Source organism: Streptomyces sp. NPDC101181 (assembly GCF_044767975.1).
Classification (GTDB): domain Bacteria; phylum Actinomycetota; class Actinomycetes; order Streptomycetales; family Streptomycetaceae; genus Streptomyces.
This window is the reverse complement of the sequence record NZ_JBIWOX010000007.1, coordinates 55942-112830: the sequence shown is the minus strand read 5'-3', so window position 1 is coordinate 112830 and position 56889 is coordinate 55942. Positions and strand designations below refer to the sequence as shown.

Annotated in this window: 48 protein-coding genes and 4 tRNA genes (1 of these 52 only partly in view); 26 read left to right on the top strand and 26 right to left on the bottom strand. The window is 73.3% G+C overall.

Features of this window, described 5'->3' with window-relative positions:
* The 5 genes from ACIRRU_RS13090 to ACIRRU_RS13070 all read left to right on the top strand — a co-directional run.
* A protein-coding gene (locus ACIRRU_RS13090) for a DNA polymerase III subunit gamma and tau (RefSeq protein WP_403679311.1) crosses the window boundary here: on the top strand, nucleotides 1-1087 show its 3' end. It extends 1151 nt beyond the left edge of the window; 1087 of the gene's 2238 nt are visible here — the last part of the coding sequence; its start codon lies off the left edge, out of view; it ends in the stop codon at nucleotides 1085-1087.
* A 352-nt stretch (nucleotides 1088-1439) separates the two neighbouring features.
* Entirely contained in the window at nucleotides 1440-2690 is a 1251-nt protein-coding gene (purD, locus tag ACIRRU_RS13085) for a phosphoribosylamine--glycine ligase (RefSeq protein WP_403679309.1), read from the top strand.
* A 436-nt stretch (nucleotides 2691-3126) separates the two neighbouring features.
* Nucleotides 3127-4803, top strand: coding sequence for a hypothetical protein (locus ACIRRU_RS13080; RefSeq protein ID WP_403679307.1), 1677 nt, complete (start codon nucleotides 3127-3129; stop codon nucleotides 4801-4803).
* A 343-nt stretch (nucleotides 4804-5146) separates the two neighbouring features.
* Nucleotides 5147-6607 carry a N,N-dimethylformamidase beta subunit family domain-containing protein gene (locus ACIRRU_RS13075; protein WP_403679304.1) on the top strand — a complete coding sequence of 487 codons (1461 nt, stop codon included), beginning with the start codon at nucleotides 5147-5149 and terminating at the stop codon, nucleotides 6605-6607.
* A 240-nt stretch (nucleotides 6608-6847) separates the two neighbouring features.
* Entirely contained in the window at nucleotides 6848-7759 is a 912-nt protein-coding gene (locus ACIRRU_RS13070) for a phosphoribosylaminoimidazolesuccinocarboxamide synthase (RefSeq protein WP_403679301.1), read from the top strand.
* A 69-nt stretch (nucleotides 7760-7828) separates the two neighbouring features.
* Here the strand turns inward: ACIRRU_RS13070 and ACIRRU_RS13065 are convergent.
* From ACIRRU_RS13065 to ACIRRU_RS13030, 8 genes are all read right to left on the bottom strand, one after another.
* Nucleotides 7829-7901 (bottom strand) — tRNA-Gly (locus ACIRRU_RS13065).
* Nucleotides 7902-7924: 23 nt separating this feature from the next.
* A complete protein-coding gene (locus tag ACIRRU_RS13060) occupies nucleotides 7925-8554 on the bottom strand; it encodes a response regulator (RefSeq protein ID WP_403679298.1) in 630 nt (209 codons plus the stop codon).
* A gap of 298 nt (nucleotides 8555-8852) precedes the next feature.
* A complete protein-coding gene (locus ACIRRU_RS13055; protein WP_403679296.1) occupies nucleotides 8853-10154 on the bottom strand; it encodes a sensor histidine kinase in 1302 nt (433 codons plus the stop codon).
* A 25-nt stretch (nucleotides 10155-10179) separates the two neighbouring features.
* Entirely contained in the window at nucleotides 10180-11010 is an 831-nt protein-coding gene (locus ACIRRU_RS13050; RefSeq protein ID WP_403679293.1) for an ABC transporter permease, read from the bottom strand.
* Complete coding sequence (locus tag ACIRRU_RS13045) at nucleotides 11007-12095, bottom strand: ABC transporter ATP-binding protein (RefSeq protein ID WP_403679290.1); 1089 nt, start codon at nucleotides 12093-12095, stop codon at nucleotides 11007-11009. Before ACIRRU_RS13045 ends, ACIRRU_RS13050 begins: the two co-directional genes overlap by 4 nt.
* Before the next feature lie 129 nt (nucleotides 12096-12224).
* A tRNA-Gly gene (locus tag ACIRRU_RS13040) sits at nucleotides 12225-12297 on the bottom strand.
* An 80-nt stretch (nucleotides 12298-12377) separates the two neighbouring features.
* Nucleotides 12378-12449: transfer RNA gene (locus ACIRRU_RS13035), tRNA-Gly, on the bottom strand.
* Nucleotides 12450-12826: 377 nt separating this feature from the next.
* A complete protein-coding gene (locus tag ACIRRU_RS13030; protein WP_403679288.1) occupies nucleotides 12827-13162 on the bottom strand; it encodes an Lsr2 family protein in 336 nt (111 codons plus the stop codon).
* A gap of 421 nt (nucleotides 13163-13583) precedes the next feature.
* Between ACIRRU_RS13030 and purS the strand changes: the two genes are divergently transcribed.
* From purS to purM, 9 genes are all read left to right on the top strand, one after another.
* On the top strand, nucleotides 13584-13832 hold the full coding sequence (gene purS, locus ACIRRU_RS13025; protein WP_363203033.1) for a phosphoribosylformylglycinamidine synthase subunit PurS: 249 nt from the start codon (nucleotides 13584-13586) through the stop codon (nucleotides 13830-13832).
* Complete coding sequence (purQ, locus tag ACIRRU_RS13020) at nucleotides 13829-14509, top strand: phosphoribosylformylglycinamidine synthase subunit PurQ (protein WP_363203034.1); 681 nt, start codon at nucleotides 13829-13831, stop codon at nucleotides 14507-14509. The genes purS and purQ overlap by 4 nt, the downstream gene beginning before the upstream one ends.
* On the top strand, nucleotides 14506-16767 hold the full coding sequence (gene purL / locus ACIRRU_RS13015; protein ID WP_403679286.1) for a phosphoribosylformylglycinamidine synthase subunit PurL: 2262 nt from the start codon (nucleotides 14506-14508) through the stop codon (nucleotides 16765-16767). The genes purQ and purL overlap by 4 nt, the downstream gene beginning before the upstream one ends.
* 117 nt (nucleotides 16768-16884) lie before the next feature.
* Nucleotides 16885-17460 (top strand): ArsR/SmtB family transcription factor, encoded by a 576-nt coding sequence (locus tag ACIRRU_RS13010; protein ID WP_403679284.1) that lies wholly within the window; start codon nucleotides 16885-16887, stop codon nucleotides 17458-17460.
* A gap of 139 nt (nucleotides 17461-17599) precedes the next feature.
* Nucleotides 17600-18454 (top strand): M23 family metallopeptidase, encoded by an 855-nt coding sequence (locus ACIRRU_RS13005; protein ID WP_403679282.1) that lies wholly within the window; start codon nucleotides 17600-17602, stop codon nucleotides 18452-18454.
* 9 nt (nucleotides 18455-18463) lie between these two features.
* Nucleotides 18464-19267 carry a sterol carrier family protein gene (locus tag ACIRRU_RS13000; protein WP_403679280.1) on the top strand — a complete coding sequence of 268 codons (804 nt, stop codon included), beginning with the start codon at nucleotides 18464-18466 and terminating at the stop codon, nucleotides 19265-19267.
* A 61-nt stretch (nucleotides 19268-19328) separates the two neighbouring features.
* Nucleotides 19329-20177, top strand: coding sequence for an META domain-containing protein (locus ACIRRU_RS12995; RefSeq protein WP_403679278.1), 849 nt, complete (start codon nucleotides 19329-19331; stop codon nucleotides 20175-20177).
* 444 nt (nucleotides 20178-20621) lie between these two features.
* Nucleotides 20622-22148, top strand: a complete 1527-nt coding sequence (gene purF, locus ACIRRU_RS12990; protein WP_363203040.1) for an amidophosphoribosyltransferase — start codon at nucleotides 20622-20624, stop codon at nucleotides 22146-22148.
* Nucleotides 22149-22208: 60 nt separating this feature from the next.
* Nucleotides 22209-23282 (top strand): phosphoribosylformylglycinamidine cyclo-ligase, encoded by a 1074-nt coding sequence (purM, locus tag ACIRRU_RS12985; RefSeq protein ID WP_363203041.1) that lies wholly within the window; start codon nucleotides 22209-22211, stop codon nucleotides 23280-23282.
* 173 nt (nucleotides 23283-23455) lie between these two features.
* Here the strand turns inward: purM and ACIRRU_RS12980 are convergent, their stop codons facing one another.
* Nucleotides 23456-23713: a DUF3073 domain-containing protein gene (locus ACIRRU_RS12980; RefSeq protein ID WP_363203042.1), complete on the bottom strand. Its 258-nt coding sequence runs from the start codon at nucleotides 23711-23713 to the stop codon at nucleotides 23456-23458.
* Between the two features lie 280 nt (nucleotides 23714-23993).
* Entirely contained in the window at nucleotides 23994-25085 is a 1092-nt protein-coding gene (locus tag ACIRRU_RS12975) for a Leu/Phe/Val dehydrogenase (protein ID WP_403679276.1), read from the bottom strand.
* Nucleotides 25086-25263: 178 nt separating this feature from the next.
* Here ACIRRU_RS12975 and ACIRRU_RS12970 point away from each other — a divergent pair, with 178 nt between their 5' ends.
* Entirely contained in the window at nucleotides 25264-26127 is an 864-nt protein-coding gene (locus tag ACIRRU_RS12970; protein WP_403679274.1) for a hypothetical protein, read from the top strand.
* Between the two features lie 650 nt (nucleotides 26128-26777).
* On the top strand, nucleotides 26778-26984 hold the full coding sequence (bldC, locus tag ACIRRU_RS12965) for a developmental transcriptional regulator BldC (RefSeq protein ID WP_003949541.1): 207 nt from the start codon (nucleotides 26778-26780) through the stop codon (nucleotides 26982-26984).
* Between the two features lie 642 nt (nucleotides 26985-27626).
* Here the strand turns inward: bldC and ACIRRU_RS12960 are convergent.
* The 3 genes from ACIRRU_RS12960 to hrpA all read right to left on the bottom strand — a co-directional run bounded on the left by ACIRRU_RS12960 (nucleotide 27627) and on the right by hrpA (nucleotide 32427).
* Nucleotides 27627-27938, bottom strand: a complete 312-nt coding sequence (locus ACIRRU_RS12960; protein WP_403679272.1) for a DUF6274 family protein — start codon at nucleotides 27936-27938, stop codon at nucleotides 27627-27629.
* 286 nt (nucleotides 27939-28224) lie between these two features.
* Nucleotides 28225-28299 (bottom strand) — tRNA-Asp (locus tag ACIRRU_RS12955).
* Between the two features lie 171 nt (nucleotides 28300-28470).
* The gene (hrpA, locus tag ACIRRU_RS12950) at nucleotides 28471-32427 is read right to left on the bottom strand and encodes an ATP-dependent RNA helicase HrpA (protein WP_403679270.1); all 3957 of its coding nucleotides are present in this window, start codon (nucleotides 32425-32427) and stop codon (nucleotides 28471-28473) included.
* 136 nt (nucleotides 32428-32563) lie between these two features.
* Here hrpA and ACIRRU_RS12945 point away from each other — a divergent pair, with 136 nt between their 5' ends.
* The 5 genes from ACIRRU_RS12945 to cobM all read left to right on the top strand — a co-directional run bounded on the left by ACIRRU_RS12945 (nucleotide 32564) and on the right by cobM (nucleotide 36889).
* Nucleotides 32564-33001 (top strand): hypothetical protein, encoded by a 438-nt coding sequence (locus ACIRRU_RS12945; RefSeq protein WP_403679268.1) that lies wholly within the window; start codon nucleotides 32564-32566, stop codon nucleotides 32999-33001.
* 67 nt (nucleotides 33002-33068) lie between these two features.
* The gene (locus tag ACIRRU_RS12940; protein WP_403679266.1) at nucleotides 33069-33884 is read left to right on the top strand and encodes a DsbA family protein; all 816 of its coding nucleotides are present in this window, start codon (nucleotides 33069-33071) and stop codon (nucleotides 33882-33884) included.
* On the top strand, nucleotides 33881-34735 hold the full coding sequence (locus tag ACIRRU_RS12935; RefSeq protein WP_403679264.1) for a cytochrome c biogenesis CcdA family protein: 855 nt from the start codon (nucleotides 33881-33883) through the stop codon (nucleotides 34733-34735). Before ACIRRU_RS12940 ends, ACIRRU_RS12935 begins: the two co-directional genes overlap by 4 nt.
* Nucleotides 34736-34841: 106 nt before the next feature.
* The gene (cbiE, locus tag ACIRRU_RS12930; RefSeq protein ID WP_403679262.1) at nucleotides 34842-36131 is read left to right on the top strand and encodes a precorrin-6y C5,15-methyltransferase (decarboxylating) subunit CbiE; all 1290 of its coding nucleotides are present in this window, start codon (nucleotides 34842-34844) and stop codon (nucleotides 36129-36131) included.
* On the top strand, nucleotides 36128-36889 hold the full coding sequence (gene cobM / locus ACIRRU_RS12925) for a precorrin-4 C(11)-methyltransferase (RefSeq protein ID WP_403679260.1): 762 nt from the start codon (nucleotides 36128-36130) through the stop codon (nucleotides 36887-36889). The genes cbiE and cobM overlap by 4 nt, the downstream gene beginning before the upstream one ends.
* A 230-nt stretch (nucleotides 36890-37119) precedes the next feature.
* On the opposite strand, the gene ACIRRU_RS12920 is transcribed toward cobM, so the two are convergent.
* From ACIRRU_RS12920 to ACIRRU_RS12910, 3 genes are all read right to left on the bottom strand, one after another.
* Entirely contained in the window at nucleotides 37120-38586 is a 1467-nt protein-coding gene (locus tag ACIRRU_RS12920) for a flotillin family protein (RefSeq protein ID WP_403679258.1), read from the bottom strand.
* A 113-nt stretch (nucleotides 38587-38699) separates the two neighbouring features.
* A complete protein-coding gene (locus tag ACIRRU_RS12915) occupies nucleotides 38700-39209 on the bottom strand; it encodes a hypothetical protein (protein ID WP_403679256.1) in 510 nt (169 codons plus the stop codon).
* Between the two features lie 126 nt (nucleotides 39210-39335).
* On the bottom strand, nucleotides 39336-39821 hold the full coding sequence (locus ACIRRU_RS12910) for a peroxiredoxin (RefSeq protein WP_363203054.1): 486 nt from the start codon (nucleotides 39819-39821) through the stop codon (nucleotides 39336-39338).
* 173 nt (nucleotides 39822-39994) lie between these two features.
* Between ACIRRU_RS12910 and ACIRRU_RS12905 the strand changes: the two genes are divergently transcribed.
* Together ACIRRU_RS12905 and ACIRRU_RS12900 are read left to right on the top strand one after the other, a co-directional pair.
* Nucleotides 39995-40759: an alpha/beta hydrolase gene (locus ACIRRU_RS12905; RefSeq protein ID WP_403679254.1), complete on the top strand. Its 765-nt coding sequence runs from the start codon at nucleotides 39995-39997 to the stop codon at nucleotides 40757-40759.
* 241 nt (nucleotides 40760-41000) lie between these two features.
* Nucleotides 41001-42734, top strand: a complete 1734-nt coding sequence (locus ACIRRU_RS12900; RefSeq protein ID WP_403679252.1) for a SpoIIE family protein phosphatase — start codon at nucleotides 41001-41003, stop codon at nucleotides 42732-42734.
* 120 nt (nucleotides 42735-42854) lie between these two features.
* Here ACIRRU_RS12900 and ACIRRU_RS12895 read toward each other — a convergent pair whose 3' ends face one another.
* Both ACIRRU_RS12895 and ACIRRU_RS12890 read right to left on the bottom strand, forming a co-directional pair.
* Complete coding sequence (locus tag ACIRRU_RS12895; protein ID WP_363203057.1) at nucleotides 42855-43100, bottom strand: hypothetical protein; 246 nt, start codon at nucleotides 43098-43100, stop codon at nucleotides 42855-42857.
* Between the two features lie 122 nt (nucleotides 43101-43222).
* Nucleotides 43223-44737, bottom strand: a complete 1515-nt coding sequence (locus ACIRRU_RS12890) for a hypothetical protein (protein ID WP_403679638.1) — start codon at nucleotides 44735-44737, stop codon at nucleotides 43223-43225.
* A gap of 437 nt (nucleotides 44738-45174) precedes the next feature.
* Between ACIRRU_RS12890 and ACIRRU_RS12885 the strand changes: the two genes are divergently transcribed.
* Entirely contained in the window at nucleotides 45175-46521 is a 1347-nt protein-coding gene (locus tag ACIRRU_RS12885) for a molybdopterin-dependent oxidoreductase (RefSeq protein WP_403679250.1), read from the top strand.
* 439 nt (nucleotides 46522-46960) lie between these two features.
* Here ACIRRU_RS12885 and ACIRRU_RS12880 read toward each other — a convergent pair whose 3' ends face one another.
* From ACIRRU_RS12880 to ACIRRU_RS12870, 3 genes are read right to left on the bottom strand one after another with little or no spacing between them, the layout of a single operon-like run.
* On the bottom strand, nucleotides 46961-47785 hold the full coding sequence (locus ACIRRU_RS12880; protein ID WP_363203059.1) for a methyltransferase domain-containing protein: 825 nt from the start codon (nucleotides 47783-47785) through the stop codon (nucleotides 46961-46963).
* The gene (locus ACIRRU_RS12875) at nucleotides 47782-48438 is read right to left on the bottom strand and encodes a DUF2064 domain-containing protein (RefSeq protein WP_403679248.1); all 657 of its coding nucleotides are present in this window, start codon (nucleotides 48436-48438) and stop codon (nucleotides 47782-47784) included. The genes ACIRRU_RS12880 and ACIRRU_RS12875 overlap by 4 nt, the downstream gene beginning before the upstream one ends.
* Nucleotides 48435-49220, bottom strand: coding sequence for a glycosyltransferase family 2 protein (locus ACIRRU_RS12870; RefSeq protein WP_403679246.1), 786 nt, complete (start codon nucleotides 49218-49220; stop codon nucleotides 48435-48437). Before ACIRRU_RS12870 ends, ACIRRU_RS12875 begins: the two co-directional genes overlap by 4 nt.
* A 276-nt stretch (nucleotides 49221-49496) precedes the next feature.
* Here ACIRRU_RS12870 and ACIRRU_RS12865 point away from each other — a divergent pair, with 276 nt between their 5' ends.
* Nucleotides 49497-51026: a ParB/Srx family N-terminal domain-containing protein gene (locus tag ACIRRU_RS12865; protein ID WP_403679244.1), complete on the top strand. Its 1530-nt coding sequence runs from the start codon at nucleotides 49497-49499 to the stop codon at nucleotides 51024-51026.
* A gap of 142 nt (nucleotides 51027-51168) precedes the next feature.
* Here the strand turns inward: ACIRRU_RS12865 and ACIRRU_RS12860 are convergent, their stop codons facing one another.
* The 5 genes from ACIRRU_RS12860 to ACIRRU_RS12840 all read right to left on the bottom strand — a co-directional run bounded on the left by ACIRRU_RS12860 (nucleotide 51169) and on the right by ACIRRU_RS12840 (nucleotide 55759).
* Nucleotides 51169-52320 (bottom strand): NAD-dependent epimerase/dehydratase family protein, encoded by a 1152-nt coding sequence (locus tag ACIRRU_RS12860; protein ID WP_403679242.1) that lies wholly within the window; start codon nucleotides 52318-52320, stop codon nucleotides 51169-51171.
* A gap of 267 nt (nucleotides 52321-52587) precedes the next feature.
* A complete protein-coding gene (locus ACIRRU_RS12855) occupies nucleotides 52588-53268 on the bottom strand; it encodes a hypothetical protein (RefSeq protein ID WP_403679240.1) in 681 nt (226 codons plus the stop codon).
* Entirely contained in the window at nucleotides 53265-54545 is a 1281-nt protein-coding gene (locus ACIRRU_RS12850) for an MAB_1171c family putative transporter (RefSeq protein WP_403679238.1), read from the bottom strand. The genes ACIRRU_RS12855 and ACIRRU_RS12850 overlap by 4 nt, the downstream gene beginning before the upstream one ends.
* A gap of 67 nt (nucleotides 54546-54612) precedes the next feature.
* Nucleotides 54613-55200, bottom strand: coding sequence for a toxin (locus tag ACIRRU_RS12845; RefSeq protein ID WP_363203065.1), 588 nt, complete (start codon nucleotides 55198-55200; stop codon nucleotides 54613-54615).
* Nucleotides 55201-55210: 10 nt separating this feature from the next.
* Nucleotides 55211-55759 carry a hypothetical protein gene (locus ACIRRU_RS12840; protein WP_403679236.1) on the bottom strand — a complete coding sequence of 183 codons (549 nt, stop codon included), beginning with the start codon at nucleotides 55757-55759 and terminating at the stop codon, nucleotides 55211-55213.
* 483 nt (nucleotides 55760-56242) lie between these two features.
* On the opposite strand from ACIRRU_RS12840, the gene ACIRRU_RS12835 reads away from it, so the two are divergent.
* Nucleotides 56243-56593 carry a MerR family transcriptional regulator gene (locus tag ACIRRU_RS12835; RefSeq protein ID WP_363203067.1) on the top strand — a complete coding sequence of 117 codons (351 nt, stop codon included), beginning with the start codon at nucleotides 56243-56245 and terminating at the stop codon, nucleotides 56591-56593.
* The last annotated feature ends 296 nt before the right edge of the window (nucleotides 56594-56889 follow it).

Genomic DNA, 56889 nt, shown 5'->3' with positions numbered 1-56889 from the left:
CGGGGCGTCCGCGGCTGCCGCCTCCTTCGCCGCTCCGCCCGCCGCCGCGGCGCCCATGGGGTACGTTCCCGGCCCCGAGGCCCAGAGCCACGCCCCGGCCCCGGCCGCCCAAGCCCCTGGCGCCCAAACGCCCGCCGCTCCGGACGCGGCCCGTGCCCCTGTACGGGCCGACGCACCCGCCGCCCCGCCCGCGCCCGACGCCTACGCGCCGCCCGCCCCGCAGCCCCCCGCCGAGGCGCCCGCTCCCGCCCAGCGGCCCGGGTCCTGGCCCAGCGCCGGTGGTGGCGGGGACCAGGCCCGTCGCCCCGGCGGCTGGCCCACCGCCTCCGCCCCCGGCAGCGGACCGGCCCAGGCCGCCGTGCCTGCCGCCGCGTCCGTCGCCCCCACCGCCCCGGTCCCCTCGGCTCCCGCCACTCCGGCCGGGGGCGAGGGCGGCCAGAGCATGGCCCAGGGCGCCGCTCAGGTGCGGAACATGTGGCCCGACATCCTGGAGGCGGTCAAGAACCGCCGCCGCTTCACCTGGATCCTGCTCAGCCAGAACGCCCAGGTGAGCGGATTCGACGGGACCACCCTCCAGATCGGCTTCCTCAACGCGGGCGCCCGCGACAACTTCGCCAGCAGCGGCAGCGAGGAGGTCCTGAAACAGGCCCTCGTCGAGCGGTTCAACGCCCAGTGGCGGGTCGAAGCGGTCGTCGACCCCTCGGGCGGCGGCGGAACGTCCCCGTCCGGCGGTGCACGCCCCGCCCCGCAGTACCAGCCGGCCCCACCGCCCCCCGCCGCCCCGGTCGCGTACGAACCCCGGCCCCAGCACTCCGCTCCGCAGCAGTCCTCCGCCCCGGCCCAGCCGCAGCAGAGCCCGCCGCCCTCGCCGGGCCCCGGGTCCTCCCAGAACCGGGAGGCCGCGCCGCCCGCGCCGGAGGCCGCCCACCGTTCGTACGGGGCGGAGCCGCCGCGCCCCACGTCTCTTGAGGACGACGTTCCGGAGGACGATGATCCGGATCTCGTGGACTCCGCCCTGTCCGGCCATGACCTGATCGTCCGTGAGCTGGGCGCCACGGTGATCGAGGAGTTCACCAACGAGCAGTGAGCCGGAGGTAGGGGCCCGCGCCCCGCCCCCCCGCCTCACGCCCCGCATCTGCTGTTCCCCGCGCCCGCGCCTCACGCCCTGCGTCTGCCGTTCCCCGCGCCCCATGACCGCGTCCGTGCCTCACGCCCTGCGTATGCCATGCTGCGCGCCCCGCCCCATGTCTGCGCCCCGCGCCCCGCCCCATGGCGCCAGGCCTCTCTCGTTCCTCGGTCCTCCCTTCCCGGGGAACGGCCCCCCGGGGAACGGCACCCCCCGGGACCCACCGCCCGTACTCCCGGCCCCGCGGGTCTCCCCGGACTGCGTCCGCCGGTGGCCGTCCGGGGCTCCGCCCCCGGCGGCTAGGCTGCATCCCGTGAAGGTCCTCGTCATCGGCGGCGGCGCCCGCGAACACGCCCTGTGCCGCTCTCTGTCCCTCGACCCCGACGTCACCGCGCTGTACTGCGCCCCCGGCAACGCCGGCATCGCGGAGGTGGCCGAACTGCACCCGGTCGACGCGCTCGACGGTGACGCCGTCGCGCGCCTCGCGGCCCGGCTGGACGCCGGGCTGGTGGTCGTCGGCCCGGAGGCGCCACTCGTCGCCGGCGTCGCCGACGCCGTGCGCGCGGCGGACATCCCCTGCTTCGGCCCCTCCGGCGAAGCCGCGCGGCTGGAGGGTTCCAAGGCGTTCGCCAAGGACGTCATGGCCGTCGCCGGGGTCCCCACGGCCCGCAGCTACGTCTGCACCACCCCCGCCGAGATCGACGAGGCCCTCGACGCCTTCGGCGCCCCGTACGTCGTCAAGGACGACGGCCTCGCGGCGGGCAAGGGCGTCGTCGTCACCGAGGACGTCGACGTGGCCCGCGCCCACGCGCTCTCCTGCGACCGCGTGGTCATCGAGGAGTTCCTCGACGGCCCCGAGGTCAGCCTCTTCGCCATCACCGACGGCACCACCGTGCTGCCGCTCCAGCCCGCCCAGGACTTCAAGCGCGCCCTGGACGGCGACGAGGGCCCGAACACCGGCGGCATGGGTGCCTACTCCCCGCTCCCGTGGGCCGACCCCAAGCTGGTCGACGAGGTCCTGGAGACCGTCCTCGAGCCGACCGTCGACGAGCTGCGCCGCCGGGGCACGCCCTTCTCCGGGCTGCTGTACGCGGGTCTCGCGATCACCTCGCGCGGCGTGCGGGTCATCGAGTTCAACGCCCGCTTCGGCGACCCGGAGACCCAGGTGGTCCTCGCCCGGCTGAAGACCCCGCTGGCCGGTGTCCTGCTCGCCTCCGCCAACGGCACCCTCGACGTCCTCCCGCCGCTGAACTGGCGCGAAGACGCCGCCGTCACCGTGGTCATCGCCTCGCACAACTACCCGGACACCCCGCGCACCGGCGACCCGATCGACGGCCTCGCGGAGGTCGCGGCGCAGGACGCACCCGACGCGTACGTCCTGCACGCCGGGACGCGCGCCGAGGGCGACGCGGTCGTCAGCGCGGGTGGCCGGGTGCTCTCGGTCACCGCGACCGGTAAGGACCTCGCGGCCGCCCGCGAGCGCGCTTACACCGCGCTCGGCCGTATCCGCCTGGACGGGTCCCAGCACCGTACGGACATCGCTCAGCAGGCCGCCCAGGGCTGAGCCCCGCCGCCCGTCCGTCCGCCGTCCCGCCCCCCAGGGCCTGACCGGCTCGCAGCCCCTCCGTCCGCTCTCGTACGCCACCGGCGTGCGCCGTGGACGCGAGGGGCTGCCCGCTGCGTCGGCTCGCCCCGATACTGGCCCTGCGGCCTCCCCTCGGCCCTGCATGGGGCCTGCATGGGGCCTGCATGGGGCCTGCCCCATCGTCGCGAACACGTCAGCAGCTTTACCCAAAGCCATTCCATCGGGTGACGACTGGGCCATCCGGATGACGGCCGCCGAAGCCCCAACTAGGGTGCGGCGCAGGCGTTCCGGCACTTGGCCCACCGGCATTGCGATGTCAGTGGCGGGTGCCACAGTGGGGGAGTGAGCAACACCGCCGCGAAGGCCATGAGGGCCGAGAGGGCCGTGACGAGGGCAGAGGGGGTGACGTCCGGTCGTGTCAGGTATCGATGTGGGTGAGGAGCTGGGCACGCGGGCCGCGCAGGCCCGAGCGCTCGCCCTGCTGCGTATCCGCGGCAGGGCGCTGGCCGTGGCGATCCTGCCCGCGGCCGTGGCCGTCGTGCTGTTCGCCGCGGGCGCGCAGGGGCATCTGAGCGGCCCGGTCTGGGATGTGGTGCGCTGGGCGGTCCTCGGTGTCGCCGTCGTCGTGCTGCTGGTGAGTGTCCTGGTCGCGGTCTCCGTGGCGCGTGCCCGGCCCGCCGTGAGCCCGACCGTCCCCGTGCCGGAAGAAGGGGCCCCCGACCTCTACCGACTGGTCCGGGACCTCGCCGACCGGCTCGACGTCCCCGCCCCCTCCGCCGTGGCGCTCACCCCGGACTGCGACAGCTGGCTGGAGGACCGCACCCACCGCACCCACCGCACCCACCGGGCCCACCGCGCGGCACCCGGTGCGTCCCCGGCGGGGCAGGACTCCGGGCCCGTCCTGGTCATCGGCTCGCCGTTCCTGTGGTGGATGCGGGTCGCCGAGCTCCGGGCCGTGCTCGCCCCCGTCGTGGCGGGCACGGGTGCCTCGGCTCATCCCGACATAGCCGCCGCCCGCCGCTTCGTCCGGGGGCTGGACGCCGCGGTCGCCGACTCCGCGACCCCCGGCCGGGGCGCGGTCCGCCGGGCGCCGGGCGCCTTCGTCGGCTGGGTCGCCAGGCTGCTGCTCCGCGCCTGCCGGGGACATGCCGCCGAGATGGAGCGCTGCGTGGCGACGGCCGCCTCCATGCGCGCCCAGACGGTCGACTACGGGCTGCGCATCGCCGCCCAGGAGCAGGTCGGCCTGGCCTACGCGGGCTGGGACCGGCTGCTGACCCGGGTCGCGCTGCCCGCCTGGCGGATGGGGCGCTGGCCCTCTCGGCTGGACGCCGGGGTCGTCTCCGCGCTCACCGAACTCTCCCGCCGCGACCGGCTGGCCGACGGCTTCGCCTCCCGCCTGGGGGAGCGCCCCGCCTGCGATCTGCTGGAGGAGCCCGGTACGGCCGACGAGGCGGTGTCCCTGCTCGCGGCCCGGCTCTTCCACGGCGGCCCCGCGGAGAGCGGCCCCGACTGGGCGCCGGTGGACTGGCAGCAGTATCCCGACGAGGTCGTCGACCGGAAGTGGCGCGCCGAGGCCGCGCGGCTGCACCGGGTCCTCGACACCCTGGGCGTCCCTCCGGCCTCCGCGACCGACCCGGCCGTTCCCACCCTGGCCCGGGTCATGGAGCACCTGGCAGGTCCCGGTGGTCAGGGCGGCCCCGGTGAGGCGCTCGCCGCGGGCATCGACGCCGCGGTCGCCCGCGAGGAGGTGGAGGCCCCCTCGGCACGGCACCAGCAGCCCGCCGACGACGATCCCCTCGACCTCTGGGGCCCCGGCCCGCTGCCCCTCTTCCCGCTCCAGCCGCCGCGTACGGGCACGGAGCTGCTTGTCGACCACGTCGCGGCGATGGTCTGCTGCGCGGCCGTCGACACGGCGGGCGCCGCCCCCGGCCTGGACTGGCTGGACGGCCCGGCGCTCCTGGTCGACGGGGAACGCCGGTCGGACCTCGCGACGCCCGTCCTCAGCCTCGTGGAGGACGGTGATCCGGACCCCTTGCGCTCCTGGCTCGCCGAGGTCGGCGTCCGTACCGACAAACCGGTCAGGCTGGTGTGAACGGATGCGGGCGGCCGAGCCCCGCGTCCCGCCCGGCGGGCCATCGTCCTGATCGGCGGGCCACGCGCCCGCTGACCGGCCCGCACGCGCTCCGCTGACCCTGCGCCCGCACGCGCTCCGCTGACCCTCCGCCCGCCGCACCACGTCACTCCACACCGCACCCACAGCGGCCCGAAACCAGCCCTCATCCCGCCCTCGGAGCACGGAATCGGAGGCTTGTGTTCCGTTCTCGTCAATTCACGACGAACGGTGACGGGCTGCATGCGTTATGTGATGTGCTGGGGATCGGCGCTGTCATCCGGCGCATCGGAGTTGTCCGGGGGACGCGAGGGAGGGGCGCGGCATGGGGGCGGAGCAGATTCGCCGGTGGGAGTCGGGCGCCCTCGCGCACGCGGTGAGCGACCCTTTCGGACAGGGCCCGCTGCCCTGGCTGCGCGGCAGTGAGAACTACTTCGACGACACCGGTCAGGTCGTCCCCTGGTACGCGGACCCCGCGCTCGGCCGCGGTGCCGGTGGCGGCACCCGTACCGCGGACGACGTACGCAGACAGATCAAGGGTTTCGTCTCGCCCGGCGCGGCCGCTCCGGGCGAAGCCATCGACTTCCACATCACCGTCGACCCGCCCCAGCAGTTCTCCGTCGACGTCTACCGCATCGGTCACTACGGCGGTGACGGCGCGGCCAAGATCACCACGAGCCCGCGGCTCTCCGGCATCGTCCAGCCCCCGCCGTTGGCCGCCGACCGGACCGTCTCCTGCCACCACTGGTGGATGTCGTGGCGGCTCCAGATCCCGAGCTACTGGTCGGTCGGCGCGTATGTGGCCGTCCTGACCACCGCGGACGGCTACCGCTCGCACATCCCCTTCACCGTTCGCCACGACCACCCCGCCGACCTGCTGCTCCTGCTCCCCGACGTCACCTGGCAGGCGTACAACCTGTATCCGGAGGACGGCCGCACCGGCGCCAGCCTCTACCACGCGTGGGACGAACAGGGGCGGCTGCTCGGTGAGGAGGACGCCGCCGTCACCATCTCCTTCGACCGCCCGTACGCCGGGGCCGGCCTGCCGCTGCACGTGGGGCACGCGTACGACTTCATCCGCTGGGCCGAGCGCTACGGCTACGACCTCGCCTACGCCGACGCCCGGGACCTGCACGCCGGACGCGTCGACCCCAGCCGCTACCGGGGCCTCGTCTTCCCCGGACACGACGAGTACTGGTCGCTGCCGATGCGCCGGGCCGCCGAGCGCGCCCGGGACTCCGGCACCTCGCTCGTCTTCCTCTCCGCCAACACCATGTACTGGCAGGTGGGTCTCGCCCCCTCCGCCTCCGGTGAGCCCGACCGCCTGCTGACCTGTCGCAAGCGCCGGGGGCCGGGCAAGTCCGCGCTGTGGCGCGAGGTGGACCGCCCCGAGCAGCAACTGCTGGGCATCCAGTACGCGGGCCGGGTGCCCGAGCCCAGTCCGCTGGTCGTGCGCAACGCCGAGCACTGGCTCTGGGACGCCACCGGCGCGGTCGACGGCGACGAGATCGAGGGTCTGGTGGCCGGTGAGGCCGATCGTTACTTCCCGCGTACCAGCCTGCCCGAGCACGACAACCGCATCCTGCTCGCGCACTCCCCGTACGAGGACTCCGAAGGCGCTCTCCGCCACCAGGAGACCTCGCTGTACCAGGCGCCCTCCGGCGCGCTCGTCTTCGCCTCCGGGACCTTCGCCTGGTCTCCGGCGCTGGACCGCCCCGGCCATGTCGACGCCCGCATCCAGCAGGCGACGGCCAACCTCCTCGACCGCATCTGCAAGCGCGACTGAACCCGCACCCGCGATCAACGGTCACCCCGCACCCGACCCGACGCCCCGCACCCGCACCCGGCCCGCCGCCCCGACGCCCCGGACCTGCCCCGGCGCCCCGCACCCGGCCCGATGTCGACAGACTCCGCCGACCTGACCCCGTACACGCGGCGACAGGCCCCGCCGAGCCCCGTGCGCGTTCCGCCGTCTCCGTGCGCGACAATCGGAAACCGCTCCTGGATCAATCTACGCGGAGGCACCGTGTCCGGTTTTGTAGAAAAGCCCGAGCCCGTATCGGTTCCGGGCCTCACCCACCTGCACACCGGCAAGGTGCGTGACCTGTACCGGAACGAGGCGGGCGACCTGGTCATGGTGGCCAGCGACCGCATCTCCGCGTACGACTGGGTCCTGCCGACCGAGATCCCCGACAAGGGCCGCGTCCTGACCCGGCTCTCGCTCTGGTGGTTCGACCAGCTCGCCGATCTGGTGCCCAACCACGTGATCTCCACCGAACTGCCCCCGGGCGCCCCGGCGGACTGGGCGGGCCGCACCCTCGTCTGCACCAACCTGCGCATGGTTCCGGTCGAGTGCGTGGCCCGCGGCTATCTGACCGGCTCCGGGCTCGTCGAGTACGAGGCCTCCCGCACGGTCTGCGGCATCGGTCTCCCCGAGGGGCTGGTCAACGGCTCCGAGCTGCCCGGCGCGATCTTCACCCCGGCCACCAAGGCGGCCGTCGGTGACCACGACGAGAACGTCAGCTACGAGGAGATCGCCCACGCGATCGGGGTGGAGCAGGCCGCCGAGCTGCGGCAGACGACGCTCGACGTCTACCGCCGGGCCCGGGACACCGCCCACCACCGAGGGATCATCCTGGCCGACACCAAGTTCGAGTTCGGCTACGAGACCACCGAGGACGGCGGCGAGCGTCTGGTCATCGCCGACGAGGTGCTGACCCCGGACTCCTCGCGCTTCTGGCCCACCGCGACCTGGCAGCCGGGCCGCGCCCAGCCCAGTTACGACAAGCAGTTCGTCCGCGACTGGCTCACCTCGTCGGCCTCCGGCTGGGACCGGGCGAGCGAGACGCCGCCCCCGGCGCTGCCGCCGGAGATCGTGGACGCGACCCGCGCCAAGTACATCGAGGCGTACGAGGTGCTGACCGGCGCGAGCTGGTAGCCGGGAAGCCCGCCCCGGGCGCGGGAACGCGGAAGGCCCGGTCCGTGAGGACCGGGCCTTCCGATGCGGAGCGGACGACCAGGTTCGAACTGGCGACCTCAACCTTGGCAAGGTTGCGCTCTACCAACTGAGCTACGTCCGCAGTGCGCCGAAGCGCGCTGCCTACTATACCCATCCTCGCTCGCGGGCGAGACGCACCGCCGTGTGCCGGTTCTCCGCCCCGATCTTGCTGGCGGCCGAGGACAGATAGTTGCGTACGGTCCCCTGGGACAGCGACGCGCGTTCGGCGATCTCCGCGACCGGCGCCCCGTCCGCGGCCAGTTCGAGCACCTCGGCCTCCCGGGCGGTCAGCGGGGAGTCCCCCGCGGAGATGGCGTCGGCGGCCAACTCCGGATCGACGTAACGGTTTCCGGCGTGGACGGTACGGATGATCTCGGCCAGCCGCCGCGCGCTGACGGTCTTCGGCACGAACCCGCGTACGCCGGCCGCCAGCGCCCGCTTGAGGTGGCCGGGGCGGCCGTGGCTGGTCACGATCATGGTGCGGCAGTCGGGGAGTTCCTTCCGCAGGGATGTGGCGACCTTCACACCGTCCGCTCCCGGCATCTGGAGATCGAGGACGGCGACATCGGGCCGGTGGGCGAGGGCCATCGCGAGCGCCTCGGGGCCGCTCGCCGCCTCCGCCACCACGATCAGGTCCTCCTCCAGGGCCAGCAGCGCGGCCAGCGCTCCGCGGATCAGGTGCTCGTCGTCGGCCAGCAGGACCCGCAGGGGCCGGCCGGAGCCTTCGGTGGTCATCGCTCCTCCGTAACCGAGGTAGGGGTGATGGTCATGGCCCCCCATGCGGGGACCGTGCGAACGCCGCCACCGCCGGCGGCGCTCCGGGCAGTGCCTCTACGGACAGTGCCTCTCCGGACAGTGCCTCTACGAACCCCGCCGATGGCGGCGCTCAGGGCAGTACGTCTCCGGGCAGTGGCACGTCCATGGGTCCCGCCACCGATGCTCCGGGCAATGGCACGTCTACGGGTCCCACCGCCGATGCTTCGGGCAGTGGCACCTCCACGCGTCCCGTCGCCGCGCGCGGCGCGGAGTTCGGTCATCGTTCCTCCCCGAAGAGTGAGCGGCGGGGGCGGGGAGCCGTCACCGGGACCGTCGCGGTGACCCGGAACAGGCCGTCGCCGACCGGTCCCGCCTCCAGCGTGCCGCCCAGCGCGGCCAGTCGTTGGCGCAGTCCGGTCAGGCCGGAGCCGCCGGTGTCCGCCGGGCCGAAGGTCTGCGGGGCGTCGGTGACCCCGTCGTTCTCGACCTCCAGCGCGACCGCGTCCCCGGTCGTGGTGAGCCGGATGACGCAGCGCGTGGGGTCGCCGTGCCGCAGGACGTTGGTCGCCGCCTCGCGGACCACCCAGCCGAGGGCCGCCTGGACCGAGGCAGGCGCGCCGACCCCGGCCGGACCGTCGGCGCCCAGCACCGTGCAGGTGATCCCGGCCGCCTCCAACACGCCTTTGGCGCCCAGGAGTTCGGTGGGGAGGTCGGCCTCGCGGTAGCCCCGGACGACATCGCGGACCTCCTGCTGGGAGGCGCGGGCGATCCGCTGTACCTCGACCATCTGGTCCACGGCCGTCGCGTTCCCGCGCTGGGCCAGCTCCACGGCCAGTTCGCTCTTGAGCGCGATCACCGACAGGTTTCGGCCGAGCACGTCGTGCATGTCCCGGCCGAACCGCAGCCGTTCCTCCGCCACCGCCAGCCGGGCCTGCATGTCCCGGGCCTCCTCCGCCTGCCACATCACGCTCATGCTCCAGGCGCTGGGCCGGACCGAGGCGAGCACCAGCAGGACGACGACGGTCATCGACACGGCCGCCCCGACCAGCAGCCCCACGGGTACCCCGAAGGCCACCAGCAGCGCCACCAGCACCACCGTGAACGCCGCGCTGTGCAGCAGGTAGGTGCGGACGGGCACGAGAAGGACGTACGGGATGGCGAACGCCAACGGGACCTCCAGCACCAGCAGGGCCAGCCCCGCCTCCTTGAGGTCGCCCGTCGTCGCGAGCGCCACCAGCAGGCCGGTCAGCGCCCCGAGCAGCACCGTCGGCAGCCGCAGCCGCTGCCTGGGGAAGGGCGCCGTGCCCCGGTGGTGGGCGAAGGCGGCCCCCAGGTTGCGGTTGCTCAGGGCGCACTGGGCGATGTTCACGGCGAAGAACGCCGCCGCGAGGCCCGCCGCCACGGGCCCCTCGTCCAGGACGGGGAGCAGCGGCAGCAGGCCCCAGGAGATGAGGAAGACCCAGGGGAGCCCCCAGAGCGTCGCCTGGGTGTACAGGTCGATGCGCTGGAGCTTGGTGCGCTCCTGCCAGTCGCGCCGCCACTTCCGCGCTCGACCGATCACCTCGTCCAGCTCCCTCATGTCGTCCCCGCGGCCGCTTCGCCGCTCAGCCCCGCGGGTCCCATCGGAACCACCGCTGCACAGCAAACACCGCGAACGCGGTCCAGGCCAGCGCCGCCACGACGGCGGTGATCAGGTCGCCGGTCTCCACCCCGCCGAGCCAGCCGTGCCGTACGAGGGTCATCACGCCGGTCAGCGGCAGCAGCTCGAAGGCGGTGGCCAGCTTGTCGGGGAAGACGTCGAGCGGGACGAAGATCCCGGAGGCGAAGAGCGAGACGAAGAACAGCGGCAGCGTGGTGAGCTGCGAGGTCTGCACCGTACGGGTCACCGCGGAGGTCGCGGCGGCCAGCGCGGACATCATCACGAAGCCCACGAGCAGGCCCAGCAGGAACAGCTCCGGACGCTTCGGCGCACTCAGGTCGAAGGCGATCGCGCCTGCCACGACGAGCAGCACGCTCTGGAGGATCGCCAGGGCGACGGAGGGCAGCGCGGTGGAGATCAGGATCTCCCGGTCGGTGACCTCGCCGGTACGCAGACGCTTGAGGACGAGCTCCTCGCGCCGGGTGACGTAACCGGTGACGAGGTTCATGTAGACGACCTGGACCAGCACGATCCCGATGCCGCCGGTGAGCGCGGCGCCCGCGACGGAGAGCCCGGTGCCGCCCAGGTCGATCTGCCGGAGCGAGGCGCGGATCGAGAAGATCATCACGATCGGCAGCACCAGGGCCAGGAAGATCGCGGACCGGTTGCGGATCAGCAGGATCAGCTCGGCGCGGGCGAGCGCGTTCAGCCGTCGGAAGGAGGCGGACCAGCCGGTGGGGGACGGGGTCCGCCCAGGGGCCGGGCGCCGGTCCGCGAGGGTGGTGGGCGTGGTCATGCCGTCACCTTCTTCGTCTCGTTCGTCGTGCCGTCGGTGGTGCCGTGCGCGGTCCGGCCGGAACCGGCGTGCCGCCCTCCGGCCCGGCGCGGGTCCTCCGCCCGGGAGCGGAGCTGGGTGTTCGCGATCTGGAGGAACGCCTCCTCCAGCGATGCGGAGCGGGCGTCGAGCGCGAGCAGTTCCACGCCCGACTGCTGGGCCCAGCCGAGGAGTTCGTGCAGGGTCTCCTGGAGCGTGGAGGTGCGGATCTCCACCCGCTGACCCTCCGCTCCGGCCCGCAGCGTGAGCGGGAGGTGCCCGGCCGGTACGCCGTCGGGGAGGGTGAAGCGGATGCGGGCCGGGTGCGCCGCGGTGACCTCGGCGGTCGTCCCGGACGTCACGATCTGCCCCTGGTGCATGATCGCCAGCCGGTCCGCGAGCGACTCGGCCTCCTCCAGGTAGTGCGTGGTCAGCAGGACGGTCGTGCCGGACTCCCGCAGGGCCCGGATCAGGTCCCAGGTGTCGCGCCGGCCTTCGGCGTCCAGCCCGGTCGTCGGCTCGTCCAGGAACAGCACCTCGGGCCGGGAGGTGAGGGCCAGCGCCAGGTCCAGGCGCCGCTTCTCGCCGCCGGACAGCTGCTTGACCCGCACCCCGGCGCGGCTGCTGAGCCCGACCATCTCCAGGGCCTCGGCGGCGGGACGGGCGCCGGTGGTGCACGCCGACCACATCTGGGCGGTCTCCAGCACGGTGAGGTCGGAGGGGAAGCCGCCCTCCTGGAGCATCACCCCGGTCCGCGGCCGGACGGCGGAGCGCTCGCGGAACGGGTCGTGGCCGAGGATCCTGATGGTCCCGGAGGTCGGCAGGGCGAGGCCTTCGAGGAGTTCCACGGTGGAGGTCTTGCCCGCACCGTTCGTCCCGAGGAGGGCGAACAGCTCACCGCGGGCCACGGAGAAGGAGACGCCCGAGACGGCCTCGAAGCCGTCCTTGTAGCTGCGGTGAACCCCGTCCACCGCGATCACCGTCTCCGCCGTCGCGGCTCCCGCGGGCGCCGCCGCCGGGAGCGGGCCACCGGCGCTTCGGTCGTTGAGAAAGTCGTCGCTGGTCATGTTCTCAGCGTGTCCCCGGACCGGGTCCGCGGGCAGTGCGCGCTGTCACCGCTGCTCATGACAAACGTCATGGGCTCCAGGAGAACGGCGAAGGCCCCGATCGGCGGGCGATCGGGGCCTTCGACTCTGAGCGGACGACCAGGTTCGAACTGGCGACCTCAACCTTGGCAAGGTTGCGCTCTACCAACTGAGCTACGTCCGCGTGCGACCACTCGGCTTTCACCGGTGGAGCAGGCACTACCCTACCTGATCCAACGGAGTGGGCCCGGAGAGGTCGTGCAGAGCGGGTGACAGGAATTGCACACTGCGCCTTCCCCCTGGAAGGGGGATGTTCTACTACTGAACTACACCCGCACGCTGCTTCGGGATCCGGCTTTGCGGCCTCGCCCCTCGGCGTGCTCCAGACTCTAGCCGACCTGCGGGGGTGTCGCGCAAGTCGGCTCCCGGCGGGTCCCGCGGAACGGACCTCGGGGAGGGTGTGCGCGGCGCGGCGCACGCCGCCGCGCACCGCGTCCCGCCGGGCCGGACGCCCCGTCGCGCGGAGCCCCGCACCCCGTCTCCCACCGCACGCGCCCCGCCTGACGGAGCGTCCGCCGCCGGGGCTCCGGGGGCCGGGGATCCGGACCTTGGCCCCGGAGCCCGGCGGTGGACGCCCGGGGGCCCGGACCCTGGAGCCCGGCGCCCGGCAGTGGACGCCCGGTGGCCGGAGCCCGGCGGTGGACGCCGCGCTCTCAGTCGGACGCCTGGAACGCCTCGTAGACCTTCTTCGGGATGCGGCCGCGGGCCGGCACCTCCATGCGGTGCGAGCGGGCCCAGGCGCGGACGGCGGCCGGGTCCGGTGCGAGGGCGGTGTGCTGGAAGGCAGCGGGCGTCCTGCCGTGCTTGGCGGCCTTTGTCTGCTTTCGGCCGGCCGCCATGTAAGGCGCCAGGGCCTTGCGCAGTTTCTTCGCGTTGGCGGGATTGAGGTCGATCTCGTACGTCTTCCCGTCCAGGGCGAAGGTCACCGTTTCCGCCGCTTGTCCTCCGTCGATGTCGTCGGAGAGTGTCACCACTACGCGCTGGGCCACGGATTTCGGTCCTTTCCTACGGCATCGGCGCGTATCGCGTGCGCGGAGGCCGGCCTTCCGGCTGTCAGGCGGGCGGAGGCGGATCGACGTGCTGTCGACTGTTCCGTTGTCCCCGGGCAATGCTGCATTCCCCGGTAATCATTTGTACAGCGGTGGGTGCCGCATTGTGAAGCCCCGGCAATTGCCTCCGCGTGTCCGTGTGCAATCCGTGTGCAATCCGGGCGTGATTTTTTTCCGTACATTTTCCCGTGCGGTGTCGCGGTCGATATCCCGGCGTGATCGGTCGGCATCCCCGTGAGGTCCTGGCCACCCGATATCTACCCGCGTAGAAATTTTGGGCAGGTACGCTGAGGGAACCCGCGGGGGTCTGGGGAACCCCCCGGAGAGACAGCCGCACCACACCACCACACCGGGAGTGCCAGTGGCACGCGTCGTAGTCGACGTCATGCTCAAGCCCGAGATCCTCGACCCGCAGGGACAGGCGGTGCAGCGCGCACTGCCCCGTCTCGGCTTCGAGTCGATCGCGGACGTCCGTCAGGGAAAGCGTTTCGAGCTGGAGGTCGAGGGGCCGGTCGACGACGCCGCCCTCGCCCGTATTCACGAGATGGCCGAAACGTTCCTCGCCAACACCGTCATCGAGGACTTCGTCGTGAAGGTGGAGGAGAAGTGACCACCCGTATCGGCGTCGTCACTTTTCCCGGCACCCTCGACGATCAGGACGCCCTGCGGGCCGTGCGGATCGCGGGCGCCGACCCCGTACCGCTGTGGCACCGCGACAAGGACCTGCACCAGGTCGACGCGGTCGTGCTCGCCGGTGGCTTCTCCTACGGGGACTACCTCCGCGCCGGGGCGATCTCCCGCTTCTCGCCGGTGATGGAGACCCTCATCGAGCAGGCGAAGGCCGGGATGCCGGTCCTCGGCATCTGCAACGGATTCCAGATCCTGACCGAGGCGCACCTGCTTCCCGGCGCGATGCTGCGCAACAACCACCTGCACTTCATCTGCCGCGACCAGCGGCTGCGGGTGGAGAACGCGCGGACCGCCTGGACCGCTGACTACAGCGACGGCCAAGAGATCAGCGTCCCGCTCAAGAACATGGACGGCCGCTACACCGCCGACGAACGCACGCTGGACGAGCTGGAGGCCGAAGGCCGTGTCGCCTTCCGCTACCTGGACGGCAACCCCAACGGCTCGCTCCGCGACATCGCGGGCATCACCAACGCCGCGGGCAACATCGTCGGCCTGATGCCGCACCCGGAGCACGCCGTCGAGCCGCTCATCGGCACCGGCCGCACCGACGGCCTCGGTTTCTTCACCTCGATCATCAAGAAGCTGGTCAACGCATGAGCCTGGACACGGTCAAGCACGCGGCCGAAACCCCGGACGCCGGGCAGCCCTGGAAGGAGCTCGGCCTCAAGGAGGACGAGTACGCCCGGATCCGCGAGATCCTGGGCCGCCGCCCCACCGGCGCCGAGCTCGCCATGTACTCCGTGATGTGGTCCGAGCACTGCTCGTACAAGAGCAGCAAGGTCCATCTCAAGCAGTTCGGCGAGAAGGTCCCCGCCAACGACGCGATGCTCGTCGGCATCGGCGAGAACGCGGGCGTCGTCGACGTCGGCCAGGGGTACGCGGTCACCTTCAAGGTCGAGTCGCACAACCACCCCTCCTACATCGAGCCCTACCAGGGCGCGGCCACCGGCATCGGCGGCATCGTCCGCGACATCCTCGCGATGGGCGCCCGCCCGGTCGCGGTCGTGGACCCGCTGCGCTTCGGCGCGGCCGACCACCCCGACACCAAGCGCGTGCTGCCGGGCGTCGTCGCGGGCATCGGCGGCTACGGCAACTGCCTGGGCCTGCCCAACATCGGCGGCGAGGTCGTCTTCGACTCCTGCTACCAGGGCAACCCGCTGGTCAACGCCGGGTGCATCGGCGTGATGAGGCACGAGGACATCCACCTCGCCCAGGCGTCGGGCCCCGGCAACAAGGTCATCCTGTACGGCGCCCGCACCGGTGGCGACGGCATCGGTGGCGTCTCCGTGCTGGCCTCGGAGACCTTCGAGGCTGCCAATCCCGACGGGGTCACGGCCAGTCGCCCCGCCGTCCAGGTCGGCGACCCCTTCCAGGAGAAGCTCCTCATCGAGTGCACCCTGGAGATCTTCAAGGAGAAGCTCGTCGCGGGCATCCAGGACCTCGGCGGCGCCGGGCTCTCCTGCGCCACCAGCGAGCTGGCCTCGGCCGGTTCCGGCGGTATGCGCGTCGAGTTGGACACCGTGCCGCTGCGCGACTCCTCCCTCTCGCCCGAGGAGATCCTCATGAGCGAGTCGCAGGAGCGCATGTGCGCGATCGTCGAGCCGCGGCACGTGGACCGCTTCCTGGAGATCTGCGAGAAGTGGGACGTCATCGCCACCGTCATCGGTGAGGTCACCGACGGCTCCCAGCTGGAGATCTTCTGGCACGGCGAGCAGATCGTGGACGTCCCCCCGCGCTCGGTCGCCCACGACGGCCCGGTCTACCAGCGCCCGTTCGCCCGCCCGTCCTGGCAGGACGCGCTCCAGGCGGACGACGCGGGCAAGCTCGCCCGCCCGGCGAACGCCGCCGAGCTGCGCGAGCAGGTCCTCAAGCTGGTCGCCTCCCCGAACCAGGCCTCGAAGTCCTGGATCACCGACCAGTACGACCGCTTCGTGCAGGGCAACACCGTCCTCGCGACGCCCGAGGACGCGGGCATGGTCCGCATCGACGCCGAGTCGAACCTGGGCGTGGCGCTGGCGACCGATGGCAACGGCCGGTACGCCAAGCTCGACCCGTACACCGGCGCGCAGCTCGCGCTCGCGGAGTCGTACCGCAACGTCGCCGCCTCCGGCGCCAAGCCGCTGGCCATCTCGGACTGCCTCAACTTCGGTTCGCCCGAGGACCCGGACGTGATGTGGCAGTTCGCCGAGGCCACCCGCGGTCTCGCGGACGGCTGCCTGGAGCTGGGCACCCCGGTGACCGGCGGCAACGTCTCGCTGTACAACCAGACCGGTGAGACGGCGATCCACCCGACGCCGGTCGTGGCCGTGCTCGGCGTGATCGACGACGTGAACCGGCGTACGCCGGTCGCCTTCGCGCAGGAGGGCCAGCTCCTCTACCTGCTGGGCGACACCCGTGAGGAGTTCGGCGGCTCGGCCTGGTCCGAGGTCGTCCACGGCCACCTCGGCGGACTGCCGCCGAAGGTGGACCTGGGGCGCGAGAAGCTGCTCGCGGAGATCCTCATCTCGGCCTCGCGCGACGGCATGATCGACGCCGCGCACGACCTGAGCGACGGCGGTCTGATCCAGGCGGTCACCGAGTCCTGCCTGCGCGGCGGGAAGGGCGCCCGGCTGGTCGTCCCGGACGGTCTGGACGCGTTCACGTTCCTGTTCTCCGAGTCGGCGGGGCGCGCGGTCGTCGCGGTCCCGCGCAGCGAGGAGCTGCGCTTCACCGACATGTGCGGCGCGCGCGGCCTGCCCGTCGCCCGCATCGGTGTGGTGGACGGCGAACAGGTCGAGGTACAGGGCGAGTTCAGCATTCCGCTGAGCGAGCTGCGTACGGCGCACGAGGCGACGATCCCGGCGCTGCTCGCCTGAGCCCGGTCGCGTCACCGCGCACGTCCGAAGCCCCCGCCCGGGTCCTCCCCGGCGGGGGCTTCGGCTTTCCCGCGCGCACTCTTGATGGAAATTACGTCATTACGTAAAGTCGGTGTCATGGAGCGGGATCTGGAGCAGCGCGTGGCCGGGCTGGAGCGACGGCTCGCGGCGCTGGAGCGGCAGGACCGCGAGCCGCCCCGACTGGGCGACGGCGGCTTCTGGGCGCTGGAGGGGCTCAAGCGGCAGCTCGCCGACGTCGGGGAGGCGGCGGCCGACGGCGGTGTGCTCTACGCGGGTTCGGTCCGGCTGCCCACCGGTGAGAGCTACGAGTGGCAGTACGGCGCCCTCACCGAGGCCCTGCTGGACGGGGACGAGGAGCAGAGGAACGACGGCGGTGGGGGGAGCGGAGCGAACGAAGGTGGCAGGGGCGGCAGTTGGGCGCAGGCCGCCGAGTCCCTGGCCGCGCTGGGCCACCCGGTCCGGCTCCGGCTGCTCCGCGAGATCCTCGGCGGCGTCCGTACGCCCGCCGAACTGGCCGCGCTCGACGGGATCGGCACCACCGGCCAGATCTACCACCACCTGCGCCAGCTCACCGGCACCGGCTGGCTGCACGCGGCCGGGCGCGGGCGCTACGAGGTCCCGGCCGCCCGGGTCGTACCGCTGCTGGTGGTGCTGACGGCGGCGCGGCCCTAGACCGGGACGCGACGACGCGACGGCGCGCCGGGAAGCTGGACGCGGCGACGCGGCGACGCACCGGGAAGCGGGCCGGGCGGCAACGAGGGACCGGAAGGCCGGAACCGGCCGGCAAGTAACGACAACAGGGGGAGACACCATGTCCGTTCGCCGTGCGGTGGAGAAGGCCCACCGGATCTCCTGGCTGGTGCTGTTCGCGCTGGTGGCCGCCGAGGTGGTGACCGATCTGCCCGGACCGGGGTGGGCGACCACGTTCCTGCCCGCGGCGGTCGTCGCCGCGCTCCTGCTGACGACGACGGTGCTCCAGTCCAGGGCCGCCGCGCCCCGGGGCGGGCCGAGGGAGCCGGTCGAGGTCGGCCCGCCGGTCACCGGGCGGTGGACGGCCCTCAACAGCCCGGCGGACAAGACCCCGAGCCACGGGACGCACGCCTACGGGCAGACGTACGCGATCGACATCGTGGCCGAACCGCGCACGCCGGACGGTGAGCCCCCGGCCCGGCCCCCGTTTCGCCTGCTGTGGCCGCTGGCCCGCCGCAACGACCGCTTCCCGGCCTTCGGCGAACCGCTGTTCGCGGTGGCCGACGCGACGGTCGTCCGGGTGGGCGACGGCCAGCGCGACCACCTGAGCCGCACCTCGCTGCCCGCCCTCGTCCTCCTCCTGCTGATCGAGGCCAACGTCCGCTCGGTGCTCGGCGTCCACCGGGTCCTCGGCAACCACGTGGTCCTGGACCTGGGCGGTGGTACGTACGCGGTCTACGCCCACCTGCGGCGCGGCTCGGCGGCGGTGGCGGCCGGGGACACCGTCCGGTCCGGCCAGGAGATCGGGCGGGTGGGCAACTCCGGGAACACCACCGAACCGCATCTGCACTTCCACCTCATGGACGGCCCCGACCCGGACGCGGCCCGGGGCGTCCCGTTCACCTGGCGGGGCGTCGGCGTCCCGGCCGACGGGGAGGCGTTCACCGTGGACGCCGGTGTCAGTGGTGCCCGTTAGTCTCGCCCCATGCCCCCGGCCAAGAAGCGCCCGCGCGCCTACGACCACCTCAGGACCCGCACCGCGGTCCTCGCCCAGTTCGCCCATGTGCGGGACGCCGTGGCCGCGTTGACGCCCGAGCAGCTGGAGAGGCCGACCCGGCTCGGCGACTGGACGGTGCGGGAGGTGGCCGCGCACGTGGCGATGGGTCTGGGCAGCGTGAGCCGGTTCCTGGCCCTGCCGGAGCCGCCCGGACCGGGCCCCGGCCTCACCCTCCTCCGGTGGCCCTCCGTCACCGCGGCGCACGCCGCCCGGATCAGCGAGGACGTCGAGGGCCTGGCGGCGGACCGCCCCGATCTCACCGCGGTGTACGAGGAGGTGGAGGCGGCCTTCCGCGCGGACGTCCCGGCCTCCGGCACGGGTGAGCGGCTGATCCCGACCCGGGTCGGCACGATGCGCCTGACCGACTTCCTGGTCACCCGGACCGTGGAGCTGACCGTCCACACGGACGACCTCAACGCGGCGCTCGGGCTGGAGATCCCGTACGACCGGCAGGCGCTGGCCGCCTGCACGCGGCTGCTCGCGGACGCCCTCGCGGACCGGGCGCCCGGCGGCTCGGTGGAGGTGCGCGTCCCGCCGTTCGCGGTGGTCCAGTGCATCGAGGGCCCCCGGCACACGCGGGGGACCCCGCCCAACGTCGTGGAGACCGGCCCGCTGACCTGGCTCCGGCTCGCCACCGGGCGCACCCGGTGGGCGCGGGCGCTGGCGGACGCCGAGGTCAGCGCGAGCGGTGAGCGGGCCGATCTCGACGCCCTGCTCCCCCTGATGGGCTGACCGCGGCCACCGCCGCGGCACCCGGGGGAACCGGATCGGCCCCTCGTACCGTCACATCGCCATGCGCACACAACGTATGGCAGTCAGCGTCAGTGCCCTGGCTCTCCTCACCCTCGCCGCGTGCGGTACGGAGCCCGGGTCCGGTTCCGGCGACGGCGGGGACGCCGTGCAGAGCGATGTGCCCGTCACGGGGGTGGCGTGGACCGTCGACTCCGTCACGGTCGGCGGGAAGAAGACCGAGGCGCCCGAGGGGTCCCGGATGGAGATCGACCCGAAGGGCCGGGCCACCGTGAGCTTCGGTTGCAACCAGATCAGCGCGGACGCCACCGTCAAGGGCGACCGCGTCACCCTCGGCAAGCCCGTCGCGACCCAGATGGCCTGCGACGAGGAGACCGGCACGGTCGAGCAGGCCGCGCTCCGCGCCATGGACGGCGACCTCACCGCGAAGCTCTCCGGCGAGAAGCTCACCCTCACCACCGAGGGCGGCGACACCCTCGCCCTGAGCGAGGAGAAGCCCGCCGACCTGGTGGGCACCCGGTGGGCGGTGAAGTCCCTGCTCAGCGGCGAGAGCACGGTCTCCGTCCCGGCCGGACTGCCCCCGGAGCGGACGCCGCACCTCACCTTCCGCGAGGACGGCACCGTCGAGGGCAACTCCGGGTGCAGCTCCCTCCAGGCCAAGGCCGCGGTGAAGGGCGACACGATCACGTTCGGCCCGGTGGCCGGGACCCGCAAGATGTGCCCGAAGGCGGAGATGGACACCGAACGCGCCGTCCTCGCCGCCCTCGACGGCACGGTGACGTACACGGTCAAGGGGCAGACGCTCACGCTCACCGGCTCCGGCGACCAGGGCATCACCGCCCAGGCCGCCGACCTGGAGGCGCAGCCCAAGACCCCGCGGCAGCACGGCTGAACCCGGGTCCACGACCCGGGCACGAGCGCGGCCGGCCGTACTTCGCCCCCCCCGAAGTGAGCGTGGCCGGACCCGGCCCGGGGGCCGGTGCTCCGCCCGCGTGGTGTGAGGCTCACCACGAAATGAGCGTTCGGCCGACGGCCTGTCGCGGTGCCCGGGGCGATCACCGATCGCCACGGCGGGGCGGTCCGCGCCGGGTCGCCGCCCGCCGCCCGGCGCGGGGTCCGACCGGCCGGTAACCGGCCCCATCGCCGGGCGGCGGGCGTCGGACACCGGCCGCGGCGGTTCCGGCCGGCCTGCCGGTGATCACCCTGGGTGACGGGGCGAAGCCCCGCGAAACGCCCCGCCGCCGTCGGCCCGCGACGCGTTCCCCGTGCTCCGCCGTACCTTCGCCGACCGGCCCCGAATTCGGACCAGTGGTCGATCTCGCCTACACTCGGTGCCGTGCCCCGTGGTGATGGACGACTCAACCACGACCTGCTCCCCGGAGAGAAGGGCCCCCAGGACGCTTGTGGCGTCTTCGGTGTCTGGGCTCCGGGCGAAGAGGTCGCCAAGCTCACCTATTTCGGACTGTATGCCCTGCAGCACCGCGGACAGGAATCCGCGGGCATCGCAGTGAGCAACGGGTCCCAGATCCTGGTCTTCAAGGACATGGGACTGGTCTCGCAGGTCTTCGACGAAACGTCTCTGGGTTCCCTCCAGGGCCATATCGCGGTCGGTCATGCCCGCTACTCCACCACCGGCGCCTCGGTGTGGGAGAACGCGCAGCCGACGTTCCGTGCCACCGCGCACGGCTCGATCGCGCTCGGCCACAACGGGAACCTCGTCAACACCGCCCAGCTCGCGGAGATGGTCGCCGACCTCCCGCGCAAGGACGGCCGCGCCACCCAGGTCGCCGCGACCAACGACACCGACCTGGTGACCGCGCTGCTCGCCGGGCAGCGCGACGAGGACGACAAGCCGCTCACGATCGAGGAAGCCGCCGCCAAGGTGCTCCCCGACGTGAAGGGCGCGTTCTCGCTCGTCTTCATGGACGAGCACACCCTCTACGCCGCCCGTGACCCGCAGGGCATCCGCCCGCTGGTGCTGGGCCGCCTGGAGCGCGGCTGGGTCGTCGCCTCCGAGTCCGCCGCGCTGGACATCTGCGGCGCCAGCTACGTCCGCGAGATCGAGCCGGGCGAGCTGGTCGCCATCGACGAGAACGGTCTGCGCACCTCCCGATTCGCAGAAGCGAAGCCCAAGGGCTGTGTCTTCGAGTACGTCTACCTGGCCCGCCCCGACACCGACATCGCCGGGCGGAACGTCTACCTCTCCCGGGTGGAGATGGGCCGCAAGCTGGCCGCGGAATCCCCCGTCGAGGCGGATCTCGTCATAGCGACCCCGGAATCCGGCACCCCCGCCGCGATCGGGTACGCGGAGGCGAGCGGCATCCCGTTCGGCGCCGGTCTGGTCAAGAACGCCTACGTCGGCCGGACCTTCATCCAGCCCTCGCAGACGATCCGCCAGCTCGGCATCCGGCTCAAGCTCAACCCGCTGAAGGAAGTCATCAAGGGCAAGCGCCTGGTGGTCGTGGACGACTCGATCGTCCGCGGCAACACCCAGCGCGCGCTGGTCCGGATGCTCCGCGAGGCCGGAGCCGCCGAGATCCACATCCGGATCTCCTCGCCGCCGGTCAAGTGGCCCTGCTTCTTCGGCATCGACTTCGCCACCCGCGCCGAGCTGATCGCCAACGGCATGACCGTCGACGAGATCTGCACCTCCATGGGCGCCGACTCGCTCGCGTACATCTCGATCGACTCGATGATCGAGGCCACGACGATCGACAAGCCGAACCTCTGCCGCGCCTGCTTCGACGGTGAATACCCGATGGAGCTGCCGGATCCCGAGCTGCTCGGCAAGCAGTTGCTGGAGACCGAGCTGGCGGCGGGTCCCGCGGCGACCGCCGCGGCCGACGCGGTGCGCCGTCCGTGACCCGGACCGGTCCGCGCCCCTTGCACCAGCCCCGTATCTCCACACGAAAGATCCCAGGCCATGTCTGAGACAACAGGCGCTTCCTACGCGGCAGCGGGCGTCGACATCGAAGCCGGTGACCGCGCCGTCGAGCTGATGAAGGAGTGGGTCAGGAAGACGCAGCGCCCCGAGGTCGCGGGCCTCGGCGGCCTCGGCGGGTTCGCCGGACTCTTCGACGCCTCCGCCCTCAAGCGCTACGAGCGCCCGCTGCTGGCCTCGGCCACCGACGGCGTCGGCACCAAGGTGGACCTGGCGCGCCAGATGGGCGTGTACGACACGATCGGCCACGACCTCGTCGGCATGGTCGTGGACGACCTGGTCGTCTGCGGCGCCGAGCCGCTGTTCATGACCGACTACATCTGCGTCGGCAAGGTCCACCCCGAGCGTGTCGCGGCCATCGTGAAGGGCATCGCCGAGGGCTGCGTCCTCGCGGGCTGCGCCCTGGTCGGCGGCGAGACCGCCGAGCACCCCGGCCTGCTGGGCCCGGACGACTTCGACGTCGCCGGAGCCGGTACGGGCGTGGTCGAGGCCGACCGGCTGCTCGGCGCGGACCGTATCCGCAAGGGTGACGCGGTCATCGCCATGGCGTCCTCCGGTCTTCACTCCAACGGGTACTCGCTCGTGCGCCACGTGGTCTTCGACCGGGCCGGCTGGTCGCTGGACCGCCAGGTCGAGGAGTTCGGCCGCACGCTGGGCGAGGAGCTGCTGGAGCCTACCCGGATCTACTCCCTGGACTGCCTCGCGCTCACCCGCACGACCGAGGTGCACGGCTTCAGCCATGTCACCGGCGGCGGTCTGGCGAACAACCTGGCCCGGGTCGTCCCGGACGGGCTGCACGCCACCGTGGACCGCTCCACCTGGACGCCCGGCGCGGTCTTCGACCTGGTCGGCCGGGCGGGCCGGGTCGAGCGGCTGGAGCTGGAGAAGACGCTGAACATGGGCGTCGGCATGATCGCGATCGTCCCGGCCGACTCGGTGGACGCCGCGCTGACGACGCTGGCCGACCGGGGTGTGGACGCCTGGGTCGCCGGTGAGATCACCGACCGCGGCGACCACGCGACGGGCGCCGAGCTGACCGGCTCGTACGCGCGCTGAGGGCTGTCCCGTAGCCGGGAGCGGACCGGGCCGCAGGGGGTCTGTCGTGCCGCCGATGCGCCCGGTAGGAACCGGCGGCACGCCCACCCCACCGGCGGCAGGGGGATCCGGGCCGGGACACACAGAACCCGGCCCGGGGCAGGCCCGGACCGGGTTGTTGTGTCAGCGCGAAGTCAAGCGCCGCGGCGCTGGGACGAGGGGCCCGACTGGTCGTCGTGGTCCTCGTCGTCATCCTTGTTGTAGCGATCCGCGTACTGTGCGTACGGGTCATCTTCCTCGTCGTCGTCCTCGAACGGCTCCGCGTTCGGTGGCTGACTCGAAGGCGATGCGCCCAGCTCATTGGCCAGACGCGACAGGTCCGTCCCGCCGCTGCTGTACTTCAGCTGGCGGGCGACCTTGGTCTGCTTGGCCTTTGCCCGGCCGCGCCCCATGGCTCGACCCCCTCGGTGACGGGGCTCGACGGCCCCAGAGTCTTGACACGCGTTCATGTTTCAGGACGGACTCTCGGCTGAGAGACCGCGCCCGTAGGGCTTTAACGGTACCTGCTTCCGTGGCCATACGGTACGCCGCCCGCGTCCTGGTCCCCGGCACAGGACCAGTGAGGAGCCCCGTCCCCGCTGGTCAACTGCGATTTTAACCTCTTGTGGAGGTACGACCCGCCGACCGGCGTGAGTCTTGTCTCGCCGGCCGGCGGGGGACGGGCTCCGACCGTCAGCGGCCGCGCGCCTCCGCCATCCGCTGCTCGGCGATCCGGTCGGCCGCCGCAGCCGGCGGAATCCCGTCATCTTTCGCACGTGCGAATATTTGCAGCGTGGTGTCGAAGATCCTCGCCGCCTTCGCCCGGCACCGCTCGAAGTCGAAGCCGTGCAGCTCGTCGGCGACCTGGATCACGCCACCGGCGTTGACCACGTAGTCCGGTGCGTAGAGAACCGACCGGTCGGCCAGGTCCTTCTCCACACCCGGGTGGGCGAGTTGGTTGTTGGCCGCGCCGCACACCACCTGCGCGGTGAGCACCGGCACGGTGTCGTCGTCGAGCGCCCCGCCCAGTGCGCACGGCGCGTAGACATCCAGGCCCTCGGTGCGGATCAGGGCGCCGGTGTCCGGCGCCACGGCGACCTCGGGGTGCTGGGCGGTGATCCGGCGGACCGACTCCTCGCGGACGTCGGTGATCACCACGCGCGCCCCGTCGGCGAGCAGGTGCTCCACGAGGTGGCGGCCCACCTTGCCGACCCCGGCGACGCCGACCGTGCGGCCGCGCAGCGCCGCCTCGCCCCACAGGTGCTGGGCCGAGGCCCGCATGCCCTGGAAGACACCGAACGCGCTCAGGACCGACGAGTCGCCCGCGCCGCCGTTCTCGGGGGAGCGGCCGGTGGTCCAGCGGCACTCCCGGGCGACGACGTCCATGTCGGCGACGTAGGTGCCGACATCGCAGGCGGTGACGTAGCGGCCGCCGAGCGAGGCGACGAACCGGCCGTAGGCGAGGAGGAGTTCCTCGCTCTTGAGCTGCTCCGGATCACCGATGATGACGGCCTTGCCGCCGCCGTGGTCGAGCCCGGCGAGCGCGTTCTTGTACGACATCCCGCGCGAGAGGTTCAGCGCGTCGGCGACGGCCTCCTCCTCGGAGGCGTACGGGTAGAAGCGGGTGCCGCCGAGGGCCGGGCCGAGGGCGGTGGAGTGGAGGGCGATGACGGCCTTGAGGCCGCTGGCACGGTCCTGGCAGATCACGACTTGCTCGTGGCCCCCCTGATCCGAGTGGAACAGGGTCTGCAGTACGTCTACGTGCCCGCTGGTCACATCGGTCACTGTGGTGACTCCCAAATAACACGAAGCGGCGGAGGCCCTCCTAGGGGTGGGGAGGACCCCGGACCGACCGGCACGGCCGGTCCGATGGGCACGAGCGTAAGTCCTCCGTACGGGCGTGGATCCGCCCCGTGCAAAGGATCACCCGCAGGGGGTGTCCGGCCGTGGCACGATGCGCTGCATGTCGGTGGTGTCTTCGGTGCTCGTCCCTTACGCGTCCTACCTCCGGGTCTACGAGCCGCTCGCCGCGTTCGCCGAGCCCGAGCGGAGTCACTGGGCGCGCTACGCACAGCGCGCGGACCTCCCCACGGCCCAGGACGAACTGCGCCGCTCGCTGGCCGACTTGGTGCCGACGCCCCCGGTGGGCGTGCCGGTGCACGAGAGCGGTGACGCCTTCGTGGCGGAGCTGTACGGGGCGGTCTGCGTCTGTCCGTGGCGGACCCGGCTGCGGGGCTGGCTGGCCCTGGAGGAGCTGGGGGGAATGTTTCCGGCCAACGTGCTGGACGCCCTGCTGCCGTCGGTGGTGCGGGGTCAGGCGCGGGCGGACCACGAGCGGTGGCAGGCCCGGCACCCGGACGCCCGGCCGTGGATCCGCTCCACGGTGTGGCAGGTGCCGGTGCGCTGGTTCGTCCTCTTCCAGGACGACGAGCGCGAGTACACGGCGGCGAACGAAGCCGGGGCCGAAGCCGGGGAGGGCGGCGGTCCGGTGCTGCGCTACCGCACCCCGATGGTGGAGGCCCGGCGGCGGCTGGCGCGGGCGCTGCGCACGCTGCGCGCCAACATGGCCGAGGGCCCGCTGACCGACGGCCTGGTGGACGTGGGCCGCTGGCTGGAGGACTTCCACCCGCACTCGCTGGTCGAGCTGGACTACGGGGGCCTGGTGCACGCGCTGCCGGCGGAGCTGCTGGACGCGGACCGGTCGGCGGCCGATGTGGCGGAGGGGCTCGCCGCGCTGCGGGACGGCGACAGCGAGGGGGCGGGCGCGGCCTACGCGCGGCTGGCGGAGCGGTGGCGGGCGGTCCGGGACCGCCAGTTCACCAATTGACGTGAAAAGACCCACAGCGGCATCAACAGGACGGAACCGGGGCATCCTTCATCCAGGACGGACGGCCGGACACGATCCGGCGGAAGGAGCGGAAGGAGGTGACCCGAGACGGAGCCGACGGGTGGTGAACCCCCGTTCGGCGGGGCGCGTGGTGTCGATTGACGTCGCGTGAGGGGAGTGGGACGGGAGCGTACGCGACCGGCTCCAGGACCTACGTCCCGAACCGGGCCTTTGTCTCAAGCGTGATGGACAGCACTAACAGGGCCCTTGCGCCTATCCCTGCTCCTCATGCCAAAATAGGACAAGGAGTCCGGGGAGGGCTCCTTCTGTCCAAGTAAGGGCAGAATGCTCAGCATTGCACGCTATGGGGGGTCTGATGACTCCTGATCGCTCTGTGACTGATCGTCACTGTGGCGTGACTGTCCGCTATGGCATGGTCCATCGGCTTCCGTCGCTGATGAACACCTGGGAGGGCAATTCCATCGGTTTGGCCGACGTGGCTGGACGGATGGTGTAGTTGTAGTGCCGAGGACAAGCCGTTCGTCCTATAACCGACTCGGCCCGCGTCCGCCATTTCGGGCAACGCGGGTCAAGGTGCAGAATTTAGAGGAAAGAACCGAGATGGTTCGGTTCTCCCGAGGAGGCCGCTCATGACCGCTCGCACCCCTGATGCCGAGCCGCTGCTGACCCCGGCTGAGGTTGCCACGATGTTCCGCGTGGACCCGAAGACGGTCACCCGTTGGGCCAAGGCTGGCAAGCTCACGTCCATCCGCACGCTCGGTGGACATCGCCGGTACCGCGAGGCAGAGGTCCGCGCACTGCTCGCGGGTATTCCGCAGCAGCGCAGCGAGGCCTGACACACCCCTGTCGCGCAGGCAGCACCAGGCAATTACCGCAGTACACAGCAGTACAGGCAGTACGCAGGACCGCTCCACCATCGGGCAGCTGCCGGGTCCCCCAACCCCAGCCGCCCACCCACAGCTCCACTCGACGGACGCCTGCCCCAACGGGCGTCATATCTGTGTTCCACAGGTGCGTCGCATCGATCGCGCTGGACTCCGCCGGGTCCAGCGCGATCTTTTTTGTGCCCCCCGCGAGGCTTCCCGGCCGGTGCTCCCCGGGGGCCTCGTCAAGCTCCTCCGGGCCGCTCCGGGACGGCCTTGAAAGGCCCTCGCGGGGGCGCTCCGTGGCCTGGTACGGACCACAGCAGAACCGGGCGGTCGGTCGGCTTCAAGGCGCCGACGGGGGCGTTCGTGGGTCTGTGAGCGAGTCTGTGCGGGAGTGTGCGCGAGCGTCCCGGACGCGAGGGGACAGCCCCGGACGGAACGGTCGCGCCAGCCGTTCGCCCCAGTGCAATTGCACATATTAAATTCACTACTTGTAGGGGAGGCGTAAGATCCCCCGGTCTGAAAATTTATTCGGTGACTACCATCACACTGCACGATGCTTGCCAACTTCCAGCGTGCCACCCTGTGAACGCGGAGTCACCCGGGCGATGGTCATGGACCGGAGGGTCTTTCGGCCTTGTCCCGGCCGTCGGCCCTGTCGGCCCCGTCGCCTTCGTCCTGAGACGTCTGCCCGTTCGGGCGGCGGTCGGCGTCCTGTGAGGTGGCGAACGGGCCTGAAGGCGCGCCCTGTCGGCCCGCCTCGTCGCGCTCGCGCCGCTCCTCCGGCTCGCCGGGCTCCATGGCGAGGCGCAGGAGGCGGTGGCAGACCGCGCAGCGCCGGGTGAGGTGGCGATAGCCGGAGGCGGCCGCCAGATGGGCGCGCAGCAGCGCGCGGGTCTCGTGTCGTGCTGCGGACGCGGACATACGAGCCACCTCCCGGTGAGCCCGGCCGTCCCTCGCCGTGACCGGCGCCGGGGAGCGCCGTGGAACCGAGCGCCGGGGGGCGCGGTGAAACAGGGGCGGCCTCTGTTCCTCCGGAGTACCGGCGGCGCGAGCCGCAGTCAAGACCGGCGGTGACTCCCGACCGGTGGGTCGTTCCCCGGGGCCCTGTTCCCTGGTCCCCGCTTCCGGCTTCCGTGCTTCGTGCTCCAGCCTCCGTGCTCCGGACGCGCGAAAGCCCGGATCGAGACGATCCGGGCTTTCTCCACTGCGGTCCTGACGGGATTTGAACCCGCGGCCTCCACCTTGACAGGGTGGCGAGCACTCCAAACTGCTCCACAGGACCAGGTTTTCGCTGCTTGCCTCGCGGCTCGCTGCGAAACCAGACTGTACAGGAGGGATGAGGTCCGGGTCGACTTCACTCCTGGTGGTGACTCCGTCACCGGCAGCCCGGTCCGAGGCCCCGCCCGGAACTCCGCCCCGGGCCCCGCCCGGAGGCCCCGGACGCGGGCCCGCCTCAGGGCGCCAGCGCGTCGATCGCCTTCACGATCCGCTTGTCCGAGACGGGGAACGCGGTGCCCAGGGCGTGCGCGAAGTAGCTGACCCGCAGCTCCTCGATCATCCAGCGGATGTCGAGCGCCTCCTGCGGCACCGGCCGCCCCTGCGGGAGCTGTTCGAGGAGCCAGGCGTACTCGTCCTGCATCTCGTGGACCTTGGCCATGCGCGTGGTGTCCCGCTGCACGGCCGTCGGCATCTGCTGGAGCCGCCGGTCGGCCGCCACGAGATAGCGCATCAGGTCCGGCAGCCGGCGCAGACCGGTGGCCGTGACGAAACCGGCCGGCACGAGCCGGGCCAGCTGGTTGTGCACGTCCGTGACGTTGGCGAGCAGGGTGGGGCTGGTGGTCGCCTTCAGCCTGCGCTCACAGGCCTGCCAGGCGGCCAGCACCTGCCGCACCTGGTCGATGGTGCGCACGGTCAGGTCCACGAGGTCGGCGCGGACCTTGTCGTACAGCGTCCGGAACGCCTTCTCGTCCCAGGCGGGCCCGCCGTGCGCGGCGATCAGCCGGTCGGCGGCGGCAGTGGCGCAGTCCTCGAAGAGGGCCTGCACCGAGCCGTGCGGATTGCGGGAGAGGGCCAGCTTCTGCTGGTTGCTCAGCCGGTCGGACGCGAACTTCGCCGGGTTCACCGGGATGTTCAGCATGATCAGCCGCCGGGTGCCGCGCCACATCGCCTGCTGCTGCTCGGCCTCGGTGTCGAAGAGGCGTACGGCCACGGTCCCGCCCTGGTCGACGAGGGCCGGATACGCCTTCACCGGCTGCCCCGCGCGACGGGTCTCGAAGACCTTGTCCAGCGTGCCGATCGTCCAGTCCGTGAGGCCCGAGCGCTCGATGGACTCGCCGGAGGGGCCCGCGGTCGCCGCGGCGGCCTGGGAGAGCGCCTGGCGGGCCTTCGGACGCAGCCGGAGCTTCAGCGCCTCCAGGTCCTTGTCCTCGGCGACCCGGCGCCGCCGCTCGTCGACGATCCGGAACGTGATCTTGAGGTGGTCCGGGACCCGGGACAGGTCGAAGTCGTCCGCGGTGACCGGCACTCCGACCATCCGCTGGAGCTCCCGCGCCAGGGTGACCGGCAGCGGCTCCTGGAGCGGGACCGCCCGGTCGAGGAACTTCTCCGCGTAGTTCGGGGCGGGGACGTAGTGCCGGCGGACCGGCTTCGGCAACGAGCGGATCAGCTCGGTGACGACCTCCTCGCGCAGCCCCGGGATCTGCCAGTCGAAGCCCTCCGCGGTGACCTGGTTGAGCACCTGGAGCGGTACGTGCACGGTCACACCGTCCGCGTCCGCGCCGGGCTCGAACTGGTAGGTCACCTTGAACTTGAGCTTGCCCTGCCGCCAGGAGTCCGGGTAGTCGTCCTTGGTGACGGCCCCGGCCTTCTCGTTGATGAGCATGGAGCGCTCGAAGTCGAGGGCGTCCGGCTCCTCGCGCTTCTTCTGCTTCCACCAGGAGTCGAAGTGCGCCCCGGAGACGATGTGTTCGGGAATCCGCTGGTCGTAGAAGTCGAACAGGGTCTCGTCGTCCACGAGGATGTCGCGGCGCCGGGCGCGGTGCTCCAGCTCCTCGACCTCGCCGAGCAGTTTGCGGTTGTCGTGGAAGAACTGGTGGTGGGTGCGCCAGTCGCCCTCGACCAGGGCGTTGCGGATGAACAGGTCCCGCGAGGCCTCCTGATCGATACGGCCGAAATTCACCTTGCGCTGGGCGACGATCGGCACCCCGTAGAGCGTGACCCGTTCGTATGCCATCACCGCCGCCTGGTCCTTCTCCCAGTGCGGTTCGCTGTAGGTGCGCTTCGCCAGGTGCTGGGCCAGTGGTTCGATCCACTCCGGCTCGACCTTGGCGTTGACCCGCGCCCACAGCCGGGAGGTCTCCACCAGCTCCGCCGACATCACGAACCGGGGCTGCTTCTTGAACAGCGCCGAGCCGGGGAAGATCGCGAACTTGGCGCTGCGCGCGCCCAGGTACTCGTTCTTCTCGGTGTCCTTCAGCCCGATGTGCGACAGCAGCCCGGCCAGCAGCGAGGTGTGCACCGCCTGCTCGGGGACGCCCTCGTCGGCCTTGGGCTCCTGGACGGTGATGCCCATCTGCTTGGCCACCGTGCGCAGCTGCGCGTAGATGTCCTGCCATTCGCGGATGCGCAGGAAGTTCAGGTACTCCTGCTTGCACATCCGGCGGAACGAGGACGAGCCGCGCTCCTTCTGCTGCTCGCGGACGTAGGCCCAGAGGTTCAGATACGCCAGGAAGTCGGAGGTCTCGTCCTTGAACCGGGCGTGGTTCTGGTCGGCCTGGGTCTGCTTGTCCGCGGGCCGCTCGCGCGGGTCCTGGATGGAGAGCGCGGCGGCGATGACCATGACCTCGCGGGCGCAGCCGTTCTTGTCGGCCTCGATGACCATCCGGGCCAGCCGCGGGTCGACCGGCAGCTGGGAGAGCTTGCGGCCCAGCGGGGTGAGCCGCTGCCCCTTCTTCCCCTCCCCGGGGGCCTTCTCCGCCTGTTCCAGCGCCCCCAGCTCCTGGAGCAGCTGCACACCGTCGCGGATGTTGCGGTGGTCCGGCGGGTCGATGAACGGGAACTTCTCGATGTCGCCCAGCCCGGCGGCGGTCATCTGGAGGATGACGGAGGCCAGGTTGGTCCGCAGGATCTCCGCGTCGGTGAACTCCGGCCGGGTGAGGAAGTCGTCCTCGGAGTAGAGCCGGACGCAGATGCCGTCCGACGTACGGCCGCAGCGGCCCTTGCGCTGGTTGGCACTGGCCTGGGAGATCCGCTCGATCGGCAGCCGCTGGACCTTGGTGCGGTGGCTGTAGCGGGAGATCCGGGCGGTGCCCGGGTCGATCACGTACTTGATGCCGGGGACGGTCAGCGAGGTCTCGGCGACGTTCGTCGCGAGGACGATGCGGCGCCCGGTGTGGCGCTGGAAGACGCGGTGCTGCTCGGCGTGCGAGAGGCGCGCGTAGAGGGGGAGCACCTCGGTGTGTCTGAGGTTGCGCTTGTTCAGCGCGTCCGCCGTGTCCCGGATCTCGCGCTCCCCGGAGAGGAAGACCAGGACGTCTCCGGGGGCCTCGTGGCCCAGTTCGTCGACGGCGTCGCAGATCGCGGTGATCTGGTCGCGGTCGGAGTCCGCCGTGTCCTCGTCGGCCTCTTCGAGGAGGGGCCGATACCTGACCTCGACCGGATACGTCCGCCCGCTGACCTCCACGATCGGGGCGTCCCCGAAGTGGCGCGCGAACCGCTCCGGATCGATCGTCGCCGAGGTGATGACGACCTTCAGATCGGGGCGGCGGGGCAGCAGCCGGGCCAGATAGCCCAGCAGGAAGTCGATGTTGAGCGACCGCTCGTGGGCCTCGTCGATGATGATCGTGTCGTACGCCAGCAGCTCGCGGTCCGTCTGGATCTCGGCGAGCAGGATGCCGTCCGTCATCAGCTTCAGATACGTCGACTCCGGGTTCACCTGGTCGGTGAAGCGGACCTTCCACCCGACCGTCTCGCCCAGCGGCGTCTTCAGCTCGTCCGCGACGCGCTCCGCGACCGTGCGGGCGGCGATCCGCCGGGGCTGGGTGTGCCCGATCATGCCCCGGACCCCGCGCCCCAGCTCCATGCAGATCTTCGGGAGCTGCGTGGTCTTCCCGGAGCCGGTCTCCCCGGCGACGATCACGACCTGGTGGTCGCGTATCGCCTCCAGGATCTCGTCCTTCTTCTGGCTGACCGGCAGCTCTTCCGGGTACGACAGGTCGGGCAGCCGGGTCGCGCGGGCCGCGAGCCGGTCGGCGGCCTTGCCCGCCTCGGCCGCGATCTCGTCCAGCACGGACTGACGGGCCTCGGGCTTACGGATGCGTCGGGCGCCTTCCAGGCGACGGCCGAGGCGGTTCGCGTCGCGGAGCGAGAGCTGTCCGAGCTGGGACTGGAGATCGGCGAAGGAAGTAGACATACGGATCCCAGGATCTCACCCGGGCCCGTGGAGTGGCGACCTCATTTCGTGCGGACCGCGTCACGCGGCACGTACCCTTTCGGGCAGTCGAACGCTCAGCCCACCGCCCCGGTGCGAGAAAGGCCGGTCCCCTCCCGTGTCCCGTAGCCAGTGGTGGAGCCTGACGGCGCTCCTCGCGGTCGTCATGGGGCTGCTGTGCGGACCGGCGGCAGGTGCGGCTCCGGCCTCGTCGGACGCCGTGAGGGAGGCCGCCGCGGTGAGCGTCGCCGCGCTGCCGGTCACCGCCGTACCGGTGGACGCCCCGCCCGCCGCAGCCGCGATCCACCCCGCCTCCGGGGCCGTCGCGGATACGGACTCCGGCATTCCGGGGTGCGGGGCGCCCAGCGGCCACGACAGCGAGCCCGCCCTCCCCTCCCGCGCCCGCGCCGCGCACGACCAGGCGCCCGGCCTCACGCCGTGGGGGCTGCCCGCCGCGACGGGCGCGCCCCGGGCTGAGCCGCCTGCGGCGATACCGAGCCGGGCGCCGGTCCCGTCCACCCCGACCCCGGTCGAACTCTCCGTGCTGCGGGTCTAGAGGGGCGCGCGGTCCCGCACCTCTTCACCCCTTGCCCCGCTTCTCAGCCTTCCGCACGGAGTGCTCCATGCCCACGCCCAGGAAATCGCAGCCGAACCCGAAGTCCCCGTCCGCCGCCCCCGCCTCGCGCAAGCCCCTGCTCTACGGCGCGGTGGTCGTCCTCGCCGCCGGGCTCCTCGGCTTCGCCTCCTACCAGGCCACCTCGCCCGACGACCCCGCCAAGGAGTCCGCCACCGGTCCGGCCGCGGAGGTCTCCGCCGGTCCGGACGCGGGCGTCTACCCGGAGCTGGAGAAGCTGGCCCGCCGCGACGCGGACGACCAGCTGGCCGTCGGTCGCCCGGACGCCCCGGTCGTCCTGATCGAGTACGCCGACTTCAAGTGCGGGTACTGCGGCAAGTTCGCCCGGGACACCGAGCCGAAGCTGATCGAGAAGTACGTGAAGGACGGGACGCTGCGCATCGAGTGGCGCAACTTCCCGATCTTCGGCGAGGAGTCCGACACCGCCGCGCGGGGCGCCTGGGCCGCCGGGCAGCAGGACCGCTTCTGGGAGTTCCACGCGGCCGCCTACGCCGAAGGGGCCAAGGAGAAGGGCTTCGGCGAGGAGCGGGTGAAGGCGCTCGCCGAGGAGGCCGGGGTCGGGGATCTGGGCCGGTTCATGAAGGACCTCGACGGCGAAGCGGCCCGTGCGGCGGTCAAGGAGGACCAGGAGCAGGCGTACGGGATCGGCGCGACGTCCACCCCGTCGTTCCTGGTCAACGGCCGCCCGATCGCGGGCGCGCAGCCGGAGGAGACCTTCACCCGGGCCATCGAGGCCGCCGCCGAGCAGGCGAAGGCGAAGACGGCCGGCACCGCGGGCAACCCTGCCGAGGGCTCCGGCACGTGACCTCCGACATCGGCTACTTCGCGGCGTTCCTCGGCGGGCTGCTCGCCCTGGTCAGCCCGTGCAGCGCGCTGCTGCTGCCCGCCTTCTTCGCGTACTCCGTCGACTCCGCCTCCCGGCTGCTGGCCCGCACCGGCATCTTCTACGCGGGACTCGCCACCACCCTCGTCCCGCTCGGCGCGGCCGGTTCCTTCGCGGGCCGGCTGTTCTACGGGCACCGGGACGCCCTGGTGACGGGCGCGGGCTGGCTGATCATCGCGCTGGGGGTGGCGCAGATCGCCGGCCTGGGCTTCGCGTCGCGGCGGATCGCGGAGATCAGCGGCCGTATCCGCCCCACCACCGCGTTCTCCGTCTACGCCCTGGGCGCGGTCTACGGCCTGGCCGGATTCTGCGCGGGCCCGATCCTCGGCAGCGTGCTGACCGTCGCGGCGGTCAGCGGCAGCCCGGTCTACGGGGGGCTGCTGCTGGCGGTGTACGCGCTCGGGATGGCGATGCCGCTCTTCGTCCTCGCCCTGCTCTGGGAGCGTTTCGACCTCGGCCGCCGCAGCTGGCTGCGGGGGCGGACGGTCCGGCTCGGCCGCTTCGAGCTGCACACCACCTCCCTGCTGTCGGGCCTGTTCTTCGTCGCCCTGGGCGCGCTGTTCCTCGTCTACGACGGAACGACCGCGCTGCCGGGCCTGCTCGGGGTCGACAGCTCGTTCGGGGTCGAGCAGTGGGCGCAGAGGCTGGGCGCGCGGGTCCCGGACGGGGTGCTGCTGGGGGCGGTGGTGCTGGTGGCGCTGCTGATCCTCGGCGTACGGGCCCGGCGGCGGCGGGGGGACGCGGGGGAGGCCCCGGAGCAGGGCGTTCAGTAAAGTTCCGGACGACGTCCGACGCCCGCCGGACGACGTTCTCACCCTCCCCCCGTGGGCTGGAGCCCCGGCTCCGGCTCCACCCCTGTGAACCATGAGGTCCCTTCACGTGCCTGCCCAGCCCGCCCCGCCCAGGTACCCCGTCGCGGTCGTCGGGATCGGCGCGGACGGCTGGCCGGGGTTGTCCGGCCCGGCGCGGGCGGCGCTCGCCGAGGCGGAGGTGCTGATCGGCGGGGCGCGTCAGCTGGGCCTGCTGCCGCCGGAGTGCGCGGGCGCCCGGGTGGCCTGGCCGAGCCCGCTGCGCCCCGCCGTACCCCGGTTGCTGGCCGAGCACGGGGAGCGCCGGATCGCGGTGCTGGCGAGCGGGGACCCGATGTTCTACGGGATCGGCCGGGCGCTCGCGGAGGAGCTGGGGGCGCGGCGGCTGCGTGTGGTCCCGCACCCGTCGTCGCTGTCCTACGCCTGCGCCCGGCTCGGCTGGCCGCTGGAGACCACGGAGGTGGTGACGCTGGTGGGCCGCCCGGTGTCCCGGCTGGCCGCCGCGCTGCACGAGGGGCGCAGGCTGCTGGTCCTGAGCGCGGACGCGGACACGCCCGCCACGGTCGCCGCCCTCCTGACCGACCACGGCTTCGGCCCGAGCCGGCTGCGGGTGCTGGAGCAGCTGGGCGGCGAGGCGGAGACGTGCGCGCAGGGCACCGCGGAGACCTGGCGGCGGCCGCCGGGGGACCGGCTCAACGTGATCGCGGTGGAGTGCCGGGCCCGGCCGGACACCCCGCGCCTGGGCCTGCTGCCCGGTCTCCCGGACGAGGCGTACGAGCACGACGGCCAGCTCACGAAGCGCCACGTCCGGGCGGCGACGCTGGCGGCCCTGGCGCCCGCGCCCGGGGAGCTGCTCTGGGACGTGGGCGGCGGGTCGGGGTCGATCGCGATCGAGTGGATGCGGGCGCACCCGACGTGCCGGGCGGTGAGCGTGGAGCAGCACCCGGAGCGGGCGGCGAGGATCGCGCGCAACGCGGAACGCCTGGGCGTCCCGGCCCTGGAGGCGGTGACCGGGAAGGCCCCCGCCGCCCTGACCGCCCTGGCCGCGCGGGAGTCTCCGGACGCGGTGTTCGTCGGCGGCGGCCTGACGGCGCCGGGCCTGCTGGACGCGTGCTGGGAGGCGCTGCGCCCCGGGGGCAGGCTGGTCGCGAACACGGTGACGCTGGAGTCGGAGGCGCTGCTGGGGGAGCGGCACCGGGCGTACGGGGGCGAGCTGGTGCGCCTGGCGGTGGCGCACGCGGTGCCGGTGGGCGGGTTCACGGGCTGGCGGCAGGCGATGCCGGTGACGCAGTGGTCGGTGAGGAAGCCCGTGGGGGCGCAGGCGGACCGGGACGACACGTACAAGGGAGACGACGCATGACCGTGTACTTCATCGGAGCGGGCCCGGGAGCGGCCGACCTGATCACGGTGCGCGGCGCCCGTGTCCTGGCGACCGCCCCGGTCTGCCTGTACGCGGGCAGCCTGGTCCCGGTGGAACTGCTCGCGGAGTGCCCGCCGGGCGCCCGCCTGGTCGACACGGCGAACCTGGACATCGACCGGATCACCGCGGAACTCCTCGGGGCCCACGCGGACGGGCACGACGTGGCGCGCCTGCACTCGGGCGACCCGTCGGTGTTCAGCGCGGTCAACGAACAGATGAAGCGCCTGGACGAGGCGGACGTCCCGTACGAGGTCGTCCCCGGCGTCCCCGCGTTCGCCGCGGCCGCCGCCTCCCTCAAGCGCGAGCTGACCGTGCCCACGGTGGGCCAGACGGTCATCCTGACCCGGGTCGCCCAGCGCGCCACGGCGATGCCGGAGGGCGAGGACCTGGCCACCCTGGGCCGCAGCGGCGCCCTGATCGTCCTCCACCTCGCGGCGGGGTACGTGGACCGCGTGGTCGCCGAACTCCTCCCGCACTACGGCCCCGACTGCCCGGCGGCCGTGGTCGCGATGGCGTCGCGGCCCGACGAGATCATCCTCCGCGGCCCCCTGGCCTCGATCGCCGGCCAGGTGAAGGCGGCGGGGGTGATCAGGACGGCGGTCATCATGGTGGGCCGCACCCTGGGCGCCGACCAGTTCCGCGACAGCCACCTCTACGCGGTGGGGCGGGAGCGGGATCCGGGCGCGGGGACGCCGTAGTCCGTCAACGGACGGGGTGACCGGGCGGGTCTGCCGCAACAGGCCGCGTACGCTCGCGCGTTGACCGGTGGCGGTGGCGGTGGTCACGGCCGCGGGCCGACGGGTTCGGTGAGCCGCTGCCGGCGAGCGGGGCTCCGGACGTGCCGGTGCCCGGCGGCGGGGTCGCTGCCGGGCACCGGGGGGGTGTGCTGGGGGCGCCCCGCGGGGGCGCCTGGAGGGGGGCCGGGTGGTCAGCCCTTGATCTCGATCTCGCCGTTCCTCGGCGACGGGGGCGTGGTCGAGGGGGCCGGGTCCGTCTCCGGGGCGGCGGAGGCGGGCGAGGTGGCGGAGACGCGGGACTTCAGGCTCTCCAGGACCGCCGAAAGGTCCACGCCCGTCGTCGAGTTGAGCAGTTCCACGCCCTGCGCGACGTTGTCCGTGACCGTACGGGCCAGCTGGCTCGCGCCGTCCGTGGAGATGACCGTCATCTTGTCGATGGCGCTCAGCGGCTCGGAGGCCTTCGCGACGACGTCCGGGAGGACCTCGACCAGCATCTGGAGGACTGCCGCGTCGCCGTACCGGGCGAACGCGTCGGCCTTCTTCTGCATGGCCTCGGCCTCGGCGGCGCCCCTGGCCGCGATGGCCGCGGCCTGTGCCTCACCCTCGATGCGGACCGCGTCGGCCAGCGCCGAACGGTGCAGCTTCTCGCCCTGACCGGTCAGGCGCGAGCGCTCCGCGTCCGCCTCGGCCTCCTTGACCTGGGCGACGCGGCGGGCCTCCGCCTCCTGCTCGGCCTGGTAGCGGGCGGCGTCGGCGGGCTTGCGGACCTTCGTGTCCAACTCGCGGTCGGTCAGGGCCGCCTGGCGCTCGGCGACCTTCTCCTGCTCGGTGAGGACCTCCTGCCGGCGGGCGGCCTCGGCGAGCGGACCGGCGGCGTTGGCCTTGGCGGCCGCGGCCTCCGTCTCGGCCTTGATCTCGGCCTGCTTCAGGTAGTACGTCCGCTCGGCGACGGCGATCTCCTCGGCCGCCTTCAGCCGGGCCTGCTCCGACGCCCGCCTCGCGATGGCCTCGGCGATGTCGGCCTCCTGCTTGGCGCGGGCGGCCTCCGGGCGGCCGAGGTCCTCCAGGTAGGAGCCCTCGGTGGTGATGTCCTGGATCTGGAAGGCGTCCAGGATCAGGCCCTGGCCGGAGAGGCTGGCCTCGGCCTCCTCCGCGACCTGCCCGGCGAACGCGGCCCGGTCCCGGATGATGTCCTCGACCGACATCCGGCCGACGATGGCGCGCAGCGCGCCCGAGAGCACTTCCTGGGTGAAGCCGACGATGCCGTTCTGCTGCTGGAGGAAGCGCTGGGCGGCGGCCCGGATGGAGTCCTCGCTGCCGCCGACCTTGACGATCGCGACGCCTTCGAGGTTGGACTTCACGCCCCGCAGCGTCACCGCGCCGCGCACGGCGATCGGGATGTGCCGGCTGGACAGGTCCAGGGTGAACTTCTGCTGGACGAACGGGACCACGAAGACGCCGCCCCCGACGACGACCTTCTGACCGCTGTTGTCGATGCTGATGCGCCCGGTGACCGGGTCCGTGGACTTCTTGCCCCGGCGGCCGGTGATGATGAACGCCTCGCTGGGCCCGGCGACCTTGTAGCGGGTGATGACGACCAGGCCCAGCAGGACCAGGAGTACGACGATGCCGATGACGGCGATGGCGACTGGACTCATGAGACGTGTCCCCCCTGCCCTCCCGGTGGGGGACGGCGGATTGCGGATGTGCGGTGGTGTGCGGCGCGTGCGGTCGGTGACGTGGGCGGGGCGGGCCGGGGCGGTGGTGCTGGTCAGCGCTCCACCGGGCGGACCGCCACCGATGTGGTCGACAGCGTCTCCTCCACCCAGACCTCCGTCCCGCGCGCCACCGGACCGGCGGACCGGGCCGCGTACTTCACGGGCTGGCCGCCCAGGCGCAGCAGCACCTCCCCGTACCCACCGGCCGGGATGGCCGTCACGACGGAGCCCGGTGAGCCGACCAGGTCGGAGGCGCGCGGGGTCGTGTGCGTCTGGTCCCGCATCAGGGCCTTGCTGAGTTTCCAGGTCAGCCAGGCCGCCCCGGCACCGGCCACCGTACCGACGGCCGTCGCCCCGAGGGGGCCCGCGCCCGTCGTGCCCAGCGTGATGGCCCCGCCGAAGCCGAGCATCGAGAGGAAGCCCGCGATCACCGGCAGCGAGAGCAGACCGTCGAAGAGACCGTCCACCACCCCGTCGAGCAGTCCTTCGAGCAGACCGTCGAAGATCAGCGACAGGACCAGCAGGACGATCCCCGCGATGCCGAGACCGAGAAAGAAGGTCATGCGATCGCTCCCCCTGCCTGCGGAGATCCGTGGAGATCCCGCGACGTCCCCCGTGTGCGCTCTGTCGATCCACCGGGATCGTCGCATGTGCGACGCGCTCCGGTCACTGCCGGATTCCGGCAATCTTTACGCGTTTTTAATGCCGGACAGCCGGTCGGTGAGCGTGGAGAGTGACTGGAACGTCGCTCCCAGCAGCGCCACGTGCTTCCACCGCAGCACACCGTCCGGCCCGATGAGGAAGACCGACCGCCGCACGCCGATACCCGGCGCGGCGACCCCGTACGACCGGGCGATCTCCCGGCCCTCGTCGGCCAGCAGCGGCATACGCAGGTCGAAGGCGCGGGCGAACGACTCGTGGCTGTCCACACCCTGTGGACTGATGCCCCACACCTCGGCGTCGAGGCCCTCGAACGCCTCCATCCCCGAGGAGTAAGCGCACAGCTGCTTCGTGCAGACCGAGGTGTTGTCGCCCGGGTAGAACGCCAGGACCAGGGAGCGGCCGCGGGCTTCGGTGAGGCGGTAGTCGGCGCGGGCGAAGGTCTCGCCCGACAGGACTCCGCCCGGGAGCGTGAAGTCCGGTGCCTCGCTGCCGACGTGAGGTGCTGTTGCCATGGTCGCTCCTTGGGTGCCGCGTACGTGGACGGTCCCGTGACCGTACAGTTGACGGCGCTTCCTGCGGCACCGTCCGCCTCAGCACCCATCCGAACGGGCCGCCGCGCCGAATAAGGGTGACGCCGCCTACGGGCGACGGGGCATCGCGCCCGCATCAGGACCTGGAGGTACGTGTGTCCCAACGACCGCCGTCGGCCGTGGTTCTCGTCCTGCACGGGGGCCGGGAGAGCGGTACGGGACCCCCGCCGCCCGGTCCGCTCAACCTGCCGCGCCTGCGGATGCGGCCCTTCGTCCACGCCCTCACCCGGGCCACCCGCTCCACCCGCCCGTCCGGGGACGGCGGCCCCGTTCTCGTACGGCAGGTGAGGTACGGCCACCGGGGGTGGAACGGCGACCGCGCCGACCCGCTGCACGACGCCGTCGCCGCGCTCGACGCGCTGCGCGAGGAGGCGGAGGCGGCGTCCGGGGCGGGCTCCGCACCGCCCGTCGTCCTCCTCGGGCACTCCATGGGCGCCCGCGCCGCCCTGGGCGCCGCCGGGCACCCCCTCGTGCGGGGCGTCGTCGGGCTCGCGCCCTGGTGCCCGCCGGGCGACCCGGTCACCCAGCTCGCGGGGCGCGACGTCGTCCTCGTCCACAGCGACCAGGACCGGATGACCAGCCCGCAGGCCACCCAGACCTTCACCGCGCGGGCCCGCCGCGCCGGTGCCCGGACCTGCATGATCACCGTCCGCGGCGGCGACCACGCCATGATCCGGCGCGCCCCGGACTGGCACCGGCTCACCACCGAGCTCGTCACCGGACTGCTCGGTTCCGGCAGTCTGCCCGGCCCGGTCGGCGCGGCCCTCGCCCTGCCGCCCACCGCCGACCCCGCCGACGGCACCCTCGACCTCGACCGGCTGCGCGCCGCGACGTCGGAGGCCGCCTCCACCTCCCGCTGAGGTCCGGGCGCTCTTCGCGGCTCTCCCGTACCGCCCGGCGGCCCTGCGGATGCGCCGCCCGGGGCCGCGACCGACGATGGAGACAGCTGAAGGCGGCTGAATCCAGTCGGCAAGCAGCCGGAGGCGGCCGGAGACGGCCGGAAACGGCTGGGGCAGCGGTGAGCCGACCGTTCCGACGGCGTAGTCCGGTGCGGACCGGCTCGGCGGACACCGGGTCAGCACGGCGATCAGGGCGGGAGGAATGCTCTTGCAGGCCGAAGGGTGCGCCGACGGCATGCCGTCCTCCATCGACCCCGCCACCGTCGCGGCCCTGTTCGACGGCAACCCGGCCGGAGTCGCCGTCCTCGACCACCACCTCCGCTACACCTACGTCAACCCGGCCCTCGAACGGCTCAACGGCCTGCCCGCCGCCTCCCACCTCGGCCGGACCTTCTCCGAGGTGCTCCCCGAACTGCGCGGGCAGGCCGCCGCCCTGCGCGACGTGCTGGCCGACGGCAAGGCCCGCGAGGAGACCATCAGCGGACGGACCTGGGCCGCCAGCCTGGCCGACCAGCGGTTCTGGCGCGCCACCTACCACCGGCTCGAAGCGGACGGGGCGGCCTGCGGGCTGATGGCGATCGTCGTGGAGATCACCGACGTCGCCCGCCAGCGCGAGGAGCTGGAACAGGCCAGAGGGCACGTCGCCCTGCTCAGCACGGCCGCCGTCCGGATCGGTACGACGCTCGACATGGACACCACCTGCCGGGAGGTCGTGGACTTCGTGGTGCCCGCCTTCGCGGACGTCGCCGCCGTCGACGTCCTGCCGCCCGAGGTCGGGCACTCCGTACGCCGCCCCGGCCCCGGCGTCCTGCGGCTGCGGCGCGCCGCGCTCCGGGGCGACGGCGACCTCGACGAGCAGGTGCAGTTGTTCGGGCACTCCGGGGAGTACGTGGACTTCGCCCCGGACTCTCCGGTGACACGATGCCTCGCCGAGAACGAGCCGGTCCTGGACGACTGGACGGGCCGCGACGAGGGGCGCGGCGCCGCCACCGCGGAGCGGATCGCCGCCTTCCGGACCCTCGGGCTGCGCGAGGCGCTCGTGGTCCCGTTGACCGCCCGGGGGCATACGCTCGGCGCGCTCAGCCTCGTACGGGCCGAGGGCTCCCCGGCCTTCACCGACCAGGACGTCGTCGTCGCCCGCGAGGTCGCCGTGCGGGCCGGGGTCTCTCTCGACCACGCCCGCCGCTACGACCACGAGCACAGCATCGCCCGTGAACTCCAGCGCTCCCTGCTCTCCGAGCCGCGCGGGGCCCACCCGCACGTGGAGGTCGCCACCCGCTACCTCCCGGCCGACACGGGTGTCCTCGTCGGCGGCGACTGGTTCGACGTCGTACCGCTCCAGGACGGCCGCCATCTCAAGGCCATGGGCGACGTGATGGGGCACGGCGTCGAGGCGGCCGTCGCGATGAGCCACTACCGCTCGCTGCTGCGGCTGCTGGCGGGGGAGGACCTGCCGCCCCACCAAATTCTGGAGCAGCTGGACGCCATGGTGGAGCGGTCCGGGCTGGACCGGGCCGCGACCTGCCTGCTGGCCGTCGTCGACCGGTTCGCCGGGGTGTGCGAGGTGGCCAGCGCGGGCCATCTGCCGCCGGTGTTCATCGACCCGGGGGAGGCCGGGGCCCGGATCGTTCCGGTGCCGGTGGGGCCGCCGCTGGGCACCGGGTTCGGCGGCTACCGGACCGCGTCCGTGCCCTGCGGGCCGGGAACGGTGCTGTTCATGTACACGGACGGGCTGGTGGAGCGCCGGGGCGAGGACATCGACACGTCCGTACGGCGGCTCGCCTCGCTCACCCTGCCGCCCAGCGGGCGTCTGGACGATCTGCTCGACCAGGTCCTCGACCGGTTCGGCGACGACGCCGAGGACGACATCGCCGTCCTGGCGTCCCGCATCCGGGAGGGACGGCCGGTGCTGCGGGCGGCGCAGGCACCGGGCTGACGGGCGGAGCGGAGGGGTGGCAGAGCGGCGGGGCGGCAGAGCGGCGGCCGTGCCGCCCTCCCCCCCCGCCGAGGTGGAGGCCGCTCGGGCTGTGGAGGTCGTTCAGCTGGTGGGGACCGCTCAGGCCGTTTCCGGGGTGTCCCGCTTACGGTTCCGCAGCTGCCGCAGGACGAGCGCGGCCGAGGTGATCAGCGGCAGCAGCCCGGCGACCGCGTCGGCGGTGTTCAGCTTGTCGTGCGAGCTCTTGGCCCGGCGGACCTGCTTGGACGCCCGGACGACCGCGAGGGCGCTGCTGCCCAGGCTCAGCAGGAGCCCCGCCTTGCCGGCGCGCAGGCCCTTGGCGGGGAGGGAACGGTTCTTCGCCATCGGGGTACCTCCAGGTGCGGGGCGCGCTCCGTGTGCGCCACCCGGTCCACGTAACCGGGTCCGCCCCGCCCCCGCAAACGGACGCGGGCGGCGGGGCGGACCGGGGGCGGCCGGGGGAGGGATCACCAGCCCGTCCAGAGGAGGTGGTTGATGAGCAGGGCGGGGACCACCGACGCGACCAGCCAGTACCGCGCCGTCCGGGCGGGCAGCAGCGCCGCCGCCGGTACCAGCCACAGCAGGAACGGCTGCCAGATGCGCTCGGTCTCCGCCTTGCTCATCCCGGACAGGTCGGCGGCGAGCAGCGCGGCCAGTGCCGCCAGGACCAGCACGGCCAGCCGCCCGGCGGACGCCCGGCCACCCTCCGGCGCGTCGGCTTCTCCGTCGGCCCGGCCACCCTCCGGCGCGTCGTCGTCTGCCCCGGCCGGGACGCCCGCCCGTACCGGTTCGCCCGCCCGCACCGGGTCGCCCGCGGACGTCATTGTGGCCGTCGCCGTGGGGGTCGCAGACGGCTTCGGCGACCCCGTGCCCCCCGGCACCGACCGGCCGCGGCCCAGGGCCCGCAGGGCTCCCGGGGCCAGTGCGGCCGCGCGGCGCAGGCCCGCGACCGCCGCCAGGCCGGACGCGAGGACCGCGCAGGCGAGGTTGGCCCAGACCCAGTACGCGTACGGGCGCACGCCACCCGCGCCCTGGTAGTAGCGCTCGACCAGCAGGTGGTAGGCGGTCCACCAGTTGAACCCGGCCAGGGTGAAGGCCGCCGGGACCACCAGCGCCCCGAGCAGGAACGGCACCACGGGACGGGCCGTCCGGGTGAGCGCCAGGACCGCCAGCAGGACCGCCGCCATCAGCCCCAGCCCGTAACTCAGGTAGCAGGTCCACCCGAACAGCAGCCCCCCGCCCGCCGCCGCGGCCCCCGGGAAGCGGACCCGGCGCGTCGCCGCCAGGGCGAGCAGAGCCACCGACCAGGCGGCCACGGCGGCGAAGTACCCGTCGGCGGAGACGCCCGCCCAGACGGCCGCCGGGGCGAGCACGAGGAAGGGCGCGGCGCGCCGGGCGTACCGCTCCCCGGCGAGGACCCGCACGGTGATCAGCGCGGCCAGCACCGCCGAACTGCCGACCACGACGCACCAGACGGCGGCCCACGTACCGCCGCCGAGGCCGACGCGGTCCAGCCAGACGAAGGTCAGCGTCGCCCCCGGCGGGTGCCCGGCGACGTGGGCGGGCCAGTTCCCGGGCTCGCCGATGACGATGTGGTCGGTGAAGCCGCGCAGGGCGGCGGGGATGTCCTCGAAGCGGTCGATGACCCGCAGGTACTCGTGCTTGGTGGTCAGCCGCCGCTCGACCCCCCGGAACCAGCCGTCGATCAGCGCCATGGCGAAGACCCAGACCGTCGAACCGGCCCAGGACGCCGCGAGGAGCGCACGCCAGGGAAGCCGGGCGGCCAGTACCGGGCCGTAGGCGACCGTCAGCACCGCCACGGTGAGCGCGGCCGGGGTGCCGGGCCCCAGGTGCGGGTCCCAGGAGGCCAGCAGGGGCGGCCACTGGACCTGAAGGGTGCCGGTCCGGTTCTGTACGGCGTGACCGATCAGGACGGCGGCGGTGACGAGGAGCGCCCCCGCCGCAGCCGCTGCCAGGTCCAGGCGACCGGCCCGCCCCGCGCCGGGGACCCGCGGCCTGCTTCCGGCGGTCCGGGGCGGGGCGGCACCGGCGTCCTGGGCGTGCGCGACGGTCCCGGCGTCCTGGGCGTGCGTGACGGTCCCGGCCGGCGGGGGGTCTCCGGGGCGGTCCGGGTCGCGGGGAGTGGTGGGGGCGGAGTCCTCGGTCTTCACCTCTGGCACGCTACGGACGAAGCGCCGCGATCCGGTGGTGCGGCGGGGCCGCGTCACGGAACCGCCGGTTCGGGTGCCGCCGCCTGGTGGAACCGTCGGCCCGGGTGCCGCGGGGCGGTGGAGCTGTCGGGTCGGGTGGCCGCCGGGCGGGAGAACCGTCAGCTCCGGTGCCGCCGCTCGGCGGACGTCGGGGGTCCGGCCGGAGTCGTAGCCGCCCGGACGTGGGGGCCGCGGCTTACCGTCGGCCCATGTCCCGACGCCGCCCGTTCCGCTCCGCCGCGCGGTCTGCCCACGGATCCCCGCGGCCCCCGCTGTCCGCTCTCCGCACGCCCGCCGACCCCCGGTTCTGGCGCAGTCCGGTGCGCGGCGCCCGGTTCACCGCCGTCCTCGGCCTGGTGCTCCTGGCCGGGCTCACCCTGGTGACCGTCACCGGCCTGCTCTCGTACGCCGCGTACAACCCCGGTCTGGCCCCGGTCAACGACAAGACCCCGGGCAGGGGGCTGCTCGGGTTCTACCTGTTCGACTGGCCGACCGGCCCGCACTGGCTCTACCGGCTGACCCAGGGGCTGCACGTCACGGTCGGCATCGCGCTCGTGCCCGTGCTGCTGGCGAAGCTCTGGTCGGTCATTCCGCGGTTCTTCGCGCTGCCGCCGGTCCGGTCCCTCGGCCACGCCCTGGAGCGGATCTCGCTGCTGCTCCTGGTGGGCGGGGCGCTGTTCCAGGTCGTCACCGGCCTGCTCAACATCCAGCTGGACTACATCTTCCCGGGCTCCTTCTACACCCTGCACTTCTACGGCGCGTGGGTGTTCCTGGCCGGGTTCGTCACCCACGCCGCGCTGAAGACGCCGCAGGCCCTGCGGGTGGTGCGGTCGGGCGGCGTCCGCCGCTCCGCCCCGGCCGCCGACGGCGCGGCCGGGGCGGGCACCCGTACCGCTGCCGGACGCGACGCCCTCGCGGCCCCCGATCCGCTGCCTGCCACCATCTCGCGGCGCGGGGCCCTCGCGCTGGTGGGGGCCGGGTCGCTGCTCCTGCTGCTCACCTCGGCCGGGCGCAGCTTCGACGGGCCGCTGCGCCGCCTCGCGCTCCTCACCCCGCGCGGCGGCACGGAGCAGGGGCCGGGGCCGAACGCCTTCCAGATCAACAAGACGGCCGCCGCCGTCCGGATCAGCCCCGCCGACACCGGGGAGCGCTGGCGGCTGACCGTGCGCGGGCCCGCCGGTGAACTGCGTTTCTCCCGGGCCGAACTGCTGGCCATGGAGCAGCACGAAGCCGCGCTCCCCATCGCCTGCGTGGAGGGCTGGGCGACCTCCGACCAGCTGTGGCGCGGGGTGCGGCTCTCGCACCTGGCGGCGCTCGCCGGGTTCCCGGAGCGGCCGCCCGCCGTGTTCGTGGAGTCGTTGCAGCGCGCCGGTTCCTTCCGCCGGGCCGCGCTGCGGGACAACCAGGTCCGCGACGACCGCTCGCTGCTGGCGCTGGAGGTCAACGGAGCCCCGCTGTCCCCCGACCACGGCTACCCGGCCCGGATCATCGTGCCCGCCGCGCCCGGCGTGCTGAACACCAAGTGGGTCGAGACCCTGACGTTCGGAGAGCTGTGATGTCCACCCGAGCGGTACCGCCTCTGCCGCCCGGCCCCTCGCCGGGGCGCCGCGCTCCCCGCCGCTTCTCGCCACGCCGTTTCTCGTCCCGCCGTTTCTCGCCGCGCCGTTGGTACGGCGAGGGCCCGCTCCACGCACTGCTGCTGGCCGCCACGTTCTGTCTGGCCGGTTACGCGGGCGTACGCCTGCTGGACGGCGACACCGTCGGGGTGCTGCTCTGGTTCGCCGGGTCGGCGATGCTGCACGACCTGGTGCTGCTCCCGTTGTACGCGGGGGCCGACCGGGCCCTCGCCGCGGCGCTCGGGCCGAGGCGGGCCCTGGTCAACTTCGTGCGCGTACCGGTGTTCCTCTCCGGGCTGCTCCTGCTCGTCTGGTTCCCGCTGATCACCCGGCGGACGGAGCGGCGCTACGAGGCCGCCGCGGGCACCACCCCGGACCTCTATCTCTCCCACTGGCTGCTGATCAGCGGTGCGCTGTTCGCGCTGTCCGCGCTCGGGCTGCTGGTACGGGCGGCGCGCTCGCGCACCGGACGGCGGGGGCGGCGCAGTGCGACGAAGGCGCGGCCGTCCTCGCTCCACTGACCTTCCGGGCGCCAGCCGCACCCCTCGGCGTACCGCAGCAGCGCCGGGGTGCCGATCCGGGCCCAGGGGAAGGGCCGGTCCGCCGGGTCGGCGCCCCGCCCGTCGTCCAGGCGGACCTGGACGCGCTCGTCGATGTCGAGCGGTGAGGTCTCGGCGATCAGCAGTCCGCCCGCGGCGAGCAGGTCCGCCGCCCGCTCCAGCAGGGCGGCCGGGTCGCCGCCGATGCCGATGTTGCCGTCCACCAGCAGGAGCGTCCCCCAGCGTCCCTCCCCGGGCACCGGGTCGAAGACGCTGCGGCGCAGGGCGGCGCCGCCGGTCCGCCGGGTGCGGGCCACCGCCGCCGCGCTCACGTCGATGCCGAGCGCCCGGTGCCCGAGCGCGGTCAGCTCCGCCACCAGCCGTCCCGGACCGCAGCCGATGTCCAGCACCGCGCCCTCGCAGCGGTGCAGGGCGGAGAGGTCGGCGGCGCCCGCCCGCGCGCACCAGCGTTCGACCTCCAGGGGCAGCAGCCAGCCGTCGCTGCGGCGGAGGAAGAGCGGGCCACGCCCGGTGCGCAGGGCGTTGGCGTAGGGATCGGAGCCCCACGTGGCGCCCCGGCCGCCCTCCGCGCCGCCCGCCTCGGTCCCGGCGTACCGCGGCGGCTCCTGGGCGGCCGTGTCCGTCGGGGGCAGTGTCGTACTCATCGCACCCCCGCCCCGGTCAGCCGGCCGAGCACCTCGGCGAAGGCGCCGTCCGGCGCGGCGGCGGCCACCGTGTGGGCGTCGGCCGCGGTGTCCACGTCGAGCAGCACGGGCAGATCCCGTACGGCGAGAGCGGCCTCCACCAGGCGGCGCCGCTGCACCGCCCCGGTCCACGGGACCGACATCGGCACCCCGCGCAGCAGGTCCGGATCGGGGCGGGCCAGGCCCAGGGCCCAGAACCCACCGTCCTCGGCGGGGCCGAACCAGGCGTCGCACCCCTCCCAGGCATCCGGGGCGAGGGCCGGGGCGAGCAGCGGGGCGGTGAGCTGCGGGGTGTCCATGCCGACCAGGAGGGCCGGCCCGGTACACCCGGCGAAGGCCGCCGCCAGCCGTTCGTCCAGGCCGCCCGCGCACTGCGGGACCACCTCGATCCCGGGCGGCACCCAGGGGCCCGGCCGCCCGTCGAGGACCAGGACGCGCCGCCGGGCGGGCAGGGTGAGCGCGGTGCGCAGGGTGTCCGCGAGGGAGGCGGCGGCCAGTTCGGCGGCCTCGGCGGGGGTGAAGGGCGGACACAGCCGGGTCTTGACCCGGCCGGGCACCGGCTCCTTCGCGATGACCAGCAACTCCGTGGGACCGTACGGCGGCGGCGCGCTCATCGGACCGCCTCCGCCCGGTGCGCGGCGGCGGACGGCACGGGCCGGTCCAGGGGCGGTTCCCGCAGCACGCCGCGCATGTCGCGCACCGCGTGCCAGGTGCCGCGCCAGGTCCCGGTCACCTTCGACCGGCCCGTACGCGGCAGGTAGGGGACGTCGCTCTCGGCGACCCGCATCCCGGCGTCCGACGCGCGGACGACCATCTGGAGCGGGTAGCCGCTGCGCCGGTCGGTGAGGTCCAGGGCCAGCAGGTCGGCGCGGCGCCCCGCCCGCAGCGGGCCCAGGTCGCGCAGGCGCAGGCCGGTGCGGCGGCCGAGCATCCGGGAGAGCGCCGCGTTCCCGGCGCGCGCGTGCGCGGGCCAGGCGCCCCGGCCCTCGGGGCGGCGGCGGCCCAGCAGCAGATCGCACTCGCCGTCGGCGACGCGGCGGACGAACCCGGCCAGCAGCGCGGGGTCCAGTGAGCCGTCGCAGTCGCAGAAGCAGACGAACTCGGCCTCGGCGGCGAGCAGTCCGGCATGGCAGGCCGCGCCGAAGCCGCGCCGGTCCTCCGTCACGACGTGCGCGCCGAGGGAGCGGGCGACCTCGGCCGAACCGTCGGTCGAGCCGTTGTCGACCACGATCGCGCGCCAGCCCGCGGGAACGCGGCTGAGCACCCAGGGCAGGGCGGCGGCCTCGTCGAGGCAGGGCAGGACGATGTCGGCGCGCGGTACGAGGGGAGCGGCTCCTGGTTGGACCGCTGGTTGCGGGGCGGCGACTTCCGGGTGAAGGGCAGAGGGATCGGTCACCCGCGCCACCCTACGGAGACAATCGCGGCATTCCGGGCTTCCGCTGGCTATGAATCCGAGACGTCGGCCGGATGGCGGCGACCGGTCCGCCTCCGCGCCCCGCGCCGGTGCGTCTTCGGCCCACCCCGGTCGCGTCCGGTGCGCCCCCGGCCCCGGCCCTCGCGCGGCATCACCGCGTCACCCGCCGTTCACTCCGCGGCCCGGCCGGCGTCGCCCCGTCTTGGGACCGTCCTCCACGAGCCATCCGCGTACGGGACGCGGGTACGGAGGGACGTCATGAACCGATCGAGTACCGGCCTGCCGCCGCGCGGCGCCCGGCTGTTGTCCGCCGCGCTGTCCGCGGCCCTCCTCGCGGTGGGCACGGTGGGCACGGTGGGAGCGGTGGGCACGGGCGCGGCCGCCGCCGCACCGGGCCCGGCGCAGCCGTGCGCGGGGAGCGGTCCGCTGCCGCGCGTGTGCGCGCAGCCGGGCGAGCTGATCGACGTCACCCTCGGCGAACTCCACCCGACCCAGGCCGTCATCGGCTTCGACCAGGTCTTCTACAAGCTCAACCGCTACGGGAGCGACCGGGACGAGGCCGCGGGCGGCGTCAACAAGCGTTTCGACGACTGGTGCGAGACCAACGGCCAGGGCGAGGCGGCCTCGGCGGGGCCCGGAGCGCGGCTGGACGACCCGGCGAGCTTCACCTGCACCGTGCCGCTGGGGCAGGAGACCGCGGAGTCGCTCGCCCCGATGAAGACCGCGGTGATCGGCCCCGGCGGCGCGCTCTACCTCACCGACGGGCACCACACCCTGACCTCCTTCCTGGAGGGCCCGGACGGCTCGGCCCGGCTGCCGATCCGTCTGCGGGTCACCGACAACCTCAGCTCCCTGTCCACCGCCGCCTTCTGGCAGCGGATGACGGACGAGAGGAAGGTGTGGCTGCGCGACGAGGACAACCGGCCGCTGACCGTGGAGCAGTTGCCGCAGCGGCTGGGCCTCACGCACTTCCGCGACGACCCCTACCGCAGCCTGGTCTACTTCACCCGCGACATCGGATACGAGGTCCCGGACGGGGCGACGGAGTTCCTGGAGTTCTTCTGGGGCTCCTGGCTGCGCGGGAAGCACGACGTGTCCGCGTACGACCTGACGGCCCCCGGCCCCTACCTCGACCTCGTCAAGGACGCGTCGAAGTCGATGGCCGCGCTGGCCCCCGAAGCGGTCGTGGACGACGGGAAGACCGCCGCGCAGCTGGGCCGGATCGATGAGTGGAACGGCGGCAAGAAGGAGACGGGCGGCGAGTTCGCCAAGCTGGGCAAGCCCCTGACGGACGCCAAGCCGGGCAAGCTGGCCGAGGCGCTCGCCTACCGGTCCGGGGTGGTGCGCGCCCCCACGTGCACGGCGAAGGTCACCGGCGTACGCACCGGCCCGCTCACCGTCCACACCGGGGTGACCTGCGTGGACCGCGCCACCCTCCGCGGCCCGGTCACCGTCCGCCCCGGGGCGGCGCTCGTGCTGACCGGCTCCACCCTCCGGGGTCCGCTCCAGGCGGACGGCGCCGCGGCCGTCCACGTATGCGGGTCGAGCGTCACCGGCCCGCTGGCCGTCAGCCGGACCACCGGGCCCGTCCGGTTCGGCGGGCCGGGCTGCACCGCCAACGAGGTGACCGGGGCCGTCGTCCTGACCGGCAACACCGGAGGCGTCCACTCCGCGGGCAACACGGTCACCGGCCCCCTCGTGTGCGCCGCCAACCGCCCGGCCCCCGACGCCACCGGCCGGGCGAACGCGGTCCGGGGCCCGCGGACGGGGCAGTGCGCGGACCTCTGAGCCCGCCCCCGCCCGGGGCGCGCTCCGGCGCACCCCGGGCGCCGAGGGAGCCCAGGGGCCCTCGGCTCGGCGCGCGGTCGCGGACGTCGTGCCCCGGTGCCGTGACCTGTGCCGCCGCAGTGACCTGAGCGCCCACCGGCGGCTACGCGCCCACCGACAGGGACGCCTCCGCCGTCTGTGACGCGCCCACCGTCTGCGGCGCCTCCGCCGTCTGTGACGCTTCCGTCGGCCGCCCGGCGCCGGGTCCGCGCAGCTCCGCCCGCGCGAACTCCGCCATCCCCTCCGCGAAGCCGACCCGGGGCAGCCAGCCCAGGTCGGCGCGCAGCCGCTGGGAGTCCGCGGTGACGTGGCGGACGTCGCCGAGCCGGTACTCGCCCGTCACCACCGGGGCCGGACCACCGTGCGCGGCGGCCAGTTCGGCGGCCATCTCGCCGATGGTGTGCGGGTCGCCGCTGCCGGTGTTGTACGCGGCGAAGGAGGTGGCCGGGCGCTGTCCCACCGACTCCAGGGCCACCAGATTGGCCGCCGCGACGTCCCGCACGTGGACGAAGTCGCGGCGCTGGCGGCCGTCCTCGAAGACCCGGGGCGCCTCGCCGCGGGCCAGGGCCGAGCGGAAGAAGGAGGCGACCCCGGCGTACGGGGTGTCGCGCGGCATGCCAGGCCCGTAGACGTTGTGGTAGCGCAGCGACACCGCGCGGCCCCCGGTGGCCCGTGCCCAGGCGGCGGCCAGGTGCTCCTGGGCGAGCTTGGTGGCCGCGTACACGTTGCGCGGATCGGCCGGGGCGTCCTCGGAGACCAGGCCGGGCGTCAACTCCGCGCCGCAGTCCGGGCAGTGCGGCTCGAAGCTCCCCGCCCGCAGGGCCGCCTCGGGGCGGGGGCCGGGGCGGACCGTGCCGTGGCGCGGACAGGCGTAGTGCCCTTCGCCGTAGACCACCATCGACCCGGCCAGCACCAGGTTCGCCACCCCGGCGGCGGCCATCTCCGCCAGCAGCACCGCCGTACCCAGGTCGTTGCAGCCCACGTAGTCCGGCGCGTCCGCGAACTCCTTGCCCAGGCCCACCATCGCCGCCTGGTGGCAGACCGCGTCCACCCCGGCGAGCGCCGCCGCCACCGTCTCCCGGTCCCGGACGTCCCCGACGAGCAGCCCGGCGTCCCGGGCCCCGGCGGCCGCGCCGGCCGGATGGGCCGAGGGCAGCAGGGCGTCGAGCACCACGCTCTCGTGACCGGCCGCGTGGAGTGCGGCGACGACATGTGACCCGATGAACCCGGCTCCGCCGGTGACCAGTACGCGCATGGCGGCCACGGTAGAAGCCGACGGCCGCCGGGCGGGTGAGGACGCGGCCGTGTCCCCGGACCGCAGGACGCCGCGGGCCCAGGACGGCCCCGGACCGGAGGACAGCGCGGGGCCGAAGGACGGCCCCGGACCGGGGGACAGCTTCGGGACCAGCATTGCGCACAGGCCACCCCTCGGGCCGGCGGACGCACGCCCCGCACGCCCCCTACGGCCGCCGACCGCCCGCAGACGGCCCCGGACCCGTCCTCAGACGGGCCCCCGCCGCCCTCAGACGAACACGTACGCCACCGTCGTCGCCGCGCCCAGACCCGCGCCCGCCACGGTCTGGGCGACGGTGTGGTAGCCGAGCGCCACCCGCGACCAGCAGACCGCCGTCGTGGCCAGGCCGGCCAGCAGCCACCAGGGGGAGTGGACCACGGCGAGCAGGGCGACGACCGCCGAGGCCACCGCCGAGTCGACCGAGATCTTCCACACCGTGTTGACGGCCAGCAGCCCGATGGTCATCACCCACAGCGCCAGCATCGCGACCAGGATCCCGGTGGGCGCGTTCCCCGCCACCATCACCACCGAACCGGTACCGATCGAGCCCAGGATCACGAAGAAGATCGGTGCCCGTTTCGTACGGTCCACGACATGGCGGTCGCCCCAGGTGCCGCGCCCGCGCTCCCACTCGATGTACCCCGCCGGGATCAGCCCGGCGCAGAGCGCCCCGAGGAAGCCCCAGAGCAGACCGGACCAGGCGCCGCCCGCCGCCGCCAGGCCGATGCCGAGCATTCCCGCCAGCAGGACGTTGCGCGGCTGGAGGACGTCGGTGACGGTCCGCGCCACGGTGGCCGTGCCGGAGGCCGTATCCGTGCCGCCGGTCGTCTCCGGGGCGTCCGCCGTGTCCCCGGCCGTGGGCGTGCCGGTGGCCGCGCTCGTCGTCGGGTCGTCGGTGGCGCTGCTCATGCGGTCCTCTCCGTCGTACGGGACAGGGCGGCCGGGTCGGCGGCCGCCGTGAGGAGGGCGCGGGCGCGGGCCTCGTCGACCGTGCGGTAGGCGGCGGCGACCCGTACCAGCCGGGCCACCTCGCCGTCCTGGTCGGCGGCGTGCTGGGCGGCGACCGTCGCGGCGGGCCCGGCCGGTGCGCCGGAGGTCTTCGCGAGGAGGGCCGCCTTGATCCAGTACGCGTCGGCCAGGGCCTCCGTGCTCCGGGTGCCGGAGGCGGCGGACGGCCCGGCGGCCTGTTCGGCGGCGGCGAGCAGCCCGTCGGGGACGTAGTGACGCAGCTTCTCCACCGCGTCCGCGATGTCGGCGGCCCAGCGGTCGACCCGCAGGTCCGCCGGGACGTTGAACCGGGTCAGCTCCCGGGTGAGCGAGGCGGGCGGGTCGAAGGGCTGGTCGGGGAAGGCGGTCATCAACTCGTACCAGAGGCCGTGCAGGCGGACCTGGGCCCGCCACAGCCGCGCCCGCCGCGCCCCGGCCGCGAAGGCGGGGATGGACGCGCCGAGGGCGAAGAAGGCGAACAGCACCAGCTGCGCGGCCTCGGTGACCTGGTCGAAGCGGAGCGCGAACGCCTCGCTCGGCTGGTCCACCACGCTGATCCACAGGAACAGCGTGCGGCTGACGGTATAGCCGACGCCGATGAACATCGCGAAGGTCATCATCCCGAGCCCGACGCGCAGATGGCGGCGGCGGGCGTCGAGGGTGGCCAGCGCCCACTGGAAGGCGCAGACGGCGGACGCGGCCCCGAGGTAGAGGTAGAAGACGCTCATGTAGAGCGTGGCGCCCCACTCACCGGCGTGGTCGGAGACGAAGCGGTCCGAGGGCTCGGAGCGGTCGACGACGGTGAAAAAGAGGACGGTCAGCAGGATCAGGGTGGCGACGGACGCCTTGGCCGCCAGCCGCTGCACGAGCCGCGCGAACCGTACGTGGCGGGGGACCGCGCCCTCTTCGGGGTAGCTGCCGTAGATCGCCACGATGTAGCTGAGGATGGCCAGAATCGCCACGGTCGCGGTGTAGTGCTTGATGAGCACGGCGAGGTCGGTGACGGCACTGTTGTTGAGGCCGATGCGGACCGCCTCGGTCTTCGTCCACAGCGCGATCGCGAATCCGGCGTAGCAGCCCCACAGGGCCCGGCGTCTGCGGTCCTCCTCGTCGCCCCACAGGGCAGCGGGCATACGCCACAGGGCAACGGCCGTCATCAGGCCGGCTATCAGGTAACCGGCGAGATCGAGGGGGGTCACGGCGGGGTCCGTCCTCGGGGTCGGGGTGTGCGGAGCCGGAGCCCCGCGAGGGGAGGGGTGGCACGTGTCAGGCGTCGCCGGACCGTCTTCCGGGGAAGAGGCCGCGCCGCCGGTGGGCCACCGGGCGGGACAGGGAGTTGTCCAGCCGCCCCACCATGTCATCGGTGGTGAGGTCCCGCGCCATCCGGGGGATCAGGGAGGCACCGAATTCGGCCATGCGTTCGTCGTGGGTGTCGTACTGCGCGCGGGCCTGGACGGTGCCGCCGCCGGAGGCGAAGGACGCGGCGGCGGCCGGGGAGATCATCCGGGCGATCAGCGCGGTGTCGAACACCGGCAGGAGGGTGCGCAGCTGCTCGGCGTCGAGCGTGGTGCCGTGGTCGAACCACTCGTGGCACAGCTCGTGCAGGATCACGTGCTGGGTCTGGTACGCGGTCGGCCTGCGCCGGTAGAGGACGAGGCTGGTGCCCTCCGCCTTCAGGCGCAGCCCGCAGGCGGCGTTGACCCGGGCGAGGCGGTCGGGCATCTCGTGCAGCCGGATCGTCCGGCCGCGCGCCGCCTCCATGTTCGCGACGAGTCCGTCCAGCGAGAAGGGAACCGGGAGGGGCAGGTCGGCGAGCCCGGCCTCGCACTCTTTCCGCAGTTTCCGCAGGGACATGACGAAGACGCTACGCTGCCGGGCCCGCCGGGCGGTGGGTCGCGGCGGAATCTTTGCCACCGCTCTCCGTTCCGGGGCCGTCGCCGTCCTCCTTCTCGCGGGCGGCGTCCTCCAGCAGGGACAGGGCGAACTGGAGCAGTTCGGGCGGGAGTCCGTCGTCGTCCAGCCCCCGCCCGGCCACTCCGGTGATCTCCCCGGTGCGCCGCTTGGCCAGGAACTGGAGCCCGGCGACGACGTCGTCGACGACCTCGGACTCCTCCTTGAAGAAGCGCCAGTCCACACCGAAGCCGAGGCCGAGGGCCTTGAGGATGTCCTCGGACGGCTGGGTGACCTTGCCCGCGAGGATGTTGGAGAAGTAGCTGTGCGACAGCGAGCCGCCGCGGTCGCGGACCAGTTCGGCGAAGACCCGGCCCGAGATCTTCTGGCCGGGGAAGGTCTTCTCGACCATGTACTCGACCTTCTCCCGCAGGGAGCCGAGGCGGGGCAGCTCGTCCGGGGCGACGGGGGCGGCGGGGGCGATGGGCTCCGGACCGCGTTCGTCGCCGTCGGCCTTGGCCATCCGTACCTCCCGATCCCTCGGAGTCGGAAACTGAGCTTGCGTAAACACTCTACGTCACTGTTAACTCGAAAAAACACGGGCAGGGGACCACGAGGGGAGTCCCTTGCCCGTGGCACATCCTCCCGCGCCCCCATGTGGTCCGGGGCGGCTCCGGCGCGGCCGGGCGGGCCCTCGCGCCGCCCGTGGCGGGCTCCGGACAGGGGTGTAGCCCTTCACGACGGGGGATGCGTGAAGGGCTACGCGTGCATTATGACCCCGCCGTCCGTCCGACGACAACTGACCGGTCGGTCAGTGGCTCTCCACCGTCCGTGCACCGCCGCCGTCCGGGGTGCCCGAATCTGTTCCGGCGGCGATAGACATGCCCATCCCCGCCGATTAGGATTTCTTGTGCGGTCACGCGAAACAGCGGTACGCGGCACAGGGGCACCCCGCAGGCGTACGGCGCCCGGCTCCTTCGGTGCCGCGTGACGGAAGAGGTGCAGATTGCCCCCGGAACCCCCCTCGCGCGCCACCGACCGTCTCGATGACGACGACTACCCCGCCTACACGATGGGGCGGGCCGCCGAGATGATCGGCGCCACGCCGGGTTTCCTCCGAGCGGTCGGCGAGGCCCGGCTGATCACCCCGCTGCGGTCCGAGGGTGGCCATCGCCGTTACTCCCGCTACCAGTTGCGCATCGCCGCCCGCGCCCGGGAGCTCGTGGACGCGGGCACGCCCATCGACGCCGCGTGCCGCATCGTCATCCTGGAGGACCAGCTCGAAGAGGCGCTGCGCCTCAACAGGGAGCTGCGCGAGCGGGCCGCCCGGACCGGCGGTTCCGCGAAGCGGCGCTGACGGCGGCGCGCCGCCGACCGGAAGATATCTGCTTTCGTCGGCACAGGATTTCGCGCAATGTTCCACGAGAGTTTTATGTTCCGGCCCGACCGGTGATATAGGGCACCCCTTCTCGCGGTGCCTCCGTGCTAGTGTTGATCGTAGTTGCAGTCGTGGTTCCCAAAGACTTCAAATGCTTCGGCCGATCCCATGTCGGTTCGTGCATTTCTGTATTTCCGGTGTTATCTCCGGACGGGGTAATCATCGCGGCGACGTGGGGCCCGCACGGTGCGGGTCCGCGGGTTCTGCCCCTAAGG

Excerpts from the sequence above, each read along its gene's own strand:
- ACIRRU_RS13060 (WP_403679298.1), bottom strand. The coding sequence starts at position 8,554 with ATGACCACCGAAGGCTCCGGCCGGCCCCTGCGGGTCCTGCTGGCCGAC.
- purL (WP_403679286.1), top strand. The coding sequence starts at position 14,506 with ATGAGCCTGGACACGGTCAAGCACGCGGCCGAAACCCCGGACGCCGGG.
- bldC (WP_003949541.1), top strand. The coding sequence starts at position 26,778 with ATGACCGCTCGCACCCCTGATGCCGAGCCGCTGCTGACCCCGGCTGAG.
- ACIRRU_RS13045 (WP_403679290.1), bottom strand. The coding sequence starts at position 12,095 with ATGACCAGCGACGACTTTCTCAACGACCGAAGCGCCGGTGGCCCGCTC.
- ACIRRU_RS13055 (WP_403679296.1), bottom strand. The coding sequence starts at position 10,154 with ATGAGGGAGCTGGACGAGGTGATCGGTCGAGCGCGGAAGTGGCGGCGC.
- ACIRRU_RS13005 (WP_403679282.1), top strand. The coding sequence starts at position 17,600 with ATGTCCGTTCGCCGTGCGGTGGAGAAGGCCCACCGGATCTCCTGGCTG.
- ACIRRU_RS12995 (WP_403679278.1), top strand. The coding sequence starts at position 19,329 with ATGCGCACACAACGTATGGCAGTCAGCGTCAGTGCCCTGGCTCTCCTC.
- ACIRRU_RS13010 (WP_403679284.1), top strand. The coding sequence starts at position 16,885 with ATGGAGCGGGATCTGGAGCAGCGCGTGGCCGGGCTGGAGCGACGGCTC.
- ACIRRU_RS12900 (WP_403679252.1), top strand. The coding sequence starts at position 41,001 with ATGCTCTTGCAGGCCGAAGGGTGCGCCGACGGCATGCCGTCCTCCATC.
- ACIRRU_RS13000 (WP_403679280.1), top strand. The coding sequence starts at position 18,464 with ATGCCCCCGGCCAAGAAGCGCCCGCGCGCCTACGACCACCTCAGGACC.
- ACIRRU_RS12920 (WP_403679258.1), bottom strand. The coding sequence starts at position 38,586 with ATGAGTCCAGTCGCCATCGCCGTCATCGGCATCGTCGTACTCCTGGTC.
- hrpA (WP_403679270.1), bottom strand. The coding sequence starts at position 32,427 with ATGTCTACTTCCTTCGCCGATCTCCAGTCCCAGCTCGGACAGCTCTCG.
- ACIRRU_RS12880 (WP_363203059.1), bottom strand. The coding sequence starts at position 47,785 with ATGAGTACGACACTGCCCCCGACGGACACGGCCGCCCAGGAGCCGCCG.
- ACIRRU_RS12860 (WP_403679242.1), bottom strand. The coding sequence starts at position 52,320 with ATGCGCGTACTGGTCACCGGCGGAGCCGGGTTCATCGGGTCACATGTC.
- ACIRRU_RS12840 (WP_403679236.1), bottom strand. The coding sequence starts at position 55,759 with ATGGCCAAGGCCGACGGCGACGAACGCGGTCCGGAGCCCATCGCCCCC.
- ACIRRU_RS12855 (WP_403679240.1), bottom strand. The coding sequence starts at position 53,268 with ATGAGCAGCGCCACCGACGACCCGACGACGAGCGCGGCCACCGGCACG.
- ACIRRU_RS13050 (WP_403679293.1), bottom strand. The coding sequence starts at position 11,010 with ATGACCACGCCCACCACCCTCGCGGACCGGCGCCCGGCCCCTGGGCGG.
- ACIRRU_RS13075 (WP_403679304.1), top strand. The coding sequence starts at position 5,147 with ATGGGGGCGGAGCAGATTCGCCGGTGGGAGTCGGGCGCCCTCGCGCAC.
- ACIRRU_RS12915 (WP_403679256.1), bottom strand. The coding sequence starts at position 39,209 with ATGACCTTCTTTCTCGGTCTCGGCATCGCGGGGATCGTCCTGCTGGTC.
- ACIRRU_RS12970 (WP_403679274.1), top strand. The coding sequence starts at position 25,264 with ATGTCGGTGGTGTCTTCGGTGCTCGTCCCTTACGCGTCCTACCTCCGG.
- purM (WP_363203041.1), top strand. The coding sequence starts at position 22,209 with ATGTCTGAGACAACAGGCGCTTCCTACGCGGCAGCGGGCGTCGACATC.
- ACIRRU_RS12960 (WP_403679272.1), bottom strand. The coding sequence starts at position 27,938 with ATGTCCGCGTCCGCAGCACGACACGAGACCCGCGCGCTGCTGCGCGCC.
- ACIRRU_RS12940 (WP_403679266.1), top strand. The coding sequence starts at position 33,069 with ATGCCCACGCCCAGGAAATCGCAGCCGAACCCGAAGTCCCCGTCCGCC.
- ACIRRU_RS12875 (WP_403679248.1), bottom strand. The coding sequence starts at position 48,438 with ATGAGCGCGCCGCCGCCGTACGGTCCCACGGAGTTGCTGGTCATCGCG.
- ACIRRU_RS12885 (WP_403679250.1), top strand. The coding sequence starts at position 45,175 with ATGTCCCGACGCCGCCCGTTCCGCTCCGCCGCGCGGTCTGCCCACGGA.
- ACIRRU_RS12910 (WP_363203054.1), bottom strand. The coding sequence starts at position 39,821 with ATGGCAACAGCACCTCACGTCGGCAGCGAGGCACCGGACTTCACGCTC.
- ACIRRU_RS12845 (WP_363203065.1), bottom strand. The coding sequence starts at position 55,200 with ATGTCCCTGCGGAAACTGCGGAAAGAGTGCGAGGCCGGGCTCGCCGAC.
- ACIRRU_RS12865 (WP_403679244.1), top strand. The coding sequence starts at position 49,497 with ATGAACCGATCGAGTACCGGCCTGCCGCCGCGCGGCGCCCGGCTGTTG.
- ACIRRU_RS12980 (WP_363203042.1), bottom strand. The coding sequence starts at position 23,713 with ATGGGGCGCGGCCGGGCAAAGGCCAAGCAGACCAAGGTCGCCCGCCAG.
- cobM (WP_403679260.1), top strand. The coding sequence starts at position 36,128 with ATGACCGTGTACTTCATCGGAGCGGGCCCGGGAGCGGCCGACCTGATC.
- ACIRRU_RS12895 (WP_363203057.1), bottom strand. The coding sequence starts at position 43,100 with ATGGCGAAGAACCGTTCCCTCCCCGCCAAGGGCCTGCGCGCCGGCAAG.